General features: G+C 69.9%; 51 protein-coding genes and 2 pseudogenes (1 of these 53 only partly in view). 25 read left to right on the top strand and 28 right to left on the bottom strand.

Translation table 11 applies throughout. From position 1 onward, the window contains the following. Positions 1–1,085, bottom strand: partial view of a histidine kinase gene (locus tag ABZ396_RS00265; RefSeq protein WP_358925468.1) — the 5' portion only. It extends 160 nt beyond the left edge of the window; 1,085 of the gene's 1,245 nt are visible here — the first part of the coding sequence; the start codon lies at positions 1,083–1,085; the stop codon falls past the left edge of the window. Positions 1,086–1,257: 172 nt separating this feature from the next. Between ABZ396_RS00265 and ABZ396_RS00260 the strand changes: the two genes are divergently transcribed. Then, positions 1,258–1,905 (top strand): hypothetical protein, encoded by a 648-nt coding sequence (locus ABZ396_RS00260; RefSeq protein ID WP_358925466.1) that lies wholly within the window; start codon positions 1,258–1,260, stop codon positions 1,903–1,905. Here ABZ396_RS00260 and ABZ396_RS00255 read toward each other — a convergent pair. Continuing rightward, positions 1,831–2,418, bottom strand: coding sequence for a cob(I)yrinic acid a,c-diamide adenosyltransferase (locus tag ABZ396_RS00255; RefSeq protein ID WP_358925464.1), 588 nt, complete (start codon positions 2,416–2,418; stop codon positions 1,831–1,833). The two genes, ABZ396_RS00260 and ABZ396_RS00255, sit on opposite strands and share 75 nt — an antisense overlap. 453 nt (positions 2,419–2,871) lie before the next feature. On the opposite strand from ABZ396_RS00255, the gene ABZ396_RS00250 reads away from it, so the two are divergent. From ABZ396_RS00250 to ABZ396_RS00240, 3 genes are all read left to right on the top strand, one after another. Further along, positions 2,872–3,720, top strand: a complete 849-nt coding sequence (locus tag ABZ396_RS00250; RefSeq protein ID WP_358925462.1) for a 3-hydroxyacyl-CoA dehydrogenase family protein — start codon at positions 2,872–2,874, stop codon at positions 3,718–3,720. 200 nt (positions 3,721–3,920) lie between these two features. Then, positions 3,921–4,244 carry an STAS domain-containing protein gene (locus tag ABZ396_RS00245; protein ID WP_358925460.1) on the top strand — a complete coding sequence of 108 codons (324 nt, stop codon included), beginning with the start codon at positions 3,921–3,923 and terminating at the stop codon, positions 4,242–4,244. Between the two features lie 300 nt (positions 4,245–4,544). Further along, complete coding sequence (locus ABZ396_RS00240; protein ID WP_358925459.1) at positions 4,545–7,043, top strand: ATP-binding protein; 2,499 nt, start codon at positions 4,545–4,547, stop codon at positions 7,041–7,043. A 169-nt stretch (positions 7,044–7,212) separates the two neighbouring features. On the opposite strand, the gene nucS is transcribed toward ABZ396_RS00240, so the two are convergent. Beyond that, positions 7,213–7,884, bottom strand: coding sequence for an endonuclease NucS (nucS, locus tag ABZ396_RS00235; RefSeq protein ID WP_358925458.1), 672 nt, complete (start codon positions 7,882–7,884; stop codon positions 7,213–7,215). A gap of 288 nt (positions 7,885–8,172) precedes the next feature. Here nucS and ABZ396_RS00230 point away from each other — a divergent pair, with 288 nt between their 5' ends. Continuing rightward, the gene (locus tag ABZ396_RS00230; protein WP_358925456.1) at positions 8,173–8,565 is read left to right on the top strand and encodes an SCO5389 family protein; all 393 of its coding nucleotides are present in this window, start codon (positions 8,173–8,175) and stop codon (positions 8,563–8,565) included. A gap of 106 nt (positions 8,566–8,671) precedes the next feature. Here the strand turns inward: ABZ396_RS00230 and ABZ396_RS00225 are convergent, their stop codons facing one another. After that, positions 8,672–9,700, bottom strand: a complete 1,029-nt coding sequence (locus tag ABZ396_RS00225) for an LLM class flavin-dependent oxidoreductase (RefSeq protein WP_358925454.1) — start codon at positions 9,698–9,700, stop codon at positions 8,672–8,674. Between the two features lie 222 nt (positions 9,701–9,922). Here ABZ396_RS00225 and ABZ396_RS00220 point away from each other — a divergent pair, with 222 nt between their 5' ends. After that, entirely contained in the window at positions 9,923–10,264 is a 342-nt protein-coding gene (locus tag ABZ396_RS00220; protein WP_358925453.1) for an ATP/GTP-binding protein, read from the top strand. Positions 10,265–10,276: 12 nt separating this feature from the next. On the opposite strand, the gene ABZ396_RS00215 is transcribed toward ABZ396_RS00220, so the two are convergent. The 7 genes from ABZ396_RS00215 to mce form a co-directional block, all read right to left on the bottom strand. Further along, a complete protein-coding gene (locus ABZ396_RS00215; protein WP_358925451.1) occupies positions 10,277–11,158 on the bottom strand; it encodes an ABC transporter permease in 882 nt (293 codons plus the stop codon). Further along, a complete protein-coding gene (locus ABZ396_RS00210) occupies positions 11,155–12,423 on the bottom strand; it encodes an ATP-binding cassette domain-containing protein (RefSeq protein WP_359183447.1) in 1,269 nt (422 codons plus the stop codon). The genes ABZ396_RS00215 and ABZ396_RS00210 overlap by 4 nt, the downstream gene beginning before the upstream one ends. Before the next feature lie 120 nt (positions 12,424–12,543). Then, entirely contained in the window at positions 12,544–13,320 is a 777-nt protein-coding gene (locus tag ABZ396_RS00205; RefSeq protein WP_358925119.1) for an ABC transporter permease, read from the bottom strand. After that, on the bottom strand, positions 13,320–14,276 hold the full coding sequence (locus tag ABZ396_RS00200) for an ABC transporter ATP-binding protein (RefSeq protein WP_358925121.1): 957 nt from the start codon (positions 14,274–14,276) through the stop codon (positions 13,320–13,322). Before ABZ396_RS00200 ends, ABZ396_RS00205 begins: the two co-directional genes overlap by 1 nt. A 182-nt stretch (positions 14,277–14,458) precedes the next feature. Continuing rightward, entirely contained in the window at positions 14,459–15,394 is a 936-nt protein-coding gene (locus ABZ396_RS00195; protein WP_358925123.1) for a cellulose-binding protein, read from the bottom strand. A gap of 195 nt (positions 15,395–15,589) precedes the next feature. Continuing rightward, positions 15,590–19,438 (bottom strand): polarized growth protein Scy, encoded by a 3,849-nt coding sequence (gene scy, locus ABZ396_RS00190; protein WP_358925125.1) that lies wholly within the window; start codon positions 19,436–19,438, stop codon positions 15,590–15,592. A 222-nt stretch (positions 19,439–19,660) separates the two neighbouring features. Further along, positions 19,661–20,101 carry a methylmalonyl-CoA epimerase gene (gene mce / locus ABZ396_RS00185; protein ID WP_358925127.1) on the bottom strand — a complete coding sequence of 147 codons (441 nt, stop codon included), beginning with the start codon at positions 20,099–20,101 and terminating at the stop codon, positions 19,661–19,663. Positions 20,102–20,273: 172 nt separating this feature from the next. Between mce and ABZ396_RS00180 the strand changes: the two genes are divergently transcribed. Further along, on the top strand, positions 20,274–21,479 hold the full coding sequence (locus ABZ396_RS00180) for an acetyl-CoA C-acetyltransferase (protein ID WP_358925128.1): 1,206 nt from the start codon (positions 20,274–20,276) through the stop codon (positions 21,477–21,479). 39 nt (positions 21,480–21,518) lie between these two features. Continuing rightward, positions 21,519–22,475, top strand: coding sequence for a methylmalonyl Co-A mutase-associated GTPase MeaB (gene meaB / locus ABZ396_RS00175; RefSeq protein ID WP_358925130.1), 957 nt, complete (start codon positions 21,519–21,521; stop codon positions 22,473–22,475). Between the two features lie 244 nt (positions 22,476–22,719). Here meaB and ABZ396_RS00170 read toward each other — a convergent pair whose 3' ends face one another. From ABZ396_RS00170 to ABZ396_RS00155, 4 genes are all read right to left on the bottom strand, one after another. Then, positions 22,720–23,196, bottom strand: coding sequence for a MarR family transcriptional regulator (locus ABZ396_RS00170; RefSeq protein ID WP_358925132.1), 477 nt, complete (start codon positions 23,194–23,196; stop codon positions 22,720–22,722). Positions 23,197–23,288: 92 nt separating this feature from the next. Beyond that, complete coding sequence (locus tag ABZ396_RS00165; RefSeq protein ID WP_358925134.1) at positions 23,289–24,086, bottom strand: AIM24 family protein; 798 nt, start codon at positions 24,084–24,086, stop codon at positions 23,289–23,291. Then, positions 24,083–24,733, bottom strand: a complete 651-nt coding sequence (locus tag ABZ396_RS00160; RefSeq protein WP_358925182.1) for an AIM24 family protein — start codon at positions 24,731–24,733, stop codon at positions 24,083–24,085. The genes ABZ396_RS00165 and ABZ396_RS00160 overlap by 4 nt, the downstream gene beginning before the upstream one ends. Before the next feature lies 1 nt (position 24,734). Beyond that, positions 24,735–25,367: an AIM24 family protein gene (locus tag ABZ396_RS00155; RefSeq protein ID WP_358925184.1), complete on the bottom strand. Its 633-nt coding sequence runs from the start codon at positions 25,365–25,367 to the stop codon at positions 24,735–24,737. 263 nt (positions 25,368–25,630) lie between these two features. Here ABZ396_RS00155 and ABZ396_RS00150 point away from each other — a divergent pair, with 263 nt between their 5' ends. The 5 genes from ABZ396_RS00150 to ABZ396_RS00130 all read left to right on the top strand — a co-directional run bounded on the left by ABZ396_RS00150 (position 25,631) and on the right by ABZ396_RS00130 (position 29,220). Continuing rightward, entirely contained in the window at positions 25,631–25,981 is a 351-nt protein-coding gene (locus ABZ396_RS00150) for a DUF3817 domain-containing protein (protein ID WP_358925135.1), read from the top strand. After that, the gene (locus ABZ396_RS00145; RefSeq protein ID WP_358925137.1) at positions 25,978–26,271 is read left to right on the top strand and encodes an MTH1187 family thiamine-binding protein; all 294 of its coding nucleotides are present in this window, start codon (positions 25,978–25,980) and stop codon (positions 26,269–26,271) included. The genes ABZ396_RS00150 and ABZ396_RS00145 overlap by 4 nt, the downstream gene beginning before the upstream one ends. A gap of 259 nt (positions 26,272–26,530) precedes the next feature. Continuing rightward, complete coding sequence (locus ABZ396_RS00140; protein WP_358925139.1) at positions 26,531–27,040, top strand: MarR family transcriptional regulator; 510 nt, start codon at positions 26,531–26,533, stop codon at positions 27,038–27,040. Between the two features lie 65 nt (positions 27,041–27,105). After that, positions 27,106–27,444, top strand: a complete 339-nt coding sequence (locus ABZ396_RS00135; RefSeq protein WP_358925141.1) for a DUF3817 domain-containing protein — start codon at positions 27,106–27,108, stop codon at positions 27,442–27,444. Positions 27,445–27,519: 75 nt separating this feature from the next. Beyond that, positions 27,520–29,220 (top strand): methylmalonyl-CoA mutase family protein, encoded by a 1,701-nt coding sequence (locus tag ABZ396_RS00130; RefSeq protein ID WP_358925143.1) that lies wholly within the window; start codon positions 27,520–27,522, stop codon positions 29,218–29,220. Between the two features lie 203 nt (positions 29,221–29,423). Here ABZ396_RS00130 and ABZ396_RS00125 read toward each other — a convergent pair whose 3' ends face one another. Further along, a complete protein-coding gene (locus ABZ396_RS00125; RefSeq protein WP_358925145.1) occupies positions 29,424–30,083 on the bottom strand; it encodes a TetR/AcrR family transcriptional regulator in 660 nt (219 codons plus the stop codon). Between the two features lie 231 nt (positions 30,084–30,314). Here ABZ396_RS00125 and ABZ396_RS00120 point away from each other — a divergent pair, with 231 nt between their 5' ends. The 4 genes from ABZ396_RS00120 to ABZ396_RS00105 all read left to right on the top strand — a co-directional run bounded on the left by ABZ396_RS00120 (position 30,315) and on the right by ABZ396_RS00105 (position 34,629). Beyond that, positions 30,315–31,292, top strand: a complete 978-nt coding sequence (locus ABZ396_RS00120; RefSeq protein ID WP_358925147.1) for a tetratricopeptide repeat protein — start codon at positions 30,315–30,317, stop codon at positions 31,290–31,292. A 633-nt stretch (positions 31,293–31,925) separates the two neighbouring features. Further along, positions 31,926–32,573, top strand: coding sequence for a DUF6230 family protein (locus tag ABZ396_RS00115; RefSeq protein WP_358925149.1), 648 nt, complete (start codon positions 31,926–31,928; stop codon positions 32,571–32,573). A 141-nt stretch (positions 32,574–32,714) separates the two neighbouring features. Further along, the gene (locus ABZ396_RS00110; protein ID WP_358925151.1) at positions 32,715–33,266 is read left to right on the top strand and encodes a DUF6114 domain-containing protein; all 552 of its coding nucleotides are present in this window, start codon (positions 32,715–32,717) and stop codon (positions 33,264–33,266) included. Beyond that, positions 33,256–34,629, top strand: a complete 1,374-nt coding sequence (locus ABZ396_RS00105; RefSeq protein WP_358925153.1) for a hypothetical protein — start codon at positions 33,256–33,258, stop codon at positions 34,627–34,629. Before ABZ396_RS00110 ends, ABZ396_RS00105 begins: the two co-directional genes overlap by 11 nt. A gap of 291 nt (positions 34,630–34,920) precedes the next feature. Here the strand turns inward: ABZ396_RS00105 and pyk are convergent, their stop codons facing one another. Both pyk and ABZ396_RS00095 read right to left on the bottom strand, forming a co-directional pair. Next, entirely contained in the window at positions 34,921–36,345 is a 1,425-nt protein-coding gene (gene pyk / locus ABZ396_RS00100; protein WP_358925155.1) for a pyruvate kinase, read from the bottom strand. Positions 36,346–36,419: 74 nt separating this feature from the next. Continuing rightward, positions 36,420–37,052 (bottom strand): annotated as a pseudogene (locus ABZ396_RS00095) (acetate kinase); the annotation flags it as partial. 348 nt (positions 37,053–37,400) lie between these two features. On the opposite strand from ABZ396_RS00095, the gene ABZ396_RS00090 reads away from it, so the two are divergent. Further along, on the top strand, positions 37,401–38,426 hold the full coding sequence (locus ABZ396_RS00090) for an ATP-dependent 6-phosphofructokinase (protein ID WP_358925157.1): 1,026 nt from the start codon (positions 37,401–37,403) through the stop codon (positions 38,424–38,426). Positions 38,427–38,440: 14 nt separating this feature from the next. Here ABZ396_RS00090 and ABZ396_RS00085 read toward each other — a convergent pair whose 3' ends face one another. The 4 genes from ABZ396_RS00085 to ABZ396_RS00070 all read right to left on the bottom strand — a co-directional run bounded on the left by ABZ396_RS00085 (position 38,441) and on the right by ABZ396_RS00070 (position 42,352). Then, the gene (locus ABZ396_RS00085; RefSeq protein WP_358925159.1) at positions 38,441–39,157 is read right to left on the bottom strand and encodes a helix-turn-helix transcriptional regulator; all 717 of its coding nucleotides are present in this window, start codon (positions 39,155–39,157) and stop codon (positions 38,441–38,443) included. A gap of 100 nt (positions 39,158–39,257) precedes the next feature. Further along, on the bottom strand, positions 39,258–40,088 hold the full coding sequence (locus ABZ396_RS00080; RefSeq protein WP_358925160.1) for a carbohydrate ABC transporter permease: 831 nt from the start codon (positions 40,086–40,088) through the stop codon (positions 39,258–39,260). A gap of 9 nt (positions 40,089–40,097) precedes the next feature. Beyond that, a complete protein-coding gene (locus ABZ396_RS00075; protein ID WP_358925162.1) occupies positions 40,098–40,970 on the bottom strand; it encodes a sugar ABC transporter permease in 873 nt (290 codons plus the stop codon). A gap of 8 nt (positions 40,971–40,978) precedes the next feature. Then, entirely contained in the window at positions 40,979–42,352 is a 1,374-nt protein-coding gene (locus ABZ396_RS00070; protein WP_358925163.1) for an extracellular solute-binding protein, read from the bottom strand. A gap of 217 nt (positions 42,353–42,569) precedes the next feature. Between ABZ396_RS00070 and ABZ396_RS00065 the strand changes: the two genes are divergently transcribed. Beyond that, positions 42,570–43,553 (top strand): pyridoxal-phosphate dependent enzyme, encoded by a 984-nt coding sequence (locus ABZ396_RS00065; RefSeq protein WP_358925165.1) that lies wholly within the window; start codon positions 42,570–42,572, stop codon positions 43,551–43,553. Between the two features lie 76 nt (positions 43,554–43,629). On the opposite strand, the gene ABZ396_RS00060 is transcribed toward ABZ396_RS00065, so the two are convergent. Together ABZ396_RS00060 and ABZ396_RS00055 are read right to left on the bottom strand one after the other, a co-directional pair. Beyond that, a complete protein-coding gene (locus ABZ396_RS00060) occupies positions 43,630–44,313 on the bottom strand; it encodes a response regulator (RefSeq protein WP_358925167.1) in 684 nt (227 codons plus the stop codon). Beyond that, positions 44,313–45,941: a sensor histidine kinase gene (locus ABZ396_RS00055; RefSeq protein WP_358925169.1), complete on the bottom strand. Its 1,629-nt coding sequence runs from the start codon at positions 45,939–45,941 to the stop codon at positions 44,313–44,315. Before ABZ396_RS00055 ends, ABZ396_RS00060 begins: the two co-directional genes overlap by 1 nt. 121 nt (positions 45,942–46,062) lie before the next feature. On the opposite strand from ABZ396_RS00055, the gene ABZ396_RS00050 reads away from it, so the two are divergent. After that, positions 46,063–47,472, top strand: a complete 1,410-nt coding sequence (locus ABZ396_RS00050) for a cation:dicarboxylase symporter family transporter (RefSeq protein ID WP_358925186.1) — start codon at positions 46,063–46,065, stop codon at positions 47,470–47,472. Between the two features lie 128 nt (positions 47,473–47,600). Here ABZ396_RS00050 and ABZ396_RS00045 read toward each other — a convergent pair. Continuing rightward, positions 47,601–47,750 (bottom strand): annotated as a pseudogene (locus tag ABZ396_RS00045) (TetR/AcrR family transcriptional regulator); the annotation flags it as partial. Between the two features lie 104 nt (positions 47,751–47,854). On the opposite strand from ABZ396_RS00045, the gene ABZ396_RS00040 reads away from it, so the two are divergent. From ABZ396_RS00040 to ABZ396_RS00020, 5 genes are all read left to right on the top strand, one after another. Continuing rightward, entirely contained in the window at positions 47,855–48,028 is a 174-nt protein-coding gene (locus ABZ396_RS00040) for a hypothetical protein (protein WP_358925170.1), read from the top strand. A 93-nt stretch (positions 48,029–48,121) separates the two neighbouring features. After that, on the top strand, positions 48,122–48,895 hold the full coding sequence (locus tag ABZ396_RS00035) for a DUF2127 domain-containing protein (RefSeq protein WP_358925172.1): 774 nt from the start codon (positions 48,122–48,124) through the stop codon (positions 48,893–48,895). Between the two features lie 29 nt (positions 48,896–48,924). After that, the gene (locus ABZ396_RS00030) at positions 48,925–49,353 is read left to right on the top strand and encodes a MerR family transcriptional regulator (RefSeq protein WP_358925174.1); all 429 of its coding nucleotides are present in this window, start codon (positions 48,925–48,927) and stop codon (positions 49,351–49,353) included. Further along, complete coding sequence (locus tag ABZ396_RS00025) at positions 49,350–49,682, top strand: thioredoxin family protein (RefSeq protein WP_358925176.1); 333 nt, start codon at positions 49,350–49,352, stop codon at positions 49,680–49,682. The genes ABZ396_RS00030 and ABZ396_RS00025 overlap by 4 nt, the downstream gene beginning before the upstream one ends. Positions 49,683–49,827: 145 nt before the next feature. Beyond that, entirely contained in the window at positions 49,828–52,110 is a 2,283-nt protein-coding gene (locus tag ABZ396_RS00020; protein ID WP_358925188.1) for a UvrD-helicase domain-containing protein, read from the top strand. A gap of 58 nt (positions 52,111–52,168) precedes the next feature. Here the strand turns inward: ABZ396_RS00020 and glgB are convergent, their stop codons facing one another. The 3 genes from glgB to ABZ396_RS00005 form a co-directional block, all read right to left on the bottom strand. Next, positions 52,169–54,355 (bottom strand): 1,4-alpha-glucan branching enzyme, encoded by a 2,187-nt coding sequence (gene glgB / locus ABZ396_RS00015; protein ID WP_358925177.1) that lies wholly within the window; start codon positions 54,353–54,355, stop codon positions 52,169–52,171. Positions 54,356–54,373: 18 nt separating this feature from the next. After that, complete coding sequence (locus ABZ396_RS00010) at positions 54,374–55,753, bottom strand: maltokinase (protein ID WP_358925179.1); 1,380 nt, start codon at positions 55,751–55,753, stop codon at positions 54,374–54,376. 123 nt (positions 55,754–55,876) lie between these two features. After that, positions 55,877–56,106, bottom strand: a 230-nt coding sequence (locus ABZ396_RS00005; RefSeq protein ID WP_358925181.1) for an alpha-glucosidase C-terminal domain-containing protein, incomplete at its 5' end; no start/stop codon positions are given.

Here is a 56,106-nt window from a genome sequence, read left to right as displayed (position 1 = left end):
CCCTCCCGGTCGCCGTACGGGCTGGTCACCCGGACGTCGAGGACACTGTCGCGGCGGGCGAGGGCGACCGTGATCCGGCCCGGGCGGGCGTGCTTGAGGGCGTTGGTGAGGGACTCCTGGACGATCCGGTAGGCGGCGAGCTCCACGGGCGCGGGAACCTTCACAGGCACGGGGACCTTCGCCGACGAGGCGTACAGGATGACGTCCGGGCCGGTCGCCGGTCCTGCGTCCAGCACGACGTCCAGGCCGTTCGCGCGGGCGCTGTCGACCAGCGCGGGCAGGCCGTCCAGGGTGGGGGCGGCGGCGGGCTCCCCGTCGCCTCCGCCCGCCTCCCGCAGGATGCCGATGAGCCGCCGCATCTCGGCCAGACCCGCCACACTGTTCTCCCGGATGGCGGACAGCGCCTCCTTCGAGGTGCTCTGCTCGTCGATCGACAGGGCGGCCGTGGAGTGCAGGGCGATCGCCGACAGATGGCCCGCGACCAGGTCGTGCAGATCCCGCGCCGTCCGCGCCCGCTCCGCGGCGACCGCCTGGACCCGGTCCATCTCGGCCAGCAGCGCGGTCTGTTCGGCGCGCAGCCGGGCGGCCGTGGCGGCGTCCCGGTGGTCGCGCACGATCCAGCCGGTGGCCGCCGGGCCGAACGACACGATCCCGGTGACCACCCCGATCAGCAACGCCTCCGGTACCTGCCACACGGCGAACGGCACCAGCGTCCCGGCCACCGTGAGCAGCCCCGTGATCCAGGGGATGCGGCGGGCCGAGGCGGGCGGCCCGTACAGAACGGCCGCGTACACCAGGTCGGTGAACATCAGGACCGTGGCCAGATTGCCCTGGGTGACCTGGTCCGCGCAGATGGCGACCGTGCCGGTCAGCAGGGCGGCGCGTGGCGCGGTGCGGCGGGCCAGCTCGCAGCAGGCCGTCACACACAGCGGCAGCAGCACCGGCCAGGGGCCGTCGAAGAGGCTGAGCGGGTAGTCCCGCGACCGGGTGCCCAGCCCGAGCCCCGCCAGCAGCAGCCCGCCGAGCAGGCCGCCGACCGCGACGTACACGTCGAAGCGGTGCGGTCGGGGAAGTCGCGGGGCCATGGCTCCATCCAACACGGCCCGCACGGCGTGCGCCTGCGCCGCGGGGAGGGTCCCGTACTCCATCTTTCGATGTACGGGGGGTTCGTCACCGCCGACGACGCGCCGGCCGCCCGCCGCCGGGAGCCTGGAGGGGTGACCGAGACACCGGCGAATCCCCGGTGAGGAGCCAACCGTGATCGTCGCCCTGATCATCGTCTGCGAAGTGGCCTTCTGGGTGCTGCTCGCGGCCGGTCTGGCCGTCCGCTACCTGCTGAAACGGCGCCGGACCAGCGTCGTACTGCTCTTGTGCGAGCCCGTCCTCGAACTCGTCCTGTTCGTGGTCACCGCGATCGACCTGCGCAACGGTGCCGAACCCAGCTGGGAGCACGGCCTGGCCGCGCTCTACATCGGCTTCACCGTCGCCTACGGCCACTACACGATCCGCTGGCTGGACGGCCACGCGGCCCACCGCCTGGCCGGTGCCCCGCGCCCGCCGAAGCCGCCCCGCTTCGGCATGGCGCGCGCCCGCCACGAGGGCAGCCTGTGGCTGCGTACGGTCCTGATGGCGGTGGTCGCCTGCGCCCTGCTCCAGGCCGCGATCTGGTACGTCGGCGACGGCGACACCTCGTCGCTGCGGACCTTCCAGTGGGTGGCGCTCAGGGCCGTCGGCCTCCATGGTGTGATCGCGCTGACGTATGTCGTCCGGCCGAAGAAGCGGCCGGACGGAAAGCTGGATCCAGCGAAGCCGGACTCGGCGAGGCCGGGCTCAGCGCTCCCCACCGGGGACCCACAGCACGTCCCCGACGTCCTTGTTGGCCGTCCGGGCAAGGATGAACAGTAGGTCCGACAGCCGGTTGAGATAGGTCGCGGTCAGCGGGTTCATGCTGCCGTTTTCTCCTTGGCCGCCGTGCACCTCCAGCGCGGCCCACGTCGACCGCTCGGCCCGCCGGACCACCGTGCAGGCCTGGTGGAGCAGGGCCGCGCCGGGGGTGCCGCCGGGCAGGATGAACGAACGGAGCTTCTCCAGCCGCTCGTTGAAGCGGTCGCAGTCCGCCTCCAGCTTGTCGACGTAGAACTGCTCGACCCTCAGCGGCGGGAACTCCGGGTTCTCCACCACGGGTGTCGACAGGTCCGCGCCGACGTCGAAGAGGTCGTTCTGCACCCGGGTGAGCACCTGGACGACCTCCTCGTCCAGCCCGCCCAGCGCGATCGCCGTCCCGATCACTGCGTTCGCCTCGTTGGCGTCCGCGTACGCCGAGATCCGCAGATCGGTCTTGGCGACCCGGCTCATGTCCCCGAGGGCGGTGGTGCCCTGGTCGCCGGTCCTGGTGTAGATGCGCGTCAGATTGACCATAGGGCCAGCCTAATTACGTGGACGCGATGCGCGAGGCCGACGCAGGCTCGTACACGACCGTGACGGTGGGCACACGCGTGGTTGCGGACGGCCGGAGCATCGAGGAACTGCAGCCGGGGCGGTGGGTGAGCGCCCGCGCGCTTCCAAGTGGGGAACAGTACGGTCATGGCGGTCATCGGGTGCGAAGTGGTCAAGGCGGAGCGATCCGTGCGAAGTATCACGAGAGGTACTGCCCCTTCTCCACGGCATCGAGGAGCCGTTGAGCGAGAAGCTGCTCAACTACGCGGTACATGCCGCGGAATGAACGGTGCCCCGGGGCCCGGCTGACGAGACGTGACGGTTGTCTCACGCCCTGAGACCGTGACACGCATTACTTACCGGGTTTCCCGGCCCCTCACGAGCGCTAGGGTCCCGCCCAAGAGGCATACCTAAACAGCGTGTAAGGGGAGCGGAGTGGCACGGAAGCTTGCCGTCATCGGGGCCGGCTTGATGGGTTCCGGCATCGCCCAGGTCGCCGCGCAGGCCGGCTGGGACGTGGTCCTGCGTGACGTCACCGACGAGGCTCTGGACCGTGCCATCGGGGGCATCCAGGCCTCGTACGACAGGTTCGTGAGCAAGGGGAAGCTGGAGGCGCACGACGCCGACGCCGCCCTGTCCCGTATCACCACGACCACCGACCTGGACGCGGTCGCCGACGCCGATGTCGTCGTCGAGGCGGTCTTCGAGAAGCTGGAGGTCAAGCACGAGATCTTCCGCGCGCTCGACAAGATCGTGCGCCCGGACGCCGTGCTCGCCTCCAACACCTCCGCCATCCCGATCACCAAGATCGCGGCGGCCACCGAGCACCCCGAGCGGGTCGTCGGCGTCCACTTCTTCTCGCCGGTGCCCATGATGCAGCTCGTGGAACTGGTCCGCGGCTACAAGACGAGCGACGAAACCCTCGCCACCGCGCGGGAGTTCGCCGAGTCCGTCGGCAAGACCTGCATCGTCGTCAACCGGGACGTCGCTGGCTTCGTGACGACCCGGCTGATCTCGGCGCTCGTCGTCGAGGCCACCAAGCTGTACGAGTCGGGCGTCGCCACCGCCGAGGACATCGACCTGGCCTGCAAGCTGGGCTTCGGCCACGCCATGGGCCCGCTGGCCACGGCGGACCTCACCGGCGTCGACATCCTGCTGCACGCCACCAGCAACATCTACACCGAGTCGCAGGACGAGAAGTTCGCACCGCCGGAGCTGATGCGCCGGATGGTTGACGCCGGTGACATCGGGCGCAAGAGCGGGCAGGGCTTCTACACGTACTGAAACATCAGTACGTAATCAGTACGTAGGGTCGCTAATCGCCTCCGAAAACGCACAAGCCCCAGGAGTTTCACTCCAGGGGGTGAATTCGGTATCGGTTCGCTTACAGATGGCAACCTCTGACCGTCGAACGCAGTCAGAGGTTGCATCACCGGACATCACTTTCACGGAGTAGGACAGACACGCACTCTCGGGGAGCGCATATGCACATCAGGGGCGACCACGCCGAGCTGGTCGTCGGGGGCCGCCTCGACGTCCGCAGCGCGGCGGACGCCCGTACGGTCCTGCACTCGGCCGTCGACGACGGAGTCGGCGATCTGGTGCTGGACCTGTCCGAGCTGGACTCCTGGGACGCCACCGGACTCGGGGTCATCATGGGGGCGCACCGGCGGGCCGGCCGCTGCGGCCGCCGCCTGGTGCTGCGCGCCGTACCGCCACAGATGCAGCGCCTGCTGGTGGCCACCAGGCTGCACCGGATCCTGGCGATCGAGGGGGGTATCGGGGTGGACTCACTGCCGCGGGTGTGACACCCGGACCGGGTGTGCGGCGGCGAACAGGTGGGACACGGTGTGAACCGGGCGACGGGGGGTGACCCGGACGGACGGCGCACAAGCGCATGTCAGGCGCAATCCTCTCGAGACTGTGATGACTTGGACGGCACGGTACCCCGGGCTGTCGTAGATACTGTGCGAAGGTTTAGGGTTCGGTCGCCCGCTGCCTTGCCACCCTTCGAGCGCGGGCCCGGACCAGAAGCGACAGTGCAGTGTGCAACAGGCCGGGAGGGGCCCGAATTCACGGCACACCACGCTTTTGGGGGCTAGGAACCTATGGACCCGATCAACCCGGGACCCGAGGCGTACGGCCATGACGGCGACGGCACCACACCGCGCCAACGGCCGCCCAGGGAATCCCTCACCAACGACTTCGGCCAGAGCGCGCCGCCGCTCGCCCGTACGGCGCGGCTGGTCTCCGGCGACTTCCTGCTGACCGTGAACCCGGTCGACGGCAGCGAGATAGAACCCTGCCCGCCGGCCGAGCGCCCCGCCGGACCGGAGAAGCGCACCGCCGCCGAACGCGCCGAGTTCGAGCGCGCCGCCCGGCCGCCGGTACCGCCCGGTCCCGCCCAGCCCGAGCTGCCGCTCCTGGAGCGCCAGGACGACCGCGAGCGGCTGGTACGACTCCTCGCCCGCGGCCGCTCCGTCCGCCTCACCGGCCCCTCGGGCTCCGGCCGCACCGCACTCCTCGACCTGGTCGCCGACGACTGCGCCGACCTCGCCCCCGACGGCGTGGTCCGCCTCAGCGGCTTCCACCGCACGTCCGCGGACCTGCTCCACGACCTCTTCTACGCCGTCTACAAGGCGCCCGCGCACCGCCCCGAGCACGACGAGCTCCTCGAACTGGCCCGTGACATCGGCGCGATCGTCGTCCTCGACGACATCGAGTTCGGCGGCTCCGGGCTCGACGAGCTGATCGACGCCACCCCCGAGTGCGCCTTCCTGATCGGCGCCACCCCGGACGTGCCGGCGCCCTCCGCCGACTCCGCCGTCGAGGAGCTCTTCCTCAGCGGCCTGGAGCGGGCCGGGGGAGTGGACATCCTGGAGCGCGCGGTCGGCCGTGTGCTCACCGAGGAGGAGGCCAACTGGGCGGGCGACCTCTGGTTCGAGTCGGAGGGCCTGCCGCTGCGGTTCGTCCAGGCGGGCGCCCTGCTGCGCCAGCGCGACCAGTTGCGGGCCAGCGCGGGCGCCGTCGACGAGTTCGGCGTCTTCGCATCCGATCTGACGGCCGACGTGCCCTTCGACGCCGAGGCCGCCGACGAGGTCCCGCTCCCGTCCCTCGGCGAGGCCGCCGCGCCCGCCCCGCTGCTCGCCTCGCGCCTCAGCGCCTCCGCCCGGGCCACCCTGCGCTTCGCGGTCGCCCTCGGCGGCGAGGTCCCGCACCAGGCCCATCTCCCCGCCCTCGTCGGCGACACCCACGCGGACGCCGCCCTCGGCGAACTGGCGGGCTGCGGACTGGTCTCCCCGGTCGGCTCCCGCTACCGCCTCACCGCGGGCGTCCAGCAGCAGCTGGAGGCCGCGGGATACGCCGACGACACCGAGGCCCAGGCCCTCACCGCCGCCCAGCACTACTCCTGGTGGGCCGGGCACCCCTCCGTCACCCCCGAACGGGTGTGCGCCGAGGCCGACGCGGTCCTCGCCGCCCTGGCGGTCCTCGTCCCCGCCACCGTGCCCCCGGCCGAGGGCGAGGAGTCCACGCCGGTACGACTGGCCCGTACGGCCGCGCCCGCGTTCGCGGCCGGGCTGCAATGGAGCGCCTGGGAACGCGCGCTGCGGGCCGGTGCGGAGGCCTCCCGCCTTGCCGGTGAGGTAGGTGAACAAGCCTATTTCCACCACGAGTTGGGGATACTCGCGCTCTGCGGCGACCAGCTGGACCGGGCCCGGGCTGAACTGGAGGCCTCCATCGGCCTGCGCGGGGCGCTCTCCGACAAGCGGGGTACGACGGCCGGCCGCCGTGCGCTGGCGCTGGTCGCCGACCGTTCGGGCGAGGTCTTTCCCAGCCTCGCCGCGATGGCGGGCGACGAGATCCCCGAAGCCCGCCACGAGGAGTCCATATCCCCGGCGGGCGGCGTCATGACGCCCTTCCCGGCCGTCCACCCCCCGATCCCGGGCACACTGGTCACCCGCCGCGCCCCGGGGCGTCCGACCCCGGCCCAGGGCGGCGGCGGTCTCGTGCGCATGGCCCGCCGCAACCTGGTCGCGGTGGGTTCGGGCGTGCTCCTCACCGCGGTCCTCGGCACGGTGGTGGGGCTCGGCATGACCTCCCAGGACAATGCCGACAACCCGGCCAACAATGTGAGCGTCAACCCGTCGGCGAGCGCCGGCACGGGCGACGGCAGCCTGGGCGCCGACCCGAAGCAGTCATCGGGCACGGCGGACAAGGTCAAGGCGACGCCCACACCTACGGACCCCGGCCCGGACGGCACGCTGGGCACGTCGGACGACCCGACCCCGCCGTCGGACCAGGTATCCCCTTCGGACGCACCGACGGGGACGAAGGGGTCGTCGGGTGGTGGGGGGACGTCGAGCAAGCCGACACCGACCCCGTCCAAGTCGTCGCCCAGGCCGTCCTCGAAGCCGTCGAAAACACCACCGCCCTCGGACCCCTCGACGCCCACCCCGCCGGCGAGCCCCACGGAGTCCCTGACCCCGTCCGCCCCTCCCACCACAACCAACTCGGCAAGCGGCCCGGCGTCCAACTCCCCGAGCGTCACGACGTCGAGCGCATCGGAGAGCATCACCCCCGGAACATCGACCGGCACGGTGATCTGAACCGGCCACCGCCACTCCGGCCCCGGAGGGGTGAGCGGCGGGGCAAAGAAGAGCTGAGCGGCGGGACAACGGAGAAGGCGCCGACTCCGTCAAGGAGAAGGCGCCGGCTCCGGAAAGCGGGTGCGTTGGCCGGGGCGGCCCCTGTGCGGATCGTGACCGGCGGCCGGCCTCAGAACAACCGCAGCTTGTCGTCCCCCAGGCCCCGCAGCGCGTCGTAGTCCAGGATCGCGCAGCCGATGCCCCGGTCGGTGGCGAGGACGCGGGCCTGGGGCTTGATCTCCTGGGCCGCGAAGACGCCCCGGACGGGGGCGAGATGGGGGTCGCGGTTCAGCAGCTCCAGGTAGCGGGTGAGTTGTTCCACGCCGTCGATCTCGCCTCGGCGTTTGATCTCGACCGCCACGGTCTTGCCGTCGGCGTCCCGGCACAGGATGTCCACCGGCCCGATCGCCGTCATGTACTCACGGCGGATGAGGGTGTAGCCCTCGCCGAGCGTCTCTATACGGTCGGCCAGCAGCTCCTGCAGGTGCGCTTCCACGCCGTCCTTGATCAGGCCCGGGTCCACGCCCAGCTCGTGCGAGGAGTCGTGCAGGACCTCCTCCATCGTGATGATGAGCTTCTCGCCCGCCTTGTTGATGACGGTCCAGACGCCTTCCTCGTCGCCCGCCCCTTCCTTGAGGGTGCACGGCGGCGACATCCAGTTGAGGGGCTTGTAGGCCCGGTCGTCCGCGTGGATCGAGACGCTGCCGTCCGCCTTGACCAGGATCAGACGGGGGGCCGAGGGAAGGTGGGCGGTGAGCCGGCCGGCGTAGTCGACGGAGCACCGGGCGATGACGAGACGCATGGTCGGCAACGCTACTCGACGCCCCGCCCTCCCCGCGATTCGCCCGCCGCTCCTCCGAGCGGGCCCCGTGACCGGTTCTGACGGGTCGCTTGGACACCCGTGTTCAACCCTGGCCGATTGTGTGCCTAAAGGGATCGGCGCATATACGCAATCTCCTGGTGGGGCCTCCGTCCGTTGCCTAACGTAGTAAACGGGAGGTCGCGAAGTGTGTACTCAGCGTGTTCGGTATCGCGAACTCCCCTACCTGTCCGGCAACCCCTGCTGTTCGGGGGTGCGAGAGGAGAACCCATGTCGCTCGACGTCTCACCGGCCCTACTCGAACAGGCCGAGCGAGGCGAGGTCGACGAAGCAGAATTCGTCGACTGCGTCCGGACCTCCCTGCCCTACGCATGGGAGATGGTCAGCTCCCTGGTGGCCCAGCTGAAGGTGGACGGCGGAGAGTTCGCCGACAACCAGACGCCCCCGCCGGACGAGCAGGCACGTGGTCAGCTGCTGCGTGCGCTTGCGAGTGACGCCATACGCGGTGCCCTGCAACGGCACTTCGGTGTGCGGCTGGCCTTTCAGAACTGCCATCGTGTTGCGGTGTTCCCGCTGGACGTCTCGGTCGACGAGACGCTGGCCCGCTTCACCTCGGTGCGCAGTCAGCTGCTGAACCAGTCCCCGGAGCTCCGGGACTGCTGACGCGGGGCTCCGGTACTGCTGATGCAGTGAGCCGCTTGCTTGCCGCTCCACACGCGGGAGGTGCAATCAGTCACTGGGGCGGCAAGCTCCCCGCGGCCGTGTGAGGTCACCGGAGGTACGGCAGTACCTCGGCACCCAGCCGTCGTACGTTCTCCTCCGTGGCCGCCAGGTCTCCCGAGCCCTCGGTCAGCAGGGCGAAACGGGAGATACCGGTCCGCTCGGAGGTCGCGGCGAGCCGGTCGGCACACAGCTGCGGGGTACCCACCGGGTGCAGTCCGCAGAGCAGTTCGGTGTACGCGAGCGGATCGCGCATGGAGCGAAACCGGCCATCCACTGTCATATGGGCTTCCAGGCCCTGCTTCAGCCAGCCGGGCATCGCCTTCGTCAGGGTCTCCACGGCGTCGGTGCGCCGGTCGGCGATCTGGCATACGCCGGCCGAGACATGGGCCGCTCCGAAGACCTCCTCGGCGGGCCGCCCGGCCGCCTGCGCGTGCTGCCGCCACAGCGCGACCATCTCCGCCTTCTCCTCGTCCCCGACATGCATCCCGAGCAGCATCGACAGCCCCCGCTCGGCGGCCAGCCGGACGCTCGCCGGAGAGGTGCACGCGACGACCACCTCCGGGCCCGGTGCCTCTGTCAGCGCCTCCGACGGGCGCGGTACGACCGGGACTTCGCGGAAGGAGAAGCGCGGACCGGAGGCCGACACGGCTGGTTCGCGCAGCCAGCGCATCAGCAGATCGAGTGATTCCGGGAAGCCGTTTTCATAGGCGTCGAGGCCGGATCCGAACACCTCCAGATCCACCCAGGGCCCGCCCCGGCCCACGCCGAGCGTGAAGCGGCCGCCGCTCGTCACATGCAGCAGCGCGGCCTGTTCGCCGAGCGCCACCGGGTGGACCGTGGGCAGTACGCTCACGGCCGTACCGACCCTGAGACGCCTGGTTCGGCCCAGCAGTAAAGCCGCCAGCGTGACCGCGGACGGACACGTGCCGTACGGCACGAAGTGGTGCTCGGCCAGCCAGACGGAGTCCAGGCCGGCCTCTTCGGCCACCTCCGCCGTGCGCACCGCCCGGTGCAGGGCCTCGCCCTGGCCCTGGCCGGGGAACTGGGCCGCCAGCACAAAACTTCCTACACGCATCGCATTTCCTGCTTTCCTTGCTCCTACCCGGAGCTCCCCCACCCGGCATAACCGTCTGACACGTGCCGAGGACACGGCCTGACGAAGGGATTTGCGGATTGTCTGGAGAATGGCTCGCCCTGGAGGGGGACTTGTGTGGGTTGGTGCCCTACGCGTACCCCCGTGCGCGCGTCGTAGGCTGGACACAGCCCGTGCTTCCTGTACAGCCCCGAGAGGTGTCCCGTGTCCCCGCGTCGCAACCGACCCAAGGGCCCGAATGGAGCCTTCCCCTCCGGCCGGAGTGCCGAGGACGATCGCGCGGACCGTTACGGCGGCTGGCAGTCCAGCGAGAGCTGGCAGGGCGAGGAGTGGAGCGTGCGGCACGTGGCCGGCGCCAGCGCGGTCGGCAAGACGTACCGCTGCCCGGGCTGCGACCAGGTGATCGCCTCGGGTGTCCCGCATGTGGTGGCCTGGCCGGAGCACTCGGGTGTCGACGAGCGCCGGCACTGGCACAAGGCCTGCTGGAACGCGAAGGACCGCCGCACCACGCGGGTGCAGCGGTCCCGTAACGCGCCGAGGTTCTGAGGGTCCTACGACCTACACGTCCCGCTTCTCCAGCAGCGCGTAGGCGCCGGCGAACGCGACGGCCGTCACGCCCAGGATGATCCACAGCGGGTCCCAGCCCGAGGGGCCGGAATCGCTGAGGGAGTTGGCGTAGAAGACGCTGAGCTGGTTGGGGATCGAGTACTCGAACAGGGCGGTGCGCACCTTCTCCAGCGACGCCGAGAACATGAACAGCGCGATCACCAGCGGGGCGAGGACCGCGCCGATCATGATCGTGATGGCGCCCGCCGAGTGCCGGATGATGGAGCCGATGATCAGCGAGAGCAGCCCGAGCAGCGCGATGTAGAAGCTGACGCCGACGGTGCCCTTCAGCCATTCCCCACCGGTCGGCGTCCGGGCGACGTCGCCCAGCATCGACACCTGCGTCATGGCCACGAAGGCGCCGGCCGCGAGGGTGATCACGAACGCGACCGCGAAGAAGACGATCGCCTTCGCCGCGAGCACGCGACCCCGGGAGGGGCAGGCCACCATCGTCGTACGGATCATTCCGGTGCCGTACTCGGAGGCCGTGGTCAGCACGCCCAGCGTGATGATGCACATGCTGCCGAGCAGCAGCCCGAAGAAGCCGAGCGACAGCGCGTTCTGGCCGGACAGGTCGCCGGACGAGGAGGAGTTGCCGACCACCGCGCCGGTCAGGAGGCCGATACCGACGACGAGCAGGACGAAGACGCCGAGCGTCCACATCGTCGAACGCACCGACCGGATCTTCGTCCACTCGGAGGCGATCGCATGCCCGAGGTGCGTGCGCACCACCGGGATCGGCGAGGTGTAACCGGGGTACGGGCCGCCGGGCGCCGCCTGCCAGTCGGGCGCGGCCGGGGCCGCCTGCGGCATCGGGGGCTGCTGGGTGCTCATCGGGCGTCCTCGGGCTTGGTCAGGTCGGCGGGGGCGGAGGCAGGAGCGGCGGGGGCCGGCTGTGACGATTCGGCGGCCGGGGCCGGGGCGGGCGCAGGAGCGGGCGCGGGGGCCGGCGGAGCGTAGGGGTTCGCAGCGGCCTGCGGAGCCGGGTAAGGGGCCTGTGGGGCGCCGTACGCGCCTGCGGGCGCGCCCTGCGCCCCCTGCGCGCCGTACGGCCCCGCGAACGGCTGGCCGCCCTGCTGGGGCGGCGGAGGGGCGTACCAGCCCGGCTGGCCCTGTCCGGGCACCGGCATCGGCGGCTGCGCGCCGGGCGGCAGGGGCTGCTGGAGGCCGGCCTTCTGGTCGGCGGTGGAGCGGTAGTCGACGGCGCCCTGGGTCATCCGCATGTACGCCTCCTCGAGCGAGGCCTGGTGCGGGGAGAGCTCCCACAGCCGTACGTCCGCCTCGTGCGCGAGGTCGCTGATCCGGGGCAGCGGCAGGCCGGTCACCCTGAGCGCCCCGTCCTGCTCGGGCATGACATGGCCGCCGGCCTCGGTCAGCGCCGAGCTGAGCTTCTCGCGCAGTTGCGGCTCGGTGTCCGGGGTGCGCACGCGCGCGAAGTCGGCGGAATTGGCCGAGATGAAGTCCGTCACGCTCATGTCGGCGAGCAGCTGGCCCCGGCCGATGACGATGAGGTGGTCGGCGGTCACCGCCATCTCGCTCATCAGATGCGAGGAGACGAAGACCGTACGGCCCTCGGCGGCGAGGGACTTCATCAGGTTGCGCACCCAGAGGATGCCCTCGGGGTCGAGGCCGTTGACCGGCTCGTCGAAGAGCAGCACCTGGGGGTCGCCGAGCAGCGCGGCGGCGATGCCGAGGCGCTGGCCCATGCCGAGCGAGAAGCCCTTGGAGCGCTTGCCGGCCACGTCCTGGAGGCCTACCACTGCGAGCACCTCGTCGACCCGGCGGGCCGGGATGGCGGACAGCTGGGCCAGGGAGAGCAGGTGGTTGCGGGCGGACCGGCCGCCGTGCACCGCCTTGGCGTCGAGCAGCGCGCCGACCTGGCGGGCGGCATTGGGCAGCCTGCGGTAGGGGTAGCCACCGATCGTCACCGAGCCGGCGGTCGGGTTGTCCAGACCCAGGATCATCCGCATGGTCGTCGACTTGCCCGAGCCGTTGGGCCCGAGGAAGCCGGTGACGGCTCCGGGCCGTACCTGGAAGGAAAGGTTGTAGACGGCGGTCTTGTCGCCGTAGCGCTTGGTCAGGCCGACAGCCTCGATCATGCTCCGCACCCATCGAAAGGATCAGGACAGCAGGGCAGACGCCCCCGTAAGGGTTAGGAGGATATCGGGGCGCTGACGGTTCCCATCAAGAGCTGGCAAAGCCGGTCGGTCCCGGTCCGCTCACTGGGCGTCCCGCTTCTTCAGCAGGAGGTACCCGCCGACCAGCGCGGCGACCACCCACAGCCCCATGATCCCGAGGCCGCCCCAGGGCCCGTACGGGACGTCGTCGCCGACCCTCGGCACCACCTGCATGATGTGGCTGCCCGCCTGGTCCGGCAGGAACCGGCCGATCTTCTTGGTCGCGTCGACGTTGCCGAGGATGTTGGAGATCAGGAAGAAGAACGGCATCAGGATGCCCAGCGACAGCATCGGCGAGCGCAGCATCGCGGCCACGCCCATGGAGAACATCGCGATGAGCGCCATGTAGAGCCCGCCGCCGACGACCGCGCGCAGCACCCCGGTGTCGCCGAGCTGGGCCCGGTGGGAGCCGAGCATGGCCTGCCCGAGGAAGAACGCGGCGAAGCTGGTCACCATGCCGACGGCCAGCGCGAGGCCGGTGGCCACCGCGATCTTGCTGAAGAGGAAGGTGGCGCGCTGCGGTACCGCGGCGAGCGAGGTGCGGATCATGCCGGTGCTGTACTCGTTCGACACCACCAGCACCCCGAACACGATCATCGCGAGCTGACCGAGGGTCATCCCGGCGAAGCTGATGTTCGTCGGGTCGAAGGAGAGCCGCTCCCGCGCGGGCATGTTGCCGAACTGGCTGTTCGCCAGCGCGGAGAGCAGCATCCCGAGCGCCACGGTGACGACCACCGCCAGCGACAGTGTCCACACCGTCGACGAGACGGACCGGATCTTGGTCCACTCGGACCGTACGACCTGAGTGACGACGGCCATCACGCCCCCTTTTCCCAGCCGGCACCCCAGGCCTGCGGCACCGGGGCCGGGTCGGCATGCGCGTGGTATTCCACGGCTTCCGCCGTCAACTGCATGAACGCCTCCTCCAGCGAGGCCTGCTGGACGCTCAGCTCGTGCAGCACGATCCCGTGCTGCGCGGCCAGCTCCCCGATCGGCTCGGCCTTCCCGCCCTCCACTTCCAGCGCCCCGGTCCCCGTCTCGACGACGGTGATCCCGGCCCCGTGCAGCACATCGAGCAGCCGCTCGCGCTGGGGGGAGCGGATCCGGACGTAGGACCGCGAGTTCGTCCGGATGAAGTCCGCCACGGAGGTGTCGGCCAGCAGCCGCCCCTGCCCGATGACGATGAGGTGCTCGGCGGTCAGCGCCATCTCGCTCATGAGGTGGGAGGAGACGAACACGGTCCGCCCCTGGGCGGCCAGCGACTTCATCAGGTTCCGGATCCAGTGGATGCCCTCGGGATCGAGCCCGTTCACCGGCTCGTCGAACATCAGGATCCGTGGATCCCCGAGCAGCGCACCGGCGATCCCGAGCCGCTGCCCCATGCCCAGCGAGAACCCCTTCGCCTTCTTCCGCGCCACCGCCGTTAGCCCGACGGTGTCCAGCACCTCGTCGACTCGCCGCCTGGGAATCCCGTTGCTCTGGGCGAGGCACAGCAGATGGTTGAAGGCGCTGCGCCCACCGTGCACGCCCTTGGCGTCGAGCAGCGCCCCGATGTACGTCAGCGGGTCCTTGAGCTGTTCGTACCGCTTGCCGTCGATCCGCACCTGGCCGGCCGTGGGGTGGTCGAGCCCGAGGATCATCCGCATGGTGGTGGACTTCCCGGCCCCGTTGGGCCCGAGGAATCCCGTGACGCTCCCTGGCCGCACGACGAAACTCAGCCCGTCCACCGCGACCTTCTCGCCGTACCGCTTGGTCAGCCCGTCGAGCTCGATCATGCGGCCACGCTAAGACCGGCGTACGGGGGCTGCCACCTGAGCGGGCCTCAGCTCGTGCCGCCCGTGATCCGGACGGCCGAGCCACCACACCCACCCCGTACTCGCCGACGAAGGCCCGCATACCCCAAAGGACATGCGGGCCTTCGCTCATACGACGACGTCAGTCGCGCTGACGCACGGTCTTACCGGGACTGCTGAGCCGGAACCCCGCGGGAGATCGGCTCGTCCTCCGTCGGCGAGCCGGCGGCGGCCACCGCCGCACCCGTCAGCGTGGCCAGCATCTCGCGGACGTTGGTCAGCTGAGCGTTGATCGAGTCGCGCCGGTTGGTCAGCGCGGCGAGCTCGCGCTCGGATTCCGAGCGGATCCGGTCGGCCTTGGCGTTCGCGTCCGCGACGATGTCCTCGGCCTGGCGCTGAGCCGTCTCGACGGTCTGACGCGCGCGGCGCTCCGCGTCGGTGCGCAGCTTCTCGGCCTCCAGGCGGAGCTGCTCCGCGCGGTGCTCGATCTCGGCGAGGCGCTTTTCGGCCTTCTGCTGCCGCGAGGCGAGGTCGCGCTCGGACTGCTCACGCCGCTTGGCGAGGTTCGTCTCGAAGTCGGCGGCGGCCTGCGCGGCCTTCGCGCGGGTCTCCTCGAAGAGGGCGTCCGCCTCCTCGCGCTTGGACTGCGCGTCCTTCTGAGCCTCGGAACGCAGCTGCGACGCCTCGCTCTTGGCCTTCTCGACGATCCGGACGCCCTCGTCCTCGGCCTTGGACTTGCGCTCCGCAGCGAACGATTCTGCGTCGTTGCGCACCTGCTGGGCCGCCGACTCGGCGAGCTCACGGTGCTGCTCGGCCGCCCGGCGGGCCTCCTCGCGCAGATCCTTGGCCTCTTCCTCGGCGAGGCGGAGGATCTTCTCGACACGCGCGCCGAGACCGGCGTACGACGGCTCCGCGTCGGTGACCTGAGCCTGGGCGTTCTGCGTCTCGAGGTGGAGTTCCTCGATGCGCTTTTCCAGAGCGGTGATGCGGGCGAGAGCGCTGTCACGGTCGGAGACGAGCTTGGAGATCCGTTCGTCCACCTGAGCGCGGTCGTACCCACGCCGCACAAGCTCGAAGCCGTAGGGGGAAGTGTCGCTCATGGGGTTCCTGTCGAGTGAGACCGGTGAGGTGATAGGTGGAATCCTAGGGGCCGAAGCGGTGTGTCATCGAGCGGATGCGTGTTTGATCCGGAGAATGACACCCCTTTTGGGTGGCTGGCTGTGAGATCGCTTGCCAAAGCCTCAGCCAAAGGTTTGGTCAAAAGCCCCAGAACACTACAGAACCGGCCCTGCTCTCTAGCCTTCTGACGACTTGCCACCCGATCGAGGTGCACCCACCGTACTGCCCGCCTTGACTCCGCCGTCCTTGCCGGACGACGGGGTCTCGAAGGATTCCAACGCTTCCAGGACGTCCTGGACACGGGAGATCTCGCCGTTGATGTTCTCGCGGCGGCGCTCCAGGATCTCCAGCTCGCGCTTGCCGGCGTCGACCGTGGCCCGGGCCTCGCGGACCGCCTCGGCCTTGAGCTCCTCCGCCTCCCGGACGAGCGCCGCCTTCTTCTGTTCGGCCTCCTTGAGCAGCCCCTCGGCCTTCTTGACGGCGGCGATCCGCACCTTGCCCGCTTCGGAGTTGGCCTCCGAGACCAGCTCCTTGGCCTTGGCCTGGGCCTTGGCGAGCTGCTCCTCGGCGGCCTTGATGAGCGCGTCGCAGCGGTCGCCGGTGGACTTCATCGTCTCGGCGGCCTCCCGGCGGGCCCGCTCATGCAGCTCCTCGATCTCGGTGGTGATGCGCTCGCGCAGCTCCTCCGCCCGCTCCCTGATGGCGGTGGCGTCCCGGCGGGCGCCGACGAGCAGTTCGTCCGCGTCGGTGCGGGACTTCTCCACCATCGAGTTGCCCTCGACCGTGGCCTCGGACACCAGCCGGTCGGCCTCGTTGCGGGCCGCGCCGACCATGGTGTCGGCCTGCGCCTCGGCGTCCGCGGTGGTCTTGTGGGCCTGCTGCTGCGCCTCGGTGAGCAGCTTGTCGGCCTCGGCGGTCGTCTCGTTGATGAGGGTGTCGACCTGCTCGGCCACGTCCTGACGCCGCTTGTTGGCTTCCTTGCGGGCCTCGTCGAGGGTGCGGTCGGCCTCCTCGCGCGCGGCGTTGAGCATGCGCTCGGCCTCCGCCTCGGCGTCCGCCTTTAGCCGCTCCGCGTCGCTGCGGGTCCGCTCGGCGTGCAGCTGGGCGGAGCCGACCGTCTCGGCGGCCTCGGCCCGCAGCCGCTCCGCGTCCCCGCTGGCGTCCGCGATGAGCTTCTCCGCCTTGGCGATGGCGTCCGCACGGACGCGGTCGGCCTCGGCGATGGTCTCGTTCTGCAGCCGCTCGGCCTCTTTGCGTGCCTCCGTGATGAGGGTGTCCGCCTGGGTGGCCGCGTCCGAGCGGATGCGGTTGGCGTCCTCACGGGCCTCGGCACGCGCATGCGAGGCGTCCTGGTCTGCCTGCGCGATCGTGTCGGAGGCCTCGGTACGCACCCGCTGGGCGTGCGCGGCCGCCTCCGAACGCAGCCGCTCCGACTCCGCCACGGCGTCGGTCACGGTCCGCTCGGCCAGCGCCTTGGCCGCCTCGGACGCCTCCGCGGCCTCGCGGCGGACGCGGGTCGCGTCCTCGCTGGCCCGCTCCCGCTCGGCGTAGGCGTCCGCGCGGACCCGGTCCGACTCCTCCTCGGCCTCCCGGCGGGTCCGGTCCGCCGCGTGCTCGGCGGCCGACCGCAGCCCGGCGATCTCCTCCTGCGCCTGCTCGTGCAGCCCCGAGACCGAGTCCCGTACCTGCTGGGCGTGGAGCTCGGCGCCCGACACCATCTCGGTGGCGCGCCGGTCCGCCTCCTCCACCAGCCGTACCGCCTCGGCCTGCGCCTCCTCGACGCGGTTGCGCGCGGAGGCGAGCAGTTCCTCGCTCTGCTCACGGGCGCGCTCGCGCTCCTGGCCGGCCTCCTGGCGGGCGGAACCGAGGAGTTCCTCGGCCTCGCGGCGCCGCCGGGCGGCCTCCTCCTGGGCGGCGGCCAGCGTCTCGGACGCTTCGGTGGACAGCCGTTCGGCCGCCGCCTGCGCCTCGGCGCGGACCCGGTCGGCGGTGTCCTGGGCCTCCTGCTTGAGCCGCTCCGCCTCGGCGGCGGCCTCGGACCGCAGCCGTACGGCGATGGCCTCGCCCTCGGCGCGGGACGCGGAGGAGTCCGCCGCGGCCTCGTCGCGCAGCCGCTGGGCCTCGGTCTCGGCCTGCTGCTGCAGCGTGCGGATGCGTTCGGCGGCCTCGGCGCGCAGCCGGTCGGTCTCCTCGGCGGCCTCCCGGCGGATCCGGCCGGCCTCCTCACGGGCCTCGGTGAGCGACTGCTCGGCGTTCGCGAACCGCTCCTCGGCCTCGGTGTGCAGCCGGGTCAGCTCCTCGGCGGCCTCCGCACGCCGGGCCTCCACGCCCCGCTCGGTCTCCTCGCGCAGCTCGCGCGCGGCCCGCTCGGCGTCCGCCTTGAGGGCCTCGGACTGCTCCAGCACCTCGGTGCGGTGCCGGTCGGCCTCCAGACGGGTGCGCTCCAGGGTCTCCTCGGCCTGCCGGCGCAGCGTGGCCGCGCGCTCGATGGCCTCGGTGCGGACCTTCTCGCTGTCCGTGGTGGCGGTCTGCCGCAGCTCGTCCGCGTCGGCCTTGGCCTTGGCGAGCAGCTCCTCGGCGGACCTGGCCGCCTCCTCGATCTGCTGCACGGCCTCGCGCCGGGCCTCCGCGCGGATCGACTCGCCCTCGGCGACCGCGTCGGAACGCAGCTGCTCGGCCTCGCCGCGCAACCGGCGGGCCTCCTCCTGCAGCCCGACCGTCTTGGCGCGGTACTCCTTGGTGTCGTCCTTCGCCGCGCCCTTGAGCTGCTCGGCGATGTCATGCGCCTCGGCGCGCAGCCGGTCCGCCTCGGTCTCCGCCTCGGTGCGGATCCGCTCGGCCTCCTCGGCGGCCGCCTTGGTGGTCCGCTTGGCCTCCTCGGCCGCCTTGTTGAGGACGTCCTCGGCGGTCTTGGCGGCCTTGGACAGCTGGGAGGCGCTCTCCTCGGCGGTGAGGGTGCGGGCCTTCTCGGAGGCCTCCGCGATGATCTTCTCGGCCTCGGCCCTGGCGTCCGCGACCACCTGCTCGGCGTCCGCCTTGGTGGCCTCGGCGTCCTTCGTGGCCTCGCTGACCAGCCGGGCGACCTGCTCCTTGGCGGTACGGGTGCGCTGCTCGTTGGTGGCCTCGGCGCTCGACAGGGCCCTCGTGGCGTTCGCCTCGGCCTCGGCGACCAGCTTCTCGGCCTCGGACTGCGCCTTGCGCAGCGCCTCCTCGGCCTCCGCCATCCGCTGCTCGGCGGCCCGGCTCAGCTCACCGGCCTGCCGGCGGGCCGCGTCCGACTCGGTCGCGGTCGAGGTGCGCAGCTGCTCCGCGTGGTCGGTGGCCTCCTGGGCCTGTGTGGAGGCAGCGTTCAGCAGCCGCTCGGCGTCCCTGCGGGCGCGCAGCAGGAGCTGCTCGGCCTCCGCACGGGCCGCCTCGGCGTCGGCCTGCAGCCGCTGCCGGGCCTCGGTCGCCAGCCGTTCGGCCTCCGCGCGGGCGGCGGCCATGGCCTGCTCGGCCTCGGCCCGCGACTCGTCGAGCAGGCGCCGGGCCTGGGACTCGGTCCGGGCGCGCAGCTGCTCGGCCCACGCCACGTTCTCGTTGACGTGCGACTCGACGGTCTGCCGGCGCTCGGCCAGCTCCTGGTCCAGCTGCTGGCGGCGGGTCACCGCCTCCTGGTGCAGCTCGGACTGGAGCCGCGCGGCCTGCTCGGCGTGCTCCTGGAGGATGCGCTGGGTCTGCGCCCGGGCCTCCGCGGCCACCCGTTCCGCCTCCTGGCGGATCTGGTCGGCCTGCACCTGGGCATTACGGAGCAACTGCTCGGCGTGATAGCCGATGTCACCGCCGTCGAACGCGGGCCGGGACATGATGGTGCGCCGCGCCTCGTGCAGCTTGGCGCGCAGCACCTCGACCTGGTAGCCGAGGTCCTCGGCATGCTGGATCGCCTTTTCCCGCTCGGTCTTCAGCCGTTTCATCTCGGCCTCGAACCGAGAGAGGTGGTCGACGTCAGCCGCCGGCTCTCGCTCCTGGCTCTCGTAGCCCCGCACTGCGCGGTCCCATCCGTCCCCTGGTCGCAACCTTCTCCGAACGAGCTCCGTCCATCCGCCGAACGGCGCCCCCGGGGAATGGTGTCAGATCAACGGCGGAGCACGGGCTGCTGCCCCGACGCTCGTCCCCCGAAACCCGGACCCCGGCATGCGGCCGTCCCGGCCCTGCGAACGTGCGAAGGGACGACCGGCCCCAACCCTACCGGCCCATATGTACGAGGGTCAGTGCTCAGGTGACTCAACAGGCGCCGAAGTGACCAGTTCTGTCAGTACACCGTGGCAATCCTTTGGATGCAGGAAGGTGATCCGCGATCCCATTGACCCGCGCCGGGGCTCGTCGTACAGAACGCGTACGCCCTTGGAACGGATGTCCACGGCGTCACCGTCCACATCCGCCGTACCGAAGGCGATGTGGTGCACACCCTCGCCGTTCTTCGCGAGCCACTTGCCGACCGCCGAGTCGTCCCGGGTCGGCTCCAGGAGCTGCAGGTAGGAGGCGCCCCCGTCGGACGTCTCGTTGATCTTGAGCATGGCCTCCCGTACACCCTGTTCCTCGTTGACCTCGGTGTGGAACACCTCGAAGCCGTACGTGGCCCGGTAGAACTCGACAGTCGCGTCGAGGTCGTGGCAGGCGATCCCGATGTGGTCGATTCGCGTCAGCATGGATTCAGTGCAGCGCGACCGCGATGGTTACGCAACGTGCCAGCGATCACACTGACAGCCCGATGACGGCACGGAGTGCCACTCAGTACATTCGAAGTACACCCTCATCTGGGGGGATCCCCCAGACTCGTTCACTCCTCGGCAGTGCAGCCGGTAAGGGGATTCGCAGCTCATGACTTCTGGAACCGCTGGAACCACCTCAGTGATCGTCGCGGGCGCGCGGACGCCCATGGGACGACTGCTGGGCTCGCTGAAGTCCTTCTCCGGGGCCGACCTCGGCGGCTTCGCGATCAAGGCCGCCCTCGACCGTGCGGGGATCGGGGGCGACCAGGTGCAGTACGTGATCATGGGCCAGGTGCTCCAGGCCGGCGCGGGTCAGATCCCGGCCCGCCAGGCCGCCGTGAAGGCCGGCATCCCGATGAGCGTCCCGGCGCTCACCGTCAACAAGGTGTGCCTCTCCGGCCTCGACGCCATCGCCCTGGCCGACCAGCTGATCCGCGCGGGCGAGTTCGACATCGTGGTCGCGGGGGGCCAGGAGTCCATGACCAACGCCCCGCACCTGCTCCCGAAGTCCCGCGAGGGCTTCAAGTACGGCGCCATCGAGATGCTCGACGCGATGGCGTACGACGGCCTGACCGACCCGTGGGAGAACGTCCCGATGGGTGAGTCGACGGAGAAGCACAACACCCGCCTCGGCCTCGGGCGCGAGGAGCAGGACTCGGTGGCCGCCCTGTCGCACCAGCGCGCCGCGGGCGCCCAGAAGAACGGCCTCTTCGAGGCCGAGATCACCCCGGTCGAGATCCCGCAGCGCAAGGGCGAGCCGGTCGTCTTCAGCAAGGACGAGGGCATCCGCGGCGACACCACCGTGGAGTCGCTGGCGAAGCTGCGGCCCGCGTTCACCCGCGAGGGCACGATCACGGCCGGTTCCGCCTCGCAGATCTCGGACGGCGCGGCGGCCGTGGTCGTGATGAGCAAGGCCAAGGCGCAGGAGCTGGGTCTGGAATGGCTCGCCGAGATCGGCGCGCACGGCAATGTGGCGGGCCCGGACAACTCCCTCCAGTCCCAGCCGTCCAACGCCATCCGGCACGCCCTGAAGAAGGAGGGCCTGGAGGTCGGCGACCTGGACCTCATCGAGATCAACGAGGCATTCGCCGCGGTCGCCGTGCAGTCAATGAAGGACCTCGGGGTGTCCCCGGAAAGGGTGAACGTCAACGGCGGTGCCATCGCCCTGGGCCACCCGATCGGCATGTCCGGCGCCCGTCTCGTCCTGCACCTGGCGCTCGAGCTCAAGCGGCGCGGCGGCGGGGTCGGCGCGGCCGCGCTGTGCGGGGGCGGCGGCCAGGGTGACGCGCTGATCGTCCGGGTACCGAAGGCCTGAGTACGTTTCTCTGAGCGAACGGAAGCGAACGGAGCTGTGATGCAGGACGTCTCCTCACTGGTGGCCCAGGCCAGGGACGGCCGACCGCGTGCGGTGGCCCGGCTTATCTCACTGGTGGAGGGGGCGTCCCCGCAGCTCAGGGAGGTCATGGCGGCGCTGGCGCCACTGACCGGTAACGCGTATGTCGTAGGCCTGACCGGTTCCCCGGGAGTCGGTAAGTCGACATCGACCTCGACGCTCGTGAGTGCCTATCGCAAACAGGGCAAACGGGTCGGCGTCCTGGCCGTCGACCCCTCGTCCCCGTTCTCCGGGGGCGCCCTGCTGGGCGACCGTGTGCGCATGTCCGACCACGCATCGGACCCCGGCGTCTACATCCGCTCCATGGCCACGCGCGGCCACCTCGGCGGGCTCGCCTGGGCCGCCCCGCAGGCCATCCGTGTCCTCGACGCGGCAGGCTGCGATGTGATCATCGTCGAGACGGTCGGGGTAGGCCAGTCGGAGGTCGAGATCGCCTCCCAGGCGGACACGTCCGTCGTACTGCTGGCTCCGGGGATGGGCGACGGCATCCAGGCGGCGAAGGCCGGAATCCTGGAGATCGGCGACGTGTACGTCGTCAACAAGGCCGACCGGGACGGCGCGGACGCCACAGCCCGCGAACTGAACCACATGCTGGGCCTGGGCGAGTCCCGGGGCCCCGGTGACTGGCGCCCCCCGATCGTCAAGACGGTCGCAGCCCGCGCCGAGGGCATCGACGAGCTGGTCGAGGCCCTGGAGAAACACCGCGCGTGGATGGAGGAGCGCGGCGTCCTGGCGGAACGCCGGCTGGCCCGCGCCGCCCGCGAGGTCGAGACCATCGCGGTGACGGCGCTGCGCGAACGCATCGGCGACCTGCACGGAGACCGCCACATCGGCGCGCTCGCGGAACGCATCGTGGCGGGAGAGCTGGACCCGTACCAGGCGGCGGACGAACTGGTGACGGGGCTGACGGAGACCTGATCACGCCGGGCACCGTCGGACGAGGGTTCGGTTGCCCTCGCCTGTGCGGTGCCGAAGTCGGTGTGGGAGAGGTGGCGCACCGGCGCCGGCGGGGTGCCGCTGCGCCCACCCGTGGCCGCCCCAGCGGCACGACACGCGGCGTTAGCCGCCTACAGGCACAGCCCCGAGCCCCTGACGGGGCACCCCGGCGGGCGGCGGACGAGGATCTGAACCCTCGTCCGCCGCCGTCAGGTGCCGTTCGCCGTCATGGGCGCCCGCGCTGCCCCCGCAGGTGCTCGGCGATCGGCTTCAGGCCCTTGTCCAGCTCTGTGAGTGCCTCCGGCGACAGCAGGTCGATGAAGTGCCGTCGCACGGAGGCGACATGATGTGGCGCCACCTTCTTCATCGTTTCCAGGCCGTGCTCGGTGAGGACGGCGAACAGCCCGCGGCGGTCGGACTCGCAGTTCTCGCGGCGGACCAGGTTCGCGTTCTCCATACGGGTGATCTGGTGCGAGAGCCGGCTCTTGGACTGGAGCGTCGCGGACGCGAGGTCGCTCATCCGCATCCGGTGGTCCTCCGACTCGGACAGATTCACGAGGATCTCGTAGTCGTTCATTGTCAGGCCGAACGGCTGCAGATCCTTTTCGAGCTGGTACGTCAACAGCCTGTTGACCTCCAGGTGGGTGCGCCAGGCGCACTGCTCCGCATCGGTCAGCCAGCGCGTGGCCGTCTCGGTCTCCATGTATGAAGTCTACCTAAAATGTTGAAAGGCGAACTAGTGAGGGTGGTGTGACTGTGCGCACGCGTTCGATGTCACACTCCGCAGACTACCGCTCACAGCCCGAAGCGACGCTGCAGGTCCCCCAGCTGTCCGGGAAGACGCGGTGCGCCGGGTTGCTGTGAATGACCTGTGAAAGGCCCACTCCCTCCGGGTACCCCGGGCTCGTGTGGAACCGCTCCCGTGGCCTGCTCGGCCATCAGCGTCTCGGTGGACTGGAGCAGGACCGTGCCGGCCCCTACGAACTCGAACTGGTGCTCCTCTCCGGAGGCCCCGCCAAGGCCTGTCATCGCACGTAGACCGCCCATGACGCCTGTCATGTAGCCATGGTCGTAGTGGTGGCACGGGGAGGGGCAGTCGGCCCATCCCACGAGTGCCTGCGGGTCCACCCGGACCGGGGGTTCCATGAACACCACCGGACCGTTAGATGCGGCCACAAACTTCCCGGTTCCGATAAGGGTCAGAAAACCCGGCACGATCGACTGTTTGAGGGCCAGACTTGGCTGAAAAGCGAGCAAGTTGCCGGAGCGAATGGTCAGGTTGCCGTCGTCCAGATCGTACGAATTGACGTCGAAGGCCCGGTCGGCGAGGAGCATCTTGCCCGAGCCCTCCGCCACGACCCAGTCGCTCGCGTGCAGAGGCGAATGAAAGGAGGTGCGGACAAGTCGGTCCAAACGGCCGTGCCCGACGCCGTTGAAGTCGATCGAGCCGTAGTAGGCGATCATCTTCCCCTTCTGCAGGAACCACTGGCCGCTCTTGAGCTCCACGCAGAAGGTGTATTTGTTGACGTTGTCGTCGACGGGGAGGGTCATGGGGTCGTACACGACCGGTCCGGCGGCACCGTATGCGCTCACAGCTTCTCCTCCGACGCCTGGACGTACACCGTGCCGTTTCCGCTGAGCTCCAGTTGGAACGCCTCGCCGGAGCCGCGGCCCACCATGTCCCGCCAGCCGAGCGCGGTCGACAGCTTGTTGCGGACGTCGCCGTGGTGGGCGACATAGGCCTGTGGGTCGACGTGAACCGGGCGCTGCGGGGTGACCGGGATCTCGAAGACCCCGCCGTGGGCCATCACGGCGACCGCGCCATGGCCCGTGAGAGTGGTCGTGAACAGGCCCTGGCCGGTGACCTGGCCGCGCACCATGCCCATCACACCGCCCTGGGCGCCCATGAACATCGTGCCCTGCTGGAGCGTGCCCTCGAAGGCGAGCAGCCGGTCGGCCTCGACGTAGAGGGTGTCGCCGTTGAGGGTGATGACCTGGACGTGATGGCCGCCGTGCCCGAAGAAGACCGTGCCGCTGCCCTCGACGGTCATCAGCGGGGTGGCCTCGCCCGCGACCCGGCGGCCGATCATGGACATCAGGCCGCCCTGGCCGCCCTGGATGTTGGGTGTGAAGGACACCTCGCCCTTGTAGGCGAGCATCGCTCCGCGCTGGCTGTACAGCCGTTGCCCGGGCACCACGGTCGCCTCGACCATCTTGGAGTTCACCTCGCGCAGGGCCATGTCACACATCCCCCGCGATCGTGTTCCGCTCGCTCGGCTGTACGTACACCAATCCGTCCCCCTCGAACCGGATCTGGAAGGCCTCCCCGCCGCCCTCCCCGAGGAACGTGCGGAACGTCACACCGGACTGGAAGGACTGGCGGAGGTTGCCCTGGTGGGCGATGTAGGCGCCCGGGTCGACGGCCAGCGGGTACTGCGCGCTCACCCGGAGCACCACCGCCGGGCCGTCCGACATGATCGCCGCCTGGCCGTGTCCCTCGACCGTGGTCGTGAACAGACCGTTGCCCTGGGAGGCGCCGCGCAGGCCGGTGAAGGTCGTGCCGGTGCGCAGGCCGGCGTCGGTCGCGAGCAGGTTGCTCGACTCGACGTACAGCTTGTCGCCCTGCAGGCCGACCAGGTTGATCTCGGACGCCCGGTCCGCGAACCAGCACGTCCCGTGCCCCTTCACCTCCATCACGGTCATCTGCTCGCCGGTGAGCCGCCGGGTCACCATCCCCCGTAGCCCCTCACCGCCGCCGCTCAGCTTCTTGAACGTCATCTGCCCGTCGTACGCGACCATGGAGCCGTTCTTCGCCTTCACGGCATCCCCGGTCATCTCGACGGCCAGCACCTTGCTGCCTTGGAGTCGGAACATCGCCACGCTGCGAAGGTAGCCGCAGGCCGACGCCACCAACAGGTCCCCTGGGTGGACGTCATCCCGGATCCGACCCCTAGGGGGCTGCCGTCGATCGCCGGGGACGCGTATGACCGCCTTTCCGGCCGTCAGGCCGACCCTGGACCTGGGCGGCGCCCCGTCCTCACCCCCGCGCCGGGCCCCCGAGGCATCTTTGCCACAATGGGTGGACGTTTGTGCTCGCGTTCACAAAGAGTGGACGTCTCTCCCACCGAAGGTGACTCGTGGACATCAAGACCGCCACCGCCATCCGCCGCCTCCGCCTGGTCTCCGCCCCGGAGGCCGTCTCCTTCCTGCTCCTCCTCCTCTGCTCGGTGTTGAAGCGGACCACGGACTTCAACGCGGTGCCCGTGATGGGCGCGGTCCACGGTGTCCTGTTCATCCTGTACGTGATCTTCTGGGCCGACGCCTGGAACCGCGCCAAGTGGCCCCTGGGGACCGCCGCCCTCTACTTCGTCCTCTCCGTCCTGCCGACCGGCGGCTTCTTCGCCGAGCGCAAGCTGCGCCGGGAGGCCGAGGACGCGGTCATCGCGGCCCGCGCGCGCACGGAAAAGGAAGGGGTCGTGAAGGCATGATCGTCGCTTTCTCCGTGACGCCGCTGGGCGTCGGTGAGGACGTGGGGGACTACGTCGCCGACGCCGTCCGGGTGGTCCGCGAATCGGGGCTGCCCAACCGTACGGACGCCATGTTCACCTCGATCGAGGGCGAGTGGGACGAGGTCATGGACGTCGTCAGGCGCGCCGTCGCCGTCGTCGAGGAGCGTGCCCCGCGCGTCTCCCTGGTCCTCAAGGCGGACATCCGCCCCAGTGTCACCGACGGCCTCACCAGCAAGGTGGAGACGGTCGAGCGCCACCTCGCCCGGTAGCCGACAGCCGACAGCGAGCAGAACCCCGGCCCCTCGACCAGGGCCGGGGCCTGGTCCCGAAGACGGGCCGGAACGTTCCCGTCATGATCGAGGACGTGCTTTACGCCGAGGGTGACCGGGCCCGACGGCTCCCTGCTCATCCGCCCCGGGCGAACGCGTTTTCAGCGAGGGGCGTCCTTCGAGGGCGGTGGTGTGGGCGAAGCGACCGAAAGCCGAGACACGGCTGACCGGTATATGACCGGCCGGTAGGGTCGGTGGCGTGCCGAAGCCTCTCAGTCTTCCCTTCGACCCCATCGCCCGTGCCGACGACCTCTGGAAGCAGCGCTGGGGAAACGTCCCGTCGATGGCCGCGATCACCTCGATCATGCGGGCCCAGCAGATCCTGCTGGCCGAGGTCGACGCGGTCGTCAAGCCGTACGGGCTGACGTTCGCGCGCTACGAGGCACTGGTGCTGCTCACCTTCTCCAAGGCCGGTGAGCTGCCGATGTCGAAGATCGGTGAGCGCCTGATGGTGCACCCGACGTCGGTGACGAACACCGTCGACCGGCTGGTGAGGTCCGGTCTGGTCGACAAGCGGCCCAACCCCAACGACGGGCGCGGCACGCTTGCCACGATCACCGAGAAGGGCCGCGAGGTCGTCGAGGCGGCCACCCGGGATCTGATGGCGATGGACTTCGGGCTCGGGGCGTACGACGCCGAGGAGTGCGCGGAGATCTTCGCGATGCTGCGGCCGCTGCGGGTCTCGGCGCACGACTTCGACGATCTGTGAGCCGCCCCTCGGCGAGGCGTGACCCGGGACAAGATCTCCCGGAACGGGTCGTTACGCTCGTCCTCATGAAAAAGAGCGTGCTGACCCGCTACCGCGTCCTGGCCTATGTCACCGGTGTGCTGCTGGTGCTGCTGTGCCTGAGCATGATCGCCAAGTATGGGCTGGACATCAACGGTGCGTCCGACTTCACGCGGGTCGTCGCCATCGCGCACGGCTGGCTCTATGTCGTCTACCTGGTCTTCGCCTTCGACCTGGGCTCCAAGGCGAAGTGGCCGGTCGGCAAGCAGCTGTGGGTGCTGCTCGCCGGCACCATCCCGACCGCGGCGTTCTTCGTGGAGCGCAAGGTCACCCGCGAGCTCGACGCCAAGGTCACCGAGGGCTCCCCGGTCGCGGCCAAGGCCTGACCTCACCGCCGTACGGACACCCGTGCGGCGGTTTGCCATCGACATTTACTAGGACGTCCAAGTAAATTCGAGGGTATGGACGCTGACGCCATCAAGGAGGGCCGCCTACGCTGGCAGGCCCGCTACGACTCGGCCCGCAAGCGGGACGCGGACTTCACCACGCTCTCCGGGGATCCCGTGGAGCCGGTGTACGGGCCCCGGCCTGGGGACACCTACGAGGGATTCGAGCGGATCGGCTGGCCGGGGGAGTACCCCTTCACGCGCGGGCTGTATCCGACCGGCTACCGGGGGCGGACTTGGACCATCCGCCAGTTCGCCGGGTTCGGCAACGCCGAGCAGACCAACGAGCGGTACAAGATGATCCTCGCCAACGGCGGCGGGGGTCTGTCCGTGGCCTTCGACATGCCGACCCTCATGGGCCGCGACTCCGACGACCCGCGCTCGCTCGGAGAGGTCGGGCACTGCGGGGTGGCCATCGACTCCGCCGCCGACATGGAGGTCCTGTTCAAGGACATCCCGCTGGGTGACGTCACGACGTCGATGACGATCAGTGGTCCGGCGGTCCCGGTCTTCTGCATGTACCTCGTCGCCGCCGAGCGGCAGGGGGTGGATCCCGGGGTGCTCAACGGCACGCTCCAGACCGACATCTTCAAGGAGTACATCGCCCAGAAGGAGTGGCTGTTCCAGCCCGAACCGCATCTGCGGCTCATCGGCGACCTGATGGAGTACTGCGCGGCCGGTATCCCCGCGTACAAGCCGCTGTCCGTCTCCGGCTACCACATCCGCGAGGCCGGGGCGACGGCCGGGCAGGAGCTGGCGTACACGCTCGCGGACGGCTTCGGGTACGTCGAGCTGGGGCTCAGCCGTGGCCTCGACGTCGACGTCTTCGCGCCCGGGCTCTCCTTCTTCTTCGACGCGCATGTCGACTTCTTCGAGGAGATCGCCAAGTTCCGCGCGGCGCGCCGGATCTGGGCGCGGTGGCTGCGGGACGTGTACGGCGCCCGATCCGACAAGTCGCAGTGGCTGCGCTTCCACACGCAGACCGCGGGCGTCTCGCTGACCGCCCAGCAGCCGTACAACAACGTGGTGCGTACGGCCGTGGAGGCGCTCGCGGCCGTGCTCGGCGGAACCAACTCACTGCACACCAACGCGCTCGACGAGACCCTCGCCCTGCCGAGCGAGCAGGCCGCCGAGATCGCGCTGCGCACCCAGCAGGTGCTCATGGAGGAGACCGGGGTCGCCAACGTGGCGGATCCGCTGGGTGGTTCCTGGTACGTCGAGCAGCTGACCGACCGGATCGAGGCCGACGCCGAGAAGATCTTCGACCAGATCAAGGAGCGCGGGCTGCGCGCCCATCCGGACGGGCGGCACCCGATCGGGCCGGTCACCTCCGGGATCCTGCGGGGCATCGAGGACGGCTGGTTCACCGGGGAGATCGCCGAGTCCGCCTTCCAGTACCAGCGGTCGCTGGAGAAGGGCGACAAGCGGGTCGTCGGCGTGAACGTCCACACCGGGTCCGTCACCGGGGACCTGGAGATCCTGCGGGTCTCGCACGAGGTGGAGCGCGAGCAGGTGCGGGTGCTGGACGAGCGGAGGTCCGCGCGCGACGAGGGTGCGGTGCGCGCCGCGCTGGACGCGATGCTCGGCGCCGCCCGCTCCGGGACCAACATGATCGAGCCGATGCTCGACGCCGTACGCGCCGAGGCGACCCTGGGCGAGATCTGCGGGGTGCTGCGGGACGAGTGGGGGGTGTACACGGAGCCGGCGGGGTTCTAGCACCGGTTGGCGGCGGCGGGGTGCCACGGGCCCCGCCGCCCGAGATCCCACAGGCGGTCGGCCCCACGGGCGGTCGGCTTCGGCCGCGGCCTTCCCCTCCGCACCCGATTTCACTTGCGCACCGCCCCACGCGGATGTCGCCGCCCGAGATCCCACAGGCGGTCGGAACCGGCCTTCGTAAAAGAGCCGTGGAAGGGTTTTCTTCAACGAGCCGTGGAAGGGTTTTCCTCACCACGGTTGGCGTCGTCCGCCGCGCCCGCCAGGCCCAGCAGCAGGACCCGCGTCAGGCCGTGCACCCATTCCTCGTCCGCCGGTTTGCCGCTCACCAGGGCGCGGTGCACCACCGAGCCCGCCACCAGGTCGAAGATCAGGTCGGCCGTGCGGTCCGCCTCGCACGGGTCGGGCTGCTCGGGGAGTTCGCCGCGCCGCTGGGCGCGCTCGCGGCCCTCCAGGACCAGCCGCTTCTGGCGGTCCACGATGGACGCGCGGATACGTTCCCGCAGTGCCTCGTCCCGGGTCGACTCGGCCACCGCCGCCATCAGCCCGCTCTTCGCCTCCGGGCGGTCAAGGATCGCCGCGAACTGCAGCACCACGCCCTCGATGTCTTCGGCGAGGCTGCCCCGGTCGGGGAGCTCGAGTTCGTCGAACAGTTCCGCGACCGCGTCGACGACGAGTTCGTTCTTGCCGGCCCAGCGGCGGTACAGGGTCGTCTTTGCAACCCCGGCCCGCGTCGCCACGTCTCCCAAGGTGAGCTTGGACCAGCCCAGTTCCACCAGCGCCTGCCGTGTCGCTTCCAGGATCGCGGCGTCCGCCTCGGCGCTGCGCGGGCGCCCGGTGCGGCTGGCGGGGGTGCGGCTCTGCATCCCACGACCATAACCGGCGGTTGGTGTGAGGCCGTGAGGGAGATCACCGGGGAGGGGTGTCGCGCGGCGCCCCCGAGGCATTACGCTACGGGTCGTAGCGAAAGCTCGTGTGTGACCGCACGGGCGGCGACCGCGGCGCGGGTGGGGACCCGGCGCCTGTACTAGACGCTTGTTCGACCTGGCTTTCACACCGCTTTTCACACACGCGCGGGAACGGGGGAGGATAGACGCATGCAGCCACGGAACATGTCCATGAGCGGCGTCGTCGACCTCGCCGCGGTGAAGGCGGCCCAGGAGGCCAAGGCCAAGGCCGAGCAGACGCGCGCCGAAGCGGCCCGGCACGGTGGTACCGGCGCCGTCGCCCCGGCCGATCTTGTCATCGACGTCGACGAAGCCGGCTTCGACCGCGATGTCCTGCAGCGGTCCGCCGAAGTCCCCGTCGTCCTCGACTTCTGGGCCGAGTGGTGTCAGCCCTGCAAGCAACTGAGCCCGGTCCTGGAGCGGCTCGCCGTCGAGTACAACGGCCGCATCCTGCTGGCCAAGATCGACGTCGACGCCAACCAGATGCTGATGCAGCAGTTCGGGATCCAGGGGATTCCGGCGGTGTTCGCGGTCGTCGCCGGGCAGGCCTTGCCGCTCTTCCAGGGCGCCGCCGGTGAGGAGCAGATCCGGGGCACCCTCGACCAGTTGATCCAGGTCGCCGAGGAGCGCTTCGGACTGACCGGCCTGACCGTCGACCCCGACGCGCAGCCGGACGCCGCCCCGGAGGCCGGGCCCGAGATGCCGGCCGGTCCGTACGACGCCCTCCTCGAAGCCGCCGTCCAGGCGCTGGACGCGGGCGACCTGGGCGGTGCGATCCAGGCGTACCAGAACGTACTGAGCGACGACCCGGCCAACAGCGAGGCCAAACTGGGGCTCGCGCAGGCCGAGTTGCTCAAGCGCGTGCAGGGGATGGACCCGCAGCGGGTACGCAAGGAGGCGGCCGAGAAGCCGGCCGACGCCGAGGCACAGATCGCGGCCGCCGACCTGGATCTGGTGGGCGGTCATGTCGAGGACGCCTTCGGGCGGTTGATCCAGGCCGTGCAGCGGACGGCCGGGGAGGACCGGGACGCCGTACGGCGGCGGCTCCTTGAGCTCTTCGAGGTCGTCGGCACAGACGATCCCCGGGTCGTGGGGGCGCGCCGGGCGCTGGCGCGGGCGCTGTTCTGAACACGGTTCTGACCAGTCGCTAAACGTCACGTGTTGTGATGCCGGAGTGAAAGATTCGCCGAGGCGGAGTCACAGCGGCCGCTCTTTACCAAAGCTTGGTAATCGCGGTCGCTGTTACTCGCAGTAAAGCGGGGTCATTGATCTGTCTGATTCCGTCCAGGGATCAACAGTTTTGTTCTGCCCCTGGTTGCCACCCAGCGTCGCTCTCCGAGACCAGTGGGTCGTCCTTCGGTTATCCGGCCGTTACTACCCAGTAACGAAGCCCCTTGTGCGGGCGGCGAGAATGCACCACGATCGGCGACGCTCGGTCCATTCCCGTACCCCGACAGCCGGTCGGGCCGCGGGCTCATCTGGGTCCCCACCGAGCAGAGTCGGCGGCAGTGACGCCGGCTCTTGGGCAGGGGGGTCTTCGCCGTGAGGTGAAGCCTGTCCAGCAAGGTTGTGCGTGATGCGTGTCAGGCGCGACCAGTGGTTGTCGCTCGGGGGTGATCGCCGGTGATCGAGGTGCGGTTTGTGCCTCCGAGTGCGGGCGCTCCCCTTCCGAGGACGTAGCACTTCTCCCATCCCTGCCCGGCCGAGCCGCCTTTGGTGGCGATTCCGGGCCAGGAGATGTACGTCCGAGAAGGAGGAAATATGGAGTCCCAGGTGCGTGGCGGGACCAGATGGAAGCGGTTCGCTGTGGTCATGGTGCCCAGCGTGGCCGCCACGGCATGTATAGGTGTCGCCCTCGCGCAGGGCGCTCTCGCCGCGTCGTTCAGTGTGTCGGGCCAGCAGTTCAAGGTCACGGCCGACCAGCTCGAAGGTGACGGCTTCGTCCAGTACGGTGCCGTCGACTCGGGTACCACCCTCGCGGGTGACAAGACGATCCACCCGGTGGCGGTCTCGGCGTTCAACACCGCGACGATCACCAACCTGTGCCAGTCCGTGGTCACGCCGAACGTCCCCATCTTCGGGAACGTCAGCCTGATCCTTCATGCGGGCACCGACAGCAAGAAGCCTGTCGAGGCCAGCAAGCTGTACATCGACCTCGATGACCTGAGCGCCGACGCGACGTTCACCAACATCAACATCGGTGTCGCGGCCGGCAGTTCGACCAAGGGTCCGGGCATCAAGTCGGGCGAGGTCGCCAACAAGCAGACGAACCCGAACGGGTTCGCGCAGGAGGCGGACCACGCCTCGCTGTCCGGCGTGAAGCAGACGGCGTGGGCCACCACTGCCGGAACCTTCAAGCTGAGCAATCTGCACATGTCGATCTCGACGAAGGGTGCGGAGTGCTACTAAGCACCCCGTGACGGGCGGGGGAGCCGACGGCACCCCCGCCCTCCACCTTCTTCCCGCGGTCTTCACAAGCGGTACAACGCATGACCACCGCATCACACAGCACCACCACCACAGCAACGCCGCACCAGGGAGCTGTTTTCCATGAGCGCCGAGACTCCTGCCGCACCCGGCCAGTTCAGCCGCCGGAGGCTGCAGTTCCGCTCCTGGCGGGGCACGCGGCCGTTCTGGGCCGGTCTGTACATCCTGATCGCCGGTTTCCCGATCATGTACTTCCCGTACGCGCATCTCCAGATCGGCAACCTCACGGTGGCGATGGCGACCACCGCGGGTGCCGGATCCCTGATCATCGGCGTGCTGCTCGTCGTCCTGGGCGTCAGCGTCTGGTTCCAGAAGCACATCCGCACGTTCGCGGGAGTAGCCGCGATCCTGCTGGCGCTGGTGTCCCTTCCCGTGTCCAACTTCGGTGGCTTTGTCGTGGGCTTTCTGTTCGCCCTGATCGGCGGAGCGATGGCCGTGGCCTGGGCGCCGGGTGGCCCCGGGAAGCCGCAGCCGGAGGGCGACGTCCCCCCGGCCGGGGACGGAACCTCCGACGAGGTTCCCTACTTCGCGGGCTCGGACGGCGTGGGCGAGGCGAATGACCTGTCAGGAACGAGCCCGCTGAACGGGGCGAACGGGAGGCACAGTGCCGGCTGACGAGGTGACCCACGGGACTGATGTGGACGAGTCCCGTGTGAGAACCGGGCCGCGCCACGCGGCACCCAAGAAGCCGCTGTTCACCAGGTTCCACATGCCGGCGGGCAAGGCGATAGCCTCCGTGGCGATGCCGACGGCCGTGATCATGGGCATGGGGTTCACGTCGACGCTCGCGATCGCCGACACGAACAACACGTCGCCGGCGTCGTCGAAGAGCCTGACGGCCGACGATTACAAGAACTGCGTCTCCGCCCTGGAGTCCGCCTCGCCCTCCGCGAGCGCGAGCGACGGCTCCACGGGCTCGGCAACGCCGTCCCCCACGGCGTCGGCCGACGCGAAGGACCCGACGCCGTCGTCGGGCTCGGACAAGTCCTCCCCGTCGGATTCAGGTTCCGACGACGCGAAGACGCCGGCCCCGTCCGCGTCCAAGTCGTCCTCGTCGTCCGGTGGCTCGGGTTCTTCGGGCTCGTCGGGGTCCTCCGGCTCGTCGGGCTCCGGCAGTGCCGCGAGCCCGTCGCCGTCCGCCTCCGCGAGCAGCGGCGGCGGCCTGCTGGGCTCGATCGGGGACACGATCACCGGCATCCTCGGCGGCGGCAGCACGACGAGTTCGTCGTCGTCGAGTTCCGGCAGTGCCGCGAGCCCGTCGCCGTCCGCGTCGGCTTCGGCTTCGGCTGACTCGTCGTCTTCGGGTAAATCGAGCGACAGCGCCTCCGGCACCGTCAAGGACACGGTCTCCAAGGTCGCCAAGACGGTCACGGACACCGTGAAGGACACCACCGACACGGCGAGCAAAGCGGCCGACAGCGCCACCAAGGCGGCCGAGGGCGCCACCGGCTCGGCCACCCCCTCGCCGAGCGCCTCCGCGAGTTCCGGCGCGTCGGCCGACAACTGCCCGGTCGCCACCGCCGACGCGAGCGGTGTCGACAACAAGGAGCCGGTGGCGGACGACCCCTGGTACCTGGGCGCCAGTTCGCTGCTGCTGAAGAGCGCCGACTACCAGGGTGTCGTGGAGGTGAAGACGGCCAGCGGCAAGACGAAGAAGGTGCTGAAGTACGTCATCTCCGGCGGAACCGACATCGGCGACCTGCACCAGACGGTGAAGGACAAGCTGTCGGGCAAGACCTACCACGTCCAGGCCGCCTCCGGTTCGACGTCGACCATCCGCGACGGCGACACGGTGATGTACACGGAGTCCATCTCGGGGAACCTGTTCGGACTGATCCCGATCACGTTCACCCCGGACAGCCCGCCGCCGCTGAACATCCCGCTGATCTACTTCACCAATGTGAAGGTCGTCCAGGCCGCCCAGTTCGGTGGCACCCTGCACGTGCCCGGGATGCATGTGTACACGACGGACAACTGATCTGCCCCACAAGCCCGTTCGGGAGCCGCGGCTGTGCCCCGCCGAGTACCCACTCGGCGGGGCACAGTCCTGTCCGGAGTCCTGGCCGACCGCGCTGCGGCAGCTCAGCGAGCGGGCAAAGGCGGAAGCATTCCGGCTGATCACCACCGCCCATCCGGAACTGCGCGACAACGCGTGGTTGCGGGAGACGGTCGGAGTACCGCCGGCCGTGTGATTCGACGGCGAAGAACTGAGGGCGCCCCCTCTCCCAGGGAGCGCCCTCAGTGCCCTACAACACCCTTCAGAGAGCCGTCACTTGGCGCCGCCGACGTGGTGGACGCGGAGCATGTTCGTGGTGCCCGGGACGCCGGGGGGCGAGCCGGCCGTGATGATGACGGTGTCGCCGGGGCTGAAGCGCTTGATCTTGGCGAGCTCCTGGTCGACCATGTCGACCATTTCGTCCGTGCTGTTCACGAACGGCACCACATGCGACTCCACGCCCCAGCTGAGGGTGAGCTGGTTGCGGGTGTTCTCGTCGGTGGTGAACGCGAGGATCGGCTGCTGGGCGCGGTAGCGCGACAGCCGGCGGGCGGTGTCGCCGGACTGGGTGAACGCGACCAGGCCACGGCCGCCGAGGAAGTCGGCGATCTCGCAGGCCGCACGGGCCACCGAACCGCCCTGCGTGCGCGGCTTCTTGCCGGGGACGAGGGGCTGCAGGCCCTTGCTCAGCAGCTCCTCCTCGGCCGCGACGACGATCTTCGACATCGTCTTGACGGTCTCGACCGGGTAGGCGCCGACGGAGGACTCCGCCGACAGCATGACCGCGTCCGTGCCGTCCAGGATCGCGTTGGCCACGTCGGAGGCCTCGGCGCGGGTCGGACGGGAGTTGGTGATCATCGACTCCATCATCTGGGTCGCCACGATCACCGGCTTGGCGTTGCGCCGGCACAGCTCGATCAGGCGCTTCTGCACCATGGGGACCCGCTCCAGCGGGTACTCGACGGCGAGGTCACCGCGGGCGACCATCACACCGTCGAAGGCCATCACGATGTCCTCCATGTTCTGCACCGCCTGCGGCTTCTCCACCTTGGCGATGACGGGGACCCGGCGGCCCTCCTCGTCCATGATCCGGTGGACGTCGTCGATGTCCTTGGCGTCCCGGACGAAGGACAGGGCGACCAGGTCGCAGCCCATGCGCAGCGAGAACCGCAGGTCCTCGATGTCCTTGTCGCTGAGCGCGGGCACGTTGACGGCCGTGCCGGGCAGGTTGATGCCCTTGTGGTCGGAGACGACACCGCCCTCGATGACGATCGTCCGCACCCGCGGACCCTCGACGTCCAGGACCTTCAGTTCGACGTTGCCGTCGTTGATGAGGATCTGGTCGCCGCGCGAGACATCGCCCGGCAGGCCCTTGTAGGTCGTACCGCAGATGTGCTTGTCGCCCGGGACGTCCTCGGTCGTGATGATGAACTCGTCACCGCGCTCCAGCTCGACCGGGCCCTCGGCGAAGGTCTCGAGGCGGATCTTCGGGCCCTGCAGGTCGGCGAGGACCCCGATGGCCCGGCCGGTCTCCTTGGAGGCGGCCCGGACGCGGTCGTACCGCGCCTGGTGCTCGGGGTGCGAGCCGTGACTGAAATTGAACCGGGCTACGTTCATGCCGGCCTCGATCATGGAGACGAGCATCTCGTGGGTGTCGACCGCGGGGCCGAGAGTGCAGACGATTTTCGAACGGCGCATAGGGGCGATCCTATCGGTTTGTTTCGCTGCGGAATATTCCGTCTGGCGGAAGATACAAATGGGCGGCGATATGCTCAGCTGTTATTGCCGGTTACCGCCGAGTTGGTTACTGCCGGGTTGCTACCGACCAGCGCGTACGTCTGGGTGGCGATCTCCAGTTCCTCATCCGTCGGCACCACGGCGACGGCGACGCGCGCATCCGCCGGCGATATCAGCCGCGGCTCGTCCGCCCGTACGGCGTTCAGCCCCGGGTCGACGGCCAGTCCCAGGCCCTCAAGGCCGGCAACGGCCGCCCCCCGCACGGGCGCCGCGTTCTCGCCGACCCCCGCCGTGAACGCCACGCCATCCACCCGGCTGAGCACCGCGTAGTAGGCGCCGATGTACTTCTTCAGGTGGTGAATGTAGATGTCGAAGGCGAGCTTCGCCTGTTCCTCGCCCTCGTCGATCCGGCGCCGGATCTCCCGCATGTCGTTGTCACCGCACAGTCCGAACTGACCGCTCCTCTTGTTGAGAAGAGTGTCGATCTCATCCATGGACATTCCGCCAACACGCACCAAATGGAAAATGACGGCGGGATCCAGATCGCCGGAACGCGTACCCATCACCAGCCCCTCCAAAGGCGTCAGACCCATGGAGATGTCCACACACCGGCCCCCCTCGACCGCCGGGACGGACGCCCCGTTGCCGACGTGCAGCACGATGACGTTCCCCGGTCGACCTGCCGGGTCAGGAGCTCCATCACGCCCAGCTCCACGACCTGGCGGCCGTCGCCGCGGTCGATCCCGGTCACGTACACGCTGCGCGTCACGTGTGCACTCCGTTCCGTCTCGCCGTGTGATCAAAGCCCGTGCCGTGTCATAAAGGCCGTGTCATAAAAATCGCCCAGCGGGGTGAGCAGAACCCTCTTGACAATACCCTTGGCTATGGATAAGGCGCCCGTCAGCAAGGGTCCCCGCGAAGGGCCACCCGAAGTCCTGGAATCGGCGATGCCCGGTACGGCATGAAACAATCGGATCGGCTCACCGGTAACGACAGCGAGCAGGAGACACACCACCATGCGCATCGGAGTTCTCACCGCAGGCGGCGACTGCCCCGGCCTGAACGCCGTCATCCGATCGGTGGTACACCGGGCCGTCGCACAGTACGACGACGAGGTCATCGGCTTCGAGGACGGCTTCCGGGGTCTGCTCGACGGCCACTACCGCTCCCTCGACCTGGACGCCGTCAGCGGCATCCTGGCCCGCGGCGGCACCATCCTGGGGTCGTCGAGGCTGGAGCGGGACCGGCTGCGCGAAGCGTGCGCGCGGGCCACCGACATGGCGGAGGAGTTCGGCATCGACGTGCTGATCCCGATCGGCGGCGAGGGCACGCTGACGGCGGCGCGCATGCTGTCCGATGCCGGCCTGCCGGTCGTGGGCGTCCCGAAGACCATCGACAACGACATCTCCTCGACCGACCGTACGTTCGGCTTCGACACGGCGGTCGGCGTCGCCACGGAGGCGATGGACCGGCTGAAGACCACGGCCGAGTCCCACCAGCGGGTGATGGTCGTCGAGGTCATGGGCCGGCACGCGGGCTGGATCGCCCTGGAGTCCGGAATGGCGGCCGGTGCGCACGGCATCTGCCTGCCCGAGCGGCCCTTCGACCCCGCCGACCTGGTCAAGATGGTCGAGGAGCGGTTCGCCCGCGGCAAGAAGTTCGCCGTGGTGTGCGTGGCCGAGGGCGCGCATCCCGCCGCGGGCTCGATGGACTACGGCAAGGGCGAGATCGACCTGTACGGCCACGAGCGCTTCCAGGGCATCGGCACGGCGCTCGCGTACGAGCTGGAGCGACGGCTCGGCAAGGAGGCCAAGCCGGTCATTCTCGGGCATGTGCAGCGCGGTGGCACGCCGACGGCCTACGACCGTGTCCTCGCGACGCGGTTCGGATGGCACGCCGTGGAGGCGGCGCACCAGGGCGAGTTCGGGAAGATGACGGCCCTGCGGGGGACGGACATCATGATGGTGCCGCTGGCCGAGGCGGTGACCGAGTTGAAGACGGTGCCCAAGGACCGGATGGACGAGGCGGAGTCGGTTTTCTGAGGGGCCCTTGCCCTTTACGGGGTCGGGTCCTCGACTCGGTCCCAGAAGCGGGTCACTATCCCGCCCAGGAAATCCTCGCCCTTCTCCTTGGCGTCCTCGGCTGCCGTGGTCGTGGTGCCCCAGGCGAGCGTGGCCGTCATCTGGCCCTGGTAGTCCTCGTGCAACCCCCGCAGGACGTTCTCGATCAGCCGTTTCTCCAGCGGAACCACCTTGCCCACCGGGCGGACGTAGGCCTGCCAGCGCGTGGTGACCGCGCTGCGCAGCAACTCGGCCAGCTTCTCCTCGCGGCCGGTGACGGTGACGTAGTCCGGCAGGGAGAGCGTGAGCAGGTCGGCGAGGGCGGCGGACTGGCGTTCCGTGCCCTGCCACTCCCCGTCCTCCTCCATCGCCAGATAGACGAGGAGTTCGAGGCCCACGGTCATGGCCACGTCCTCCGGCGCGAGCCCGCGGGCGACACGATGCTCGCGCAGGGTCCGCGGCCGGCCGATCAGCTCGCCCGGGGAGCACCACAACACGCCCGAGAGCGCGGTGAGTTCGGGACTGCTGGGGATCAGGGTCCCGCGCTCCCAGGCGATGACGAGATCGGGGGTGGCGTACGGCAGTCCGTACGAGGCCCGCAGATGGTGGGCCACATGCTCGGGGCCCATGTCGAGAGCGGCACGGAGTCTACGGGCGTTGGGAGCGTTGAAGGGGGGACCTGGCTGGTTCGGCAGAGCTGGGGGTCGGCGCACAGCGGACAACGTAGGGGGGCGCGCGAGTGCTGACTACGGTCTGTTCGGCCAGGAACACGGATTGTGGGAACCTACGGGTTCGACCGCAAGCCCGACCTGTTCATCCCTTGACTGCGCCGCCCAGTGCGAACCCGCCGCCCAGCCGCCGCGCGACCAGGACGTACAGCAGGATCACCGGCGTCGAGTAGATGACGGAGAACGCTGCGAGCTGGCCGTAGGCGACCATGCCACGGTTGCCGAAGAAGTCGTTGATGCTGACCGAGGCGGGCATCTGGTCCGGCGAGAGCAGCAGCATGAACGGGACGAAGAAGTTGCCCCACATCATCACGAAGGCGAAGACGGTGACGACGGAGAGCCCCGGCCCCATCAGCGGAAGCACGATCCGCACCAGCGACTGAAGGGAATTGGCGCCGTCCGTCCAGGCGGCCTCCTCCAGCTCCTTCGGCACGCCGTCCATGAAGTTCTTCATCAGCCAGATCGCGAACGGGAGTTGGGAGGCGGCGAAGAACAGGATGGTGCCCTGCAGGGTGTCGATGAGGTTGATCCGTACGAACAGCGCGTACACCGGCACCATGATCGCGGTGATCGGCAGGCTCGTCGCGAAGAGGATGGAGAGCAGGAACGGCCGGTTGAGCCGGGAGCGGTAGCGGGAGAGCGGGTAGGCGGCGAAGGCGGCGCAGACGACGGTCAGGGCGGTAGCCCCGCCGCACAGGATCAGGCTGTTGAGAAGTGGGGTGTAGGTGATGTCGGGGGTGAGGATCGCGTCGAAGTTGGCGAAGGTGAACCCGTCCGGGATCCTGACCCGCAGACCGGCGTGCGGGTCGACGGCGGAGAGCAGCACCCAGGCGAGCGGGAGCACGAAGGCAGCGGCCACGACGAGCAGCCCGAGGTCGGCGGCGAGGCGGCGGGAGCGCTGGCGATTGCGACGCATCTGTCTTGTTCACACCTCCGTGCGCAGCAGCCGCATATAGATGACGGAGAAGAGTGAGCCGACGAGCAGCAGAAGCAGGGCGACCGCCGTCCCGTACCCGATCATGCTGTTCTGGAAGGCCTGTTCGTACATGAAGAGGGGCAGGGTCTGGCTCTTGCCGCCGGGCCCGCCCCGGGTCATCACCCAGATCAGCCCGAAGACGGAGAGCGTCTGGAGGGTGTTGAGCATCAGGTTCGTTCCGATGGACCGGCGGATCATCGGGAGCGTGATGTGCCACATCCGCCGCCAGCCCCCGGCACCGTCGACCTCCGCCGACTCCTCGATCTCGTTCGGTATCTCGTCGAGGGCGGCGGAGTAGACGAGCATCGAGAAGGCGGTGCCCCGCCACACGTTGGCGAAGGACACGGCCAGGATGGGCAGCGTGAACAGCCAGTTCTGGGACGGCAGATGGAGAAAGCCGAGGATGGCGTTGAGGGTTCCCTCCCTGCGGAAGAAGGCGTAGAGGAGAAACCCGGCGACGACCTCCGGCAGCACCCAGGCCGTGATCACGATCCCGCCGGTGAGCGTCCGCACCGGCTTCGACGCCCGCCGCATCAGCGCGGCGAGCGCCAGCCCCAGTGTGTTCTGCCCGATGAGCGAGGACAGCACGGTGAAGACGAGGGTGAGCCACACGGCGTTCAGGAAGGCGTCGTCGTGGAACGCCGTACGGAAGTTGGCGAAACCGACGAAGGAGGAGTGCGCCTGACCGGTGAGCTGCAGGTCGGTGAAGGCGATGTAGGCGCAGTAGACGATGGGCCCGCCGAGGAAGAGAAGCAGCAGGGCCAGGGCGGGGGCGAGGGGGACGGCACGGAAGAGCCGCCGGGTGATCACGGGGTGACTCATGGGCTGACTCACTGCGTGACGACTTGATTGCCGGTGACGTCCTTGAGCGTCGAGTCGTACTGGCCGGCTGCCTTCTCGACGGACGTGTCCCCGGCGGTCACCCCTTCCATGGCCTCCTGGATGGCGGTGGAGACCTTCGGGTAGGCCGGATAGGCGGGCCGGTAGTGCGTGCTCGCGACGAGACCGGTGAAGAACTTGATGCCCGGCTGCGCGGACGTGTACGACGGATCACTCGCCACGTCCTTCCGCACCGCGATGCCCGAGTTGGCGATGTACCACTTCTGGGCGTTCGCCTTGGTCTGCATGGTCTTGATGAAGTCGAAGGCGAGGTCGGGGTTGCCGGCCTTCGCGGGGATGGACCAGGTCCAGCCGCCGGACATGCTCACCTTGCCGGGGGCCTGCCCGTGCTGGGTCGGCATGGAGGCGAGACCGAGTCGTTGTGACCAGTCAGGCCACTCGTGCCCGCTGCCCTTGTTCCAGTCCTGCGGAAGCCATGACCCGTCGAGGTCGATGCCGAGCTTGCCCTGGGGGAGGAGCTCACCACGGACGGTGGTGGTGAAGTTGGGGTCGAGGGCGTCGGAGACATCGGGCCCGAGCTTCTCCCTGTACACGGTCTCGACGAAGGAGAGGGCGTCCTTGAAGCCCTGACTCCCGGCGATCCACTTCTTGCTGCTCTTGTCGTACAGCGGGTCGGTGGTCCCGTCATTGGTCCCGTACAGCAGCATCTCGAAGCCCTGCATGGTGGCGGCCTCGCCGGCGGGCTTGCCGGTGTAGACGTTGAGGGGTGTGACGCCGGGGACCTTCTTCTTGATGGTCCTGGCGGCGGCGAGCACGTCGTCCCAGGTCTTCGGCTGCCAGTTCACGGGCAGCCCGGCCTTCTTGAACACACCCTTGTCGAACCAGAGCCCGCGGGTGTCGGTGCCGTCGGGGACGCCGTAGGTCTTCCCGTCTTCTCCCTGGGCGGCGGTCTTGGCGGTGTCGATGAACTGCCCCCAGTCCTGCCACTTGGCGAGGTAGGGATCGAGGGGCTTCAAGTACCCGCTGGTGATGTCGGAGTTGATGAGGAAGGTGTCCTCGTAGACGAGGTCGGGAGCGGTCCGGGGCGACCGGAGCATCTGCTGCAGCTTCGTGTAGTACTCCGAGTCCGGTGCCTTGATCGGAACGAGTTCGACCTTCTTGCCCGGATACTCCTTCTCGAACTGCTTCTTGATGTCCGCGAGATAGGTGTCCATCACCTTGACGGAGTTGTCCGTGGACTGCTTGAAGGAGACCTTCACGGTGTCGGGACTGCTCCCGGACCTGCTGCTGCACGCGGTGAGGGAAGCGGCCGCTGTGACAAGAGCGAGGGCAACGATGCTGACGGCGGTGGGGCGCACGGGCACGACCTCCTCGGGGCGCACTGCGCTGTGGCCTGGGGGTTCGTCTCTCTTGCCGTGTGAAGGTAAGTGGAGTGGTCTAGTCAGGTCAATGAGTGTGCGGGGGATTGGGGGGAAGTGGGCGCGAGGATTCCGCGACCGGGTGTCGGGGAGATGCGCAGAAGCCGCACCCAGGAGGCCGGCGAACGGAACGTCGGCGCCGGTGGCGATACGCTGCTGTGCCGTGCAGGAGACGCGCCTCGACACTGCTCGGATCCGGGCGGCTCGCCGGATGGTCGACCCGGTTTTCCTCGACACTCCGCTGTACCGATGCGAGGCACTGGAGCCCGGCCTCGGGTGCGTGGTGAGCATCAAGCTCGAAACGGCGAACCCGGTCCGCAGCTTCAAGGCCCGCGGCACCGAGGTGGTCGCGAGCCTGCTCGCCCGCAATGGCTCGCGAGCCGTGGTGTGCGCCAGCGCGGGCAACCTAGGCCAAGCACTCGCCTGGTCCGGTCGCGGCCGGGGGCTCGACGTCACGGTCGTGGCATCCCGCTTCGCGACTGCGGCCAAGCTTGACCGCATCCGGGCACTGGAGGCCAGGCTGGAACTGGTGGACGGCGACCACGAGATGGCTCGCGAGCGGGCGGCGGCCATCGCGCGCTACGAGGACATACGGCTGCTCGAAGACAGCCTGGACATCGAGACCTGCGAGGGCGCGGCGACCATCGGCCTGGAACTGGTGGACACCGCGCCGTCGTTCGACACCGTATTGATCGCTCTCGGCGGCGGGGCACTGGCCACTGGCGTGGGGCATGTGGTGAAGGCCATGGCGCCCGACGTCGAGGTGATCTGCGTCCAGCCGCTGGGCGCACCGGCGATGACGCACTCGTGGCGTGAACGGCGCGTCGTCACCACCGACTCGACCGACACCATCGCTGACGGCGTCGCCGGCCGGCGTCCCATCCCGGCCGTCCTGGACGACCTCCTCCTGGTCGCTGACGACGCCGTCCTGGTACAGGAGGCGTCGATCATCGCCGGTATGCGGATGCTCCTCGACCACGCCGGCCTCGTCGTCGAACCGTCGGCCGCGCTCGGCATCGCGGCGATCCTCGAAGACCGCGACCGCTTCGCCGGCCGACACGTGGTCACCATCGTGTGCGGCAGCAACGTCGACCTGGACGCCTATCACCGGTGGGTCGGCGCGGCTCCTCCCATCCACGGCTTCTGACAAGTGCTCCTGCGCCCACGTCGTCGGGGTCGGCGCGAGATTGCGCACAACGGGCTTGTCGGCACAACCCCCGCCCCTACCGCCCCCGCCCCCACCGATAGACCAACTCCGGTCTCCCCACCTGCCCGTACAGCGGACTCCGTCCCGCCCGTCCCGCCTCCACCAGGTGCTCCAGGTATCGACGCGCCGTGATCCGGGAGATTCCCACGCTCTCCGCCAGCGCCGCCGCCGTCAGCCCCTCCTCCGCCTCCCGCAACGCGACCGTCACCCGCTCCAGAGTCGGCGCGCTCAAGCCCTTCGGAAGCGCCGCGGGCGACGGCGCCCGGAGCGTGGCCAGCGCCCGGTCCACCTCGTCCTGTCCGCTCGCCTCGCCCACGGCCGCCCGGAACTCCGCGTACCGGGTCAGCCGGTCCCGGAGCGTCGCGAAGGTGAACGGCTTCAGCACGTACTGCACGACCCCCAGCGAGACTCCTTCCCGCACCACGGCCAGATCCCGTGCCGACGTCACCGCTATGACATCCGCCTGATGTCCGGCCGCCCGCAGCGACCGGGCGAACTGTAGCCCGTGCACATCCGGCAGGTGCAGGTCAAGGAGCAGCAGATCCACCGCCGTACGGTCCAGAATCCGCCGCGCCTCCGCCCCGCTGTGCGCCTTCCCCACCGCCACGAACCCCGGCACCCGCCCCACGTACATCACATGCGCGTCCGCGGCCACCGGATCGTCTTCCACCACCAGCACCCGAATCGGCTCCCCGGCCATCACGCCTCGCCCCCGACAACCGGCGCCGACGTCCGCAACGGCAACCGCACCTCGAACACCGCCCCGCCCCCCGGAGCCTCCGCCACCGTCAACGTGCCCTCCAGCCGTACGACCGCCTGTCGTACCAGCGCCAGCCCCAGCCCCCGCCCGCCCGGCCCGGCCGGCTTCGTCGTGAAGCCGCGCTGGAAGACCAGTTCCGCATGGGCGGGGTCCACTCCCGCACCCGTGTCCGCCACCCGCATCACCAGCCCGGCATCCTCCGCGAAGGCGGTCACTGTCACACGCGCCCGGCCCGTGCCCTGGGCCGCGTCCACCGCGTTGTCGATCAGGTTGCCGAGGATGGTGACCAGATCGCGCGCCGACAGGCTCTCCGGTAGCAAACCGTCATCCAGCCGGCTCTCGTCCGAGACCACCAGCTCGACGCCCCGCTCGTTCGCCTGGGCCGTCTTGCCCAGCAGCAGCGCGGCGAGGACCGGCTCGCTGACCGCCGCCACCACCTGGTCGGTCAGCGCCTGCGCCAGCTCCAGCTCCGCGGTCGCGAAGTCCACCGCCTCCTCCGCCCGGCCCAGCTCGATCAGGGAGACGACCGTGTGGAGGCGGTTCGCCGCCTCGTGCGCCTGCGAGCGCAGCGCCTGTGTGAAGCCCCGCTCCGAGTCCAACTCGCCCATCAAGGACTGGAGTTCGGTGACGTCTCGCAGCGTCACCACGGAGCCGCGACGCTCCCCACCCGACACCGGCGAGGTGTTCACCACCAGCACCCGGTCCGCCGTCAGATGCACCTCGTCCACTCGGGGCTCCGAGGACAGCAACGCGCCGGTCAGCGGAGCCGGCAGGCCCAGCTCGGCCACCGACTGCCCCACCACGTCCCCCTCCGGGCCCACCCCCAGCAGTTCCCGGCCCCCGTCGTTGATCAGCGCCACCCGGTACTGGCCGTCCAGCATCAGCAGCCCCTCCCGCACCGCGTGCAGCGCCGCCTGGTGGTAGTTGTGCATCCGGCTCAGCTCGGCCGCGTTCATGCCGTGCGTGTGACGTCGTAGGCGCGCGTTGATCACGTACGTGCCGACCGCGCCCAGCGCCAGCGCGCCCGCCGCCACCCCCAGCAGCGCCGTCAGTTGCTCCTGGACCCGCTGGCTGATCGCCTCCACCTTGATGCCGGCGCTCACCAGACCGATCACCCGGCCGTTGTCCAGGACCGGCGTCACCGTGCGCACCGACGGGCCGAGGGTGCCCCTGTAGGTCTCGCTGTAGGTGTGGCCCTGCTGGGCCGCCTCGATATGGCCCAGGTAGTGCCTGCCGATCTCGTTCTTGTCGGGGTGGGTCCAGCGGATGCCGTCCGGGGACATGATCGTGATGAAGTCGACCTCGGTGTCCCGCATGACCTGGAGGGCGTACGGCTGCAGCAGGGCGCTCGGATCAGACGTGCGGATCGCGGTGCGGACCGAGGGAGCGTCGGCGACCGAGTGTGCCACCGCGGTCGCCTGGCGGCTCGCCTCCGCCTCCGCCTGCTGGCGGTCGCTGACGTATGTGAAGAGCGCGTAGCCGGCGACCAGCACCGCTATCAGCACGGCCTGCATGGCGAAGAGCTGGCCGGCCAGGCTGCGGGGGCGGGGGACGGGCGGGAAGCGCATGTCAGCAGTGTGCCTCTCGGGTTAACGATGAACTAAATGAACGGAAGGGTGACCGCCCTCACAGACCAGGAGATAGTCACGGCAACCCCCATAACGCCCGGACGTGAGCCGCACGCCGGTGATGCCGACGAAGACGTCAAGGAGGGCAGCCGTGGCCGCCGCAAGCACCCCCGATACGGCACCTGCCGCACCCGCTGTGAAGCGGGACCGTACCCATTACCTGTACATCGCTGTGATCGTCGCGGTGGCGCTGGGCATTGCCGTGGGGCTCATCTGGCCCGACGCCGGGGTCCAGCTCAAGCCCCTCGGTACCGGCTTCGTCAACCTGATCAAGATGATGATCTCGCCGATCATCTTCTGCACGATCGTGCTCGGGATCGGGTCCGTACGGAAGGCCGCCAAGGTCGGTGCCGTGGGTGGCATCGCGCTCGGCTACTTCCTGGTGATGTCGCTGGTCGCGCTCACCATCGGTCTCGTGGTCGGCAACATCCTGCACCCCGGTGACGGGCTGCACATCACCAACGCCCTCAAGGCCTCCGGACACGCCCAGGTGGACTCCGAGGCGCTCGGCGGCGTCGACTTCGTGCTGTCGGTCATTCCGACCACCTTCGTCTCCGCCTTCACCGACGGACAGGTGCTGCAGACGCTGCTCATCGCGCTGCTCGCCGGGTTCGCGCTGCAGGCCATGGGATCGGCCGGGCAGCCGGTGCTGCGGGGCATCGAGCACATCCAGCGGCTGGTCTTCCGCATCCTGGGCATGATCATGTGGGCCGCGCCGATCGGTGCGTTCGGTGCCATCGCGGCCGTCGTCGGGTCCGCCGGGCTCGACGCGCTCAAGAGCCTGGCCGTCCTGATGCTCGGCTTCTACATCACCTGTGTGCTGTTCGTCTTCGTGGTGCTGGGCGCGATGCTCCGGGCCATCGCCGGGCTGAACATCTTCTCGCTGTTCAAGTACCTCGCCCGGGAGTTCCTGCTGATCCTGTCCACCTCCTCCTCGGAGTCCGCGCTGCCGCGGCTCATCGCGAAGATGGAGCACCTGGGTGTCAGCAAGCCGGTCGTCGGTATCACCGTTCCTACGGGGTACTCCTTCAACCTCGACGGCACGATGATCTACATGACCATGGCGTCGCTGTACATCGCCGACGCCCTCGGTACGCCGATGTCGATCGGTGAGCAGATCCCGCTGCTGCTCTTCCTGCTGCTGGCCTCGAAGGGCGCGGCGGGCGTCAGCGGCGCCGGTCTGGCCACGCTGGCCGGCGGTCTGCAGTCGCACAAGCCCGCGCTGGTGGACGGCGTCGGTCTGATCGTCGGTATCGACCGGTTCATGAGCGAGGCCCGCGCGCTGACGAACTTCGCCGGCAACGCGGTCGCCACGGTTCTGATCGGCACCTGGACCAAGGAGATCGACAAGGCCCGGGTGGGGCAGGTGCTCGCCGGTGAGCTGCCCTTCGACGAGAAGACGCTGCTGGACGAGGGGGAGCCGGCGGTGACCGAGATGCCCGAGCAGCGCGAGGAACTGGCCAAGGCGTAGCCCCTCGGAAAAGCCGCCGGGCGTCCGGCTCGGCCTGAACCCGGGCCGGCCGTCCGGCCACCGCTCTCCGGGCGGCTGAGAACTCCCCCCGTGCGCTCAGCCGCCCGGAGGCCTGTCCGAAGGGACGACTCGCTCAACTCGGCCACCAGCGCGGTGGCCCTGGAGGCGGGCACGCCCGCCGCCGTCAGTGCGCTGACCGCGGCGGAGCGGCCCGCCTCCTTGGCGTCGAGCAGGCCGTCGTTCACCGCCTCCATCACCGCGAAAAGCAGCTGTTCGTGAGAAGGCCCGGCAGACGGCCGCCCGGGCAGCGCAGGCCACCGACCCGCAGCAGGCGGCCCGGTTGAAGGCGCAGGCACAGTAACTGGCGCAGGGCGCCCGGCAGATGGCGGACGCCGTCGGCTCCTCCTTCGCCGACGTGGCCCACACCAGCCTGGTCGGCGCGGTGATCCTGGGCATCGGGACCGTGCTGGTGGCGGTGCTGCTGCCGGGGCGCGGGAAGGCCCAAGTGGAGGCCGCGGCCGAGGAGCGGGACCTGGTGGACAGCGGGGCGCGCTGACCCCTCACCGTCACTTGTCAGCCGTATCCACTAACGTGCCGTTCCTGACCAACCGGAACGGCACGTCGGCATGTCCGCAGGGAGGCACGGGGGATGAAGATCGACTGGGATCGGCGGCACTGCGCGCGCAAGGGGCATGTGACCTATGCCCCGGACGACCCGCAGCTGCGGGTGCGGCTGCACACCCAGACCGCGGTCGGGGACGCCTGGCGCTGTCTGCGCTGCGGCGACTTCGTGCTCGGTGAGCCGCACGGCTCGGGGCCGGCGGCGGACGCCCCGCTGGTGCCGCGCGGGAAGGTACTGCGGGATCTGTTCATCCTGCGGTTCCTGGCGATCGAGCGGGCCGTGCGCGGGGTGTTCATCGTGCTGGTCGCGGTCGCGGTGTGGAAGTTCAGCAACAGCCAGGACGCGGTGCGCCGGCTCTTCAACGAGTACCTGGACACCTTCCGGCCGGTCTTCAGGCACTTCCACTACGACCTCGACCATTCACCGGTCGTCGGCTCCATACAGAAGGCCTTCGGCTACAAGCACTCCACGCTGCTGCTGGTGGCCGCGCTGCTGCTGGCGTACGCGCTGATCGAACTCGTCGAGGCGGTCGGACTCTGGTACGCCAAGCGGTGGGCGGAGTATCTGACCGTGGTCGCCACCGCCGCCTTTCTGCCGCTGGAGATCTACGAACTCACCGACAAGGTCAGCTATCTGAAGATCGCCACGCTGGTGCTGAACATCCTCGCGGTGCTCTACATCGCTCTCACCAAGCGGCTGTTCGGGCTGCGCGGCGGGCGCCGGGCCTTCGACGAGGAGCGGCACAGCGCCTCCCTGATGGAGGTCGAGGAGTCGGCGGGGGTGCAGCCGAGCTTGCGTTGACGTCGGCGTCAAGTCTTACGGTCGTAGACATGCGAATCGGCGAGCTGGCCGCACGGGCCGGGACCACCACGCGCACCCTGCGGTACTACGAGGCGCGCGGGCTGCTGCCCGCGCGGCGTGCCGGGAACGGCCACCGGACGTACGACGAGAGCGACCTGAAGCTGCTCACGCAGATCCGGACGCTCCAGGACTTCGGGTTCGAGCTGGAGGAGACCCGGCCGTTCGTGGAGTGTCTGCGGGCCGGGCACCCGGAGGGCGACACCTGTCCGGCGTCGCTCGCGGTCTACCGGCGCAAGCTGGCGGAGCTGGACTCGCTCATCGGCGAGTTGCAGGCCGTGCGCGCCGAGGTCGGTGCCCAGCTGGCGCGGGCCGAGCGGGTGCGGGCCGAACTGGCCGCCGAGGCGGAGGTTCCGGGCGGTCCGGAACCGGTGTGCGAGCTGGGAGGGAATGTCGAATGACCAAGGCGACGGGTGTGGCCGAGGTGACGGACGCGGACTTCGGGGCGGAGGTGATCGGGGCTCAGGGGCCGGTGCTGGTGGAGTTCACCGCCGACTGGTGCCCGCCGTGCCGGCAGATGGCGCCGGTGCTCACGGCCCTCGCGGCGGAGGAGGGCGAGCGGCTGAAGGTGGTCCAGCTGGACGTGGACCACAACCCGGAGACGACGAACGCCTACAAGGTGCTGTCGATGCCGACGTTCATGGTGTTCCGGGACGGCGAGCCGGTGAAGTCGATGGTGGGCGCCCGGCCCAAGCGGCGGCTCCTCGAGGAGCTGTCCGACGTGCTCTGAGCCCTCCGGATGCCGCAAGACGTGCCACAAGAAATCCCCCGAGCAATTGCGCTCGGGGGATTTCTTTGCGTATATTCAAGAGTTCGTGACTTCAAGTCGATGGTGAAATCGGTTCGGTCACGGAGAAGTTCAGTGGGCATAGTATATCCGGGCGGGAGCGGAATTGTCAAACACCGAATTTCCGGACGATGAATTGCGGCACGAACAGGAATTCATCGACGGACTGTACGCACGGGTGGACGCGCTGCGCGGCGACACCGAGGACTCGGTCGCGGACGCCCTCGCCCTCGGCGACAAGCCGATGCAGGCCCGACTGGAGCGGGACATCCTGGTCAGCGAGCGGTCCGGGCTGCTCGCCGCGCTGAACGCCGTGGACGGCTCCCTCTGCTTCGGGCGGATCGACCTGACCTCCGGCACGAAGCACCACATCGGCCGGATCGGACTGCGCCGGAACGACGCCGAGCGCACCCCGGTCCTCATCGACTGGCGCGCCGCGGTCGCCCGCCCCTTCTACCTGGCCACCGGCCACACCCCGATGGGCCTGCGCCGCCGCCGGCACATCGCCACCGACGGCCGCACGGTCGCCTCGCTGCACGACGAGATCCTCGACCTCGGCGACCAGGAGCGCACCGGCCACGAGGACCCCTCCGGCGACGCGGTACTGCTCGCCGCCCTCAACTCCGCCCGCACCGGCCGGATGAACGACATCGTGCAGACCATCCAGGCCGAGCAGGACGAGATCATCCGGGCACCGCACCGCGGGATCCTGGTCGTCGAGGGCGGCCCGGGGACGGGCAAGACCGCGGTCGCGCTCCACCGGGCCGCCTATCTCCTCTACGAACACCGGGAACTGCTCGCCAAGCGGGCCGTGCTCATCGTCGGCCCCAACCCAGCCTTCCTCGGCTACATCGGCGAGGTGCTGCCCTCGCTCGGCGAGACGGGCGTGCTGCTGGCGACGGTCGGCGAGCTGTACCCGGGTGTGAAGGCGACGGCGGCCGACACTTGCGAGGCGGCCGCCGTGAAGGGCCGCGCCGACATGGCCGACGTCCTCGCCGCCGCCGTACGCGACCGGCAGGCGCTGCCCGACCCGGTGCTCACCATCGAGCACGACCGGGAGGTGCTGATGCTCGACGACGGCCTGGTGAACATGGCCCGCGAGCGCACCCGCGCCGCCGGGCTCCCGCACAACGTGGCCCGCGAGCACTTCGAGGGCCACATCCTCAATACGCTCACCGAGCTGTACGCCGAACGGGTGGGCACCGACCCCTTCGACGGCAGCAGCCTGCTGGACGCCTCCGACATCACCCAGATCCGCGACGACCTCGCCGAGAACCCGGAGGTCTGGTCCGCCGTCGACCAGCTGTGGCCGCGGCTGACCCCGCAGCGCCTGGTCGCCGACTTCCTCGCCGGCCCCGAGGGGTATCTCGGCGACGAGGACGCGGCCGCGATCCGCCGCCCGGTCACCCGGGCCTGGACGGTCTCGGACGTCCCCCTCCTCGACGAGGCGGCCGAGCTGCTGGGCGTCGACGAGCGCGTCGCCCGGGCCCGCGCCGAACGTGAACGCGAGACCCAGATCGCCTATGCGCAGGGCGTCCTCGACGTCTCCTACGCCTCCCGCACGTACGAGTTCGACGACAAGGAGGACAGTGATCCCGATGCCTCCGAGATCCTGTCCGCGCACGACATCATCGACGCCGAACGCTTCGCCGAGCGCCAGGAGGAGGACGACTCCCGCAGCGCGGCCGAACGGGCGTCGGCCGACCGGACCTGGGCCTTCGGCCACATCATCGTCGACGAGGCGCAGGAGCTGTCACCGATGGCCTGGCGGCTGCTGATGCGACGCAGCCCGACCCGGTCCATGACCCTGGTCGGCGACCCGGCCCAGACCGCGGAGGCGGCCGGCGTGGGCTCCTGGTCGAAGATCCTCGAACCGTATGTCGAGGACCGCTGGGACCACACCCGCCTCGGCGTCAACTACCGCACCCCGTCCGAGATCATGGACCTCGCCGCGGCCGTGGTCCGCGCCGAGAACCCGGACTTCGAGCCCCCGAGCTCGGTCCGCTCGACGGGCGTACGGCCGTGGATCCGGCAGACCTACGACGACCTCCCCGGCGCCGTCGAGAAGGCGGTCGCCGAACTCACCCCGGCGGAGGGCCGTCTGGCGGTGATCGCCCCACGCGACCTGCACCGCGCCCTCGCCACCCGCCTGGACGGCGTCACGGCCGGCGCCGAACCCGACCTGACCCGGACGGTCGTACTCCTCGACCCGCGCCAGGCCAAGGGCCTGGAGTTCGACTCGGTCCTGGTGGTGGAGCCGGGCCGCTACGGCACCAGCGACCTGTATGTGGCACTGACCCGGGCCACCCAGCGGCTCGGCGTGCTGCACACCGGCCCGCTGCCGAAGGGACTGGTCGACCTGGCTTCCTGAGGGGCCGGCATGGCGGCCCAGGTCCGGGGGCCGGGGACCTCCGGACCGGGACCCGGACCTACGCCGGCCGCAGCCACACCGTGGCCAGGGGTGGCAGCGTGAGGCGGATGCTTGCCGGGTGGCCGTGGGCGGCCTGGGGCTCCGGCTTGACCGGGTCGGGGTTGGTGACGTCGCCGCCGCCGTAGCCGGCCCGGTCGGTGTTGAGGGCCTCGTGCCAGGCGGGGATCTCGTCCGGGACGCCCAGGCGGTAGTCCTGGCGGACCACCGGGGCGAGGTTGCAGACCGCGAGGAGCGGCGTGCCCTCGGCGTCGTACCTCAGGAACGCGAAGACGTTGTCCTCCGCCGCGTCGCCCACGATCCACCGGAAACCGGCGGGGGAGGTGTCCCGCTGCCACAGGGCCGGCGTCGCGCGGTACACGGAGTTGAGGTCGCGGACCAGGTCCCGCACGCCCCGGTGGTCGGCCTCGGCGCCGTACCCCGGGTCGAGCAGCCACCAGTCCGGGCCGTGCACCTCCGACCACTCCGCGCCCTGGGCGAACTCCTGCCCCATGAAGAGGAGCTGCTTGCCCGGATGGGCCCACATGAAGGCCAGGTAGGCACGGTGGTTGGCGCGCTGCTGCCACCAGTCGCCGGGCATCTTCGAGACGAGCGAGCGTTTGCCGTGGACGACCTCGTCGTGGGAGATGGGCAGGACGTAGTTCTCGCTGTACGCGTACACCATCGAGAAGGTCATCTCGTGATGGTGGTACTTGCGGTGGACCGGCTCGTGGGCCATGTACTCCAGCGAGTCGTGCATCCAGCCCATGTTCCACTTCAGGCCGAAACCGAGACCGCCGGTGTCGGTGGGGCGCGTCACGCCCTCCCAGGCCGTCGACTCCTCGGCGATCGTCACCACGCCCGGCACCCGACGGTAGACCGTCGCGTTCATCTCCTGCAGGAACGCCACCGCGTCCAGGTTCTCCCGGCCGCCGTGCTCGTTCGGCGTCCACTGGCCCGGCTCGCGCGAGTAGTCCAGGTAGAGCATCGAGGCGACCGCGTCGACCCGCAGCCCGTCGATGTGGAACTCCTCGCACCAGTACAGGGCGTTCGCCACCAGGAAGTTGCGGACCTCCCGGCGCCCGAAGTCGAACTCCAGGGTGCCCCAGTCGGGGTGGGCGGCCCGGAGCGGGTCCGAGTGCTCGTACAGCGGCCGCCCGTCGAACTCCGCCAGCGCCCAGTCGTCCCGCGGGAAGTGCGCCGGCACCCAGTCCATCAGCACCCCGATGCCCGCCCGGTGGAGGGCGTCGACCAGGTACTTGAAGTCGTCGGGGGTGCCCAGCCGGGCCGTCGGCGCGTAGAAGCCGGTGACCTGGTAGCCCCAGGAGCCGCCGAAGGGGTGCTCGGCGACCGGCATCAGCTCGACATGCGTGAAGCCCAGGTCGCGGACGTAGCGCGGCAGCTGCTCGGCCAGTTCGCGGTACGTCAGGCCGGGGCGCCAGGACGCCAGGTGCACCTCGTACACCGAGAAGGGCGCCTCGTGCACGGGGGTGTCGCCCCGGTGGGTCATCCACTGCTCGTCGGTCCACTCGTGGTGGGACGCGTGGATGATCGACGAGGTGCTGGGCGGGGCCTCGGTACGACGGGCCATCGGGTCGGCACGCAGCGTGCGGGAGCCGTCCGGGCGGGTGATGTCGAACTTGTACAGCTCGCCGTCGCCGATGCCCGGCACGAACAGCTCCCAGATCCCGGAGGAGCCGAGCGAGCGCATCGGATACCCGGTGCCGTCCCAGAAGTTGAACCCGCCGGCCAGCCGGACGCCCCGCGCGTTCGGCGCCCACACCGAGAAACGGGTGCCGGGCACACCCTGGTGGGTCATGGGGTGCGCGCCGAGCGCCTCCCACAGCCGCTCGTGCCGGCCCTCGCCGAGCAGATGCAGGTCCAGCTCGCCCAGGGTGGGCAGGAAGCGGTACGCGTCCTCGGTCTCCTGGACCGTCCCGTCGTACTCCACCAGCAGTCGGTAGACCGGCACCTCGGAGAGGGGGAGCAGGACGGAGAAGAAGCCGTCGCCGTCGTCGTGCAGTTCGGCCCGCAGATCCCGGCCGGCTATCACCGTCACCGCGCGGGCGTACGGGCGGAACGCCCGGACGGCGACTCCGCCGTCCGGGACCGGATGCGCGCCCAGGACGGAGTGCGGATCGTGGTGCGTGCCGTGCAGCAGCCGCGTACGGTCGTCGGCGGCTACGGAAACGGGCTTCTTGGAGGTCACGGACGCTTCTCCCGGAGATCAGGTCGAGTCGGAGGTGGCGAGGCGGTGTACGGCCGACAGGGGCACGGGAAGCCAGTCGGGGCGGTGCCGGGCCTCGTAGACGACCTCGTAGACGGCCTTGTCGGTCTCGTAGGCCCGCAGCAGGACGGGGTCGGTGCGGGGGTCGATACCGGCGATCTCGGCGTATCCGGAGCAGTAGGCCGCCCGGCACCGATGCGCCCAGTCACGGGCCGGTGGGGTCATCGAGTGGGCCGCGTAGTCGAAGGAGCGCAGCATGCCGGCGATGTCCCGCACCGGCGGCTGCGGCATCCGGCGCTCGGCCAGCGGGCGGGCCGGCTCCCCCTCGAAGTCGATCAGCGACCACTCCCCGGACGGCGAGCGCAGGCACTGCCCCAGGTGCAGATCGCCGTGCACCCGCTGGGCGGTCCAGGTGCGGCCCTCGGCGGACAGGCCGGCCAGCGCCTCGTAGGCCGAGCGCAGCCCGCCCTCGTACGGCCGCAGCGCCGGCACCGCCTGTGCGGCCGTTTCCAGGCGCTCGGTCATGCCCGCGACCATCGACTCCAGCTGGCTGTGTCCGAGGGTGACGGTCGGCAGCGCCAGGGCCAGCGCGGTGTGCACCTCGGCGGTGGCCCGCCCCAGCGCCCGAGCCTCCGCCGTGAAGTCCTCGCCCTTGGCCAGCTCGCGCAGGGCCAGTTCCCAGCCGTCGGTCGCGCCGCGTATGAACGGCTGCAGCACGGCCAGGACATACGACGCGTCGGGCTCGTCGGCCAGCTCCGCCCGCAGCCACGCCGTCGGGGCGGGCACCCGGTCACAGCCCTCGCGGGCCAGCGCCAGGGGTATCTCCAGGTCGGGGTTGACGCCGGGCACCACCCGGCGCAACAGCTTCAGGATAAACGTATCTCCGTAGACGACGGAGGAATTGGACTGCTCGGCGGTCAGCAGCCGTGCCACCAGCCCGTCGCGTATTTCCTGGCCGGGTTCGCGTTCGAAGAACAGCCCGCCGATGTGGGCCTGGGTGCGCAGGGCCTCCAGGAGCACCTCGGCGGGCCGGGGGTCGTACAGGGCGTCGTACACCGTGTGTCCGGCCCACGGGCCGTCGGTCAGGTGTCCGATCAGCGCGGGCGCCAGCCGGGGCGGCAATGCCTCGCGCACGCCTATGAGCAGCTGGTAGCAGTCGCCGGCCTCGGCGGGGGCGGGCGGCTGCTCGGCGCGGACCAGCAGATGGTGCAGGCCCAGCCTGTTGTCCGAGGGCAGGAGTTCCGTCTCGGCCACCATGGAGAAACCGGTGACCGGGCGGCCCTTGCCCGCGAACCAGCGCTGCCGGGGCAGCCATTCGCGCAGGAGGGGGTCGAGTGAGTGGAGGAGAGGGGGCGTTGAGGGGGTGACCGTTTCCGCCATGGCGGTACGTCCTTTCCCCGGGTCGTCGGGGGCGTTAGTGATGCGTGCCCCGGGCGGGCCGGAGGAAACCGCCGCCGCCCGGGGTGGACTATGCCGAGTATCGGCTGTTGAGCCCCGTGGGGGCTATTGAGCCCCGTCCGCGCGCAGCCGGAACCAGTAGAAACCGTGCCCCGCCAGGGTCAGCAGGTACGGCAGCTCACCGATGGCCGGGAACCGCACCCCGCCGAACAGCTCCACCGGATGCCGGCCGTTGAAGGGCCGCAGGTCCAGCTCGGTGGGCTGGGCGAACCGGGAGAAGTTGTGCACGCACAGGACCAGGTCGTCCTCGTACTCCCGCAGGAACGCGATCACCG

The sequence above is a fragment of the Streptomyces sp. NPDC005866 genome, from assembly GCF_040629895.1.
Taxonomy (GTDB): domain Bacteria; phylum Actinomycetota; class Actinomycetes; order Streptomycetales; family Streptomycetaceae; genus Streptomyces.
Note: the sequence above shows the minus strand (reverse complement) of the source record. Positions and strands in the feature narration are given on the sequence as shown.

Bases quoted from the DNA above. Each gene is read 5' to 3' on its own strand.
- ABZ396_RS00255 (WP_358925464.1), bottom strand. From the start codon at position 2,418: ATGGTCAATCTGACGCGCATCTACACCAGGACCGGCGACCAGGGCACC.
- ABZ396_RS00245 (WP_358925460.1), top strand. From the start codon at position 3,921: ATGCACATCAGGGGCGACCACGCCGAGCTGGTCGTCGGGGGCCGCCTC.
- ABZ396_RS00240 (WP_358925459.1), top strand. From the start codon at position 4,545: ATGGACCCGATCAACCCGGGACCCGAGGCGTACGGCCATGACGGCGAC.
- nucS (WP_358925458.1), bottom strand. From the start codon at position 7,884: ATGCGTCTCGTCATCGCCCGGTGCTCCGTCGACTACGCCGGCCGGCTC.
- ABZ396_RS00230 (WP_358925456.1), top strand. From the start codon at position 8,173: ATGTCGCTCGACGTCTCACCGGCCCTACTCGAACAGGCCGAGCGAGGC.
- ABZ396_RS00225 (WP_358925454.1), bottom strand. From the start codon at position 9,700: ATGCGTGTAGGAAGTTTTGTGCTGGCGGCCCAGTTCCCCGGCCAGGGC.
- ABZ396_RS00215 (WP_358925451.1), bottom strand. From the start codon at position 11,158: ATGAGCACCCAGCAGCCCCCGATGCCGCAGGCGGCCCCGGCCGCGCCC.
- ABZ396_RS00210 (WP_359183447.1), bottom strand. From the start codon at position 12,423: ATGATCGAGGCTGTCGGCCTGACCAAGCGCTACGGCGACAAGACCGCC.
- ABZ396_RS00205 (WP_358925119.1), bottom strand. From the start codon at position 13,320: ATGGCCGTCGTCACTCAGGTCGTACGGTCCGAGTGGACCAAGATCCGG.
- ABZ396_RS00200 (WP_358925121.1), bottom strand. From the start codon at position 14,276: ATGATCGAGCTCGACGGGCTGACCAAGCGGTACGGCGAGAAGGTCGCG.
- ABZ396_RS00195 (WP_358925123.1), bottom strand. From the start codon at position 15,394: ATGAGCGACACTTCCCCCTACGGCTTCGAGCTTGTGCGGCGTGGGTAC.
- mce (WP_358925127.1), bottom strand. From the start codon at position 20,101: ATGCTGACGCGAATCGACCACATCGGGATCGCCTGCCACGACCTCGAC.
- ABZ396_RS00180 (WP_358925128.1), top strand. From the start codon at position 20,274: ATGACTTCTGGAACCGCTGGAACCACCTCAGTGATCGTCGCGGGCGCG.
- meaB (WP_358925130.1), top strand. From the start codon at position 21,519: ATGCAGGACGTCTCCTCACTGGTGGCCCAGGCCAGGGACGGCCGACCG.
- ABZ396_RS00170 (WP_358925132.1), bottom strand. From the start codon at position 23,196: ATGGAGACCGAGACGGCCACGCGCTGGCTGACCGATGCGGAGCAGTGC.
- ABZ396_RS00160 (WP_358925182.1), bottom strand. From the start codon at position 24,733: ATGGCCCTGCGCGAGGTGAACTCCAAGATGGTCGAGGCGACCGTGGTG.
- ABZ396_RS00155 (WP_358925184.1), bottom strand. From the start codon at position 25,367: ATGTTCCGACTCCAAGGCAGCAAGGTGCTGGCCGTCGAGATGACCGGG.
- ABZ396_RS00145 (WP_358925137.1), top strand. From the start codon at position 25,978: ATGATCGTCGCTTTCTCCGTGACGCCGCTGGGCGTCGGTGAGGACGTG.
- ABZ396_RS00135 (WP_358925141.1), top strand. From the start codon at position 27,106: ATGAAAAAGAGCGTGCTGACCCGCTACCGCGTCCTGGCCTATGTCACC.
- ABZ396_RS00130 (WP_358925143.1), top strand. From the start codon at position 27,520: ATGGACGCTGACGCCATCAAGGAGGGCCGCCTACGCTGGCAGGCCCGC.
- ABZ396_RS00125 (WP_358925145.1), bottom strand. From the start codon at position 30,083: ATGCAGAGCCGCACCCCCGCCAGCCGCACCGGGCGCCCGCGCAGCGCC.
- ABZ396_RS00120 (WP_358925147.1), top strand. From the start codon at position 30,315: ATGCAGCCACGGAACATGTCCATGAGCGGCGTCGTCGACCTCGCCGCG.
- ABZ396_RS00115 (WP_358925149.1), top strand. From the start codon at position 31,926: ATGGAGTCCCAGGTGCGTGGCGGGACCAGATGGAAGCGGTTCGCTGTG.
- ABZ396_RS00110 (WP_358925151.1), top strand. From the start codon at position 32,715: ATGAGCGCCGAGACTCCTGCCGCACCCGGCCAGTTCAGCCGCCGGAGG.
- pyk (WP_358925155.1), bottom strand. From the start codon at position 36,345: ATGCGCCGTTCGAAAATCGTCTGCACTCTCGGCCCCGCGGTCGACACC.
- ABZ396_RS00090 (WP_358925157.1), top strand. From the start codon at position 37,401: ATGCGCATCGGAGTTCTCACCGCAGGCGGCGACTGCCCCGGCCTGAAC.
- ABZ396_RS00080 (WP_358925160.1), bottom strand. From the start codon at position 40,088: ATGCGTCGCAATCGCCAGCGCTCCCGCCGCCTCGCCGCCGACCTCGGG.
- ABZ396_RS00075 (WP_358925162.1), bottom strand. From the start codon at position 40,970: ATGAGTCACCCCGTGATCACCCGGCGGCTCTTCCGTGCCGTCCCCCTC.
- ABZ396_RS00060 (WP_358925167.1), bottom strand. From the start codon at position 44,313: ATGGCCGGGGAGCCGATTCGGGTGCTGGTGGTGGAAGACGATCCGGTG.
- ABZ396_RS00055 (WP_358925169.1), bottom strand. From the start codon at position 45,941: ATGCGCTTCCCGCCCGTCCCCCGCCCCCGCAGCCTGGCCGGCCAGCTC.
- ABZ396_RS00050 (WP_358925186.1), top strand. From the start codon at position 46,063: ATGCCGACGAAGACGTCAAGGAGGGCAGCCGTGGCCGCCGCAAGCACC.
- ABZ396_RS00040 (WP_358925170.1), top strand. From the start codon at position 47,855: ATGGCGGACGCCGTCGGCTCCTCCTTCGCCGACGTGGCCCACACCAGC.
- ABZ396_RS00035 (WP_358925172.1), top strand. From the start codon at position 48,122: ATGAAGATCGACTGGGATCGGCGGCACTGCGCGCGCAAGGGGCATGTG.
- ABZ396_RS00030 (WP_358925174.1), top strand. From the start codon at position 48,925: ATGCGAATCGGCGAGCTGGCCGCACGGGCCGGGACCACCACGCGCACC.
- ABZ396_RS00025 (WP_358925176.1), top strand. From the start codon at position 49,350: ATGACCAAGGCGACGGGTGTGGCCGAGGTGACGGACGCGGACTTCGGG.
- ABZ396_RS00010 (WP_358925179.1), bottom strand. From the start codon at position 55,753: ATGGCGGAAACGGTCACCCCCTCAACGCCCCCTCTCCTCCACTCACTC.